This window comes from Streptomyces sp. NPDC026575, from assembly GCF_055567415.1.
The window spans coordinates 229,480-284,998 of sequence record NZ_JBVHQM010000010.1 but is presented as its reverse complement, the minus strand read 5'-3'; the positions used below and the strand labels follow the sequence as shown (position 1 = coordinate 284,998).

54 protein-coding genes and 1 pseudogene (2 of these 55 running past the window's edge) are annotated in these 55,519 nt (G+C 71.9%); 30 read left to right on the top strand and 25 right to left on the bottom strand.

All coding sequences use genetic code 11. The annotated features are described in order from the left end of the window. The 4 genes from ACZ4NB_RS16840 to ACZ4NB_RS16825 form a co-directional block, all read left to right on the top strand. Window positions 1-85: the 3' portion of a cytochrome P450 family protein gene (locus ACZ4NB_RS16840; RefSeq protein WP_467662147.1), read on the top strand. Its footprint begins 1,094 nt before the window's first position; only the last 85 of its 1,179 coding nucleotides appear in the window; its start codon lies beyond the left edge, outside the window; its stop codon occupies window positions 83-85. Window positions 86-104: 19 nt separating this feature from the next. Further along, entirely contained in the window at window positions 105-296 is a 192-nt protein-coding gene (locus ACZ4NB_RS16835) for a ferredoxin (protein WP_467662185.1), read from the top strand. An 11-nt stretch (window positions 297-307) separates the two neighbouring features. Then, the gene (locus ACZ4NB_RS16830; RefSeq protein WP_467662184.1) at window positions 308-1,525 is read left to right on the top strand and encodes an NAD(P)/FAD-dependent oxidoreductase; all 1,218 of its coding nucleotides are present in this window, start codon (window positions 308-310) and stop codon (window positions 1,523-1,525) included. Between the two features lie 636 nt (window positions 1,526-2,161). Further along, the gene (locus ACZ4NB_RS16825; protein WP_467662146.1) at window positions 2,162-2,740 is read left to right on the top strand and encodes an acyl carrier protein; all 579 of its coding nucleotides are present in this window, start codon (window positions 2,162-2,164) and stop codon (window positions 2,738-2,740) included. A 77-nt stretch (window positions 2,741-2,817) separates the two neighbouring features. Here ACZ4NB_RS16825 and ACZ4NB_RS16820 read toward each other — a convergent pair whose 3' ends face one another. Continuing rightward, complete coding sequence (locus ACZ4NB_RS16820; protein WP_467662144.1) at window positions 2,818-4,044, bottom strand: RNA-guided endonuclease InsQ/TnpB family protein; 1,227 nt, start codon at window positions 4,042-4,044, stop codon at window positions 2,818-2,820. Window positions 4,045-4,188: 144 nt separating this feature from the next. Between ACZ4NB_RS16820 and ACZ4NB_RS16815 the strand changes: the two genes are divergently transcribed. From ACZ4NB_RS16815 to ACZ4NB_RS16780, 8 genes and pseudogenes are all read left to right on the top strand, one after another. Beyond that, window positions 4,189-5,493 (top strand): beta-ketoacyl-[acyl-carrier-protein] synthase family protein, encoded by a 1,305-nt coding sequence (locus ACZ4NB_RS16815; protein WP_467662142.1) that lies wholly within the window; start codon window positions 4,189-4,191, stop codon window positions 5,491-5,493. A 7-nt stretch (window positions 5,494-5,500) separates the two neighbouring features. Next, window positions 5,501-6,658, top strand: a complete 1,158-nt coding sequence (locus ACZ4NB_RS16810; RefSeq protein WP_467662140.1) for a beta-ketoacyl synthase N-terminal-like domain-containing protein — start codon at window positions 5,501-5,503, stop codon at window positions 6,656-6,658. Further along, window positions 6,655-7,941 (top strand): beta-ketoacyl-[acyl-carrier-protein] synthase family protein, encoded by a 1,287-nt coding sequence (locus ACZ4NB_RS16805; protein WP_467662138.1) that lies wholly within the window; start codon window positions 6,655-6,657, stop codon window positions 7,939-7,941. The genes ACZ4NB_RS16810 and ACZ4NB_RS16805 overlap by 4 nt, the downstream gene beginning before the upstream one ends. After that, entirely contained in the window at window positions 7,931-9,268 is a 1,338-nt protein-coding gene (locus tag ACZ4NB_RS16800) for a beta-ketoacyl synthase N-terminal-like domain-containing protein (protein ID WP_467662136.1), read from the top strand. Before ACZ4NB_RS16805 ends, ACZ4NB_RS16800 begins: the two co-directional genes overlap by 11 nt. 23 nt (window positions 9,269-9,291) lie before the next feature. After that, entirely contained in the window at window positions 9,292-12,174 is a 2,883-nt protein-coding gene (locus ACZ4NB_RS16795) for an aminotransferase class III-fold pyridoxal phosphate-dependent enzyme (RefSeq protein WP_467662134.1), read from the top strand. A gap of 30 nt (window positions 12,175-12,204) precedes the next feature. After that, window positions 12,205-12,951 carry a 3-oxoacyl-ACP reductase family protein gene (locus ACZ4NB_RS16790; protein WP_467662132.1) on the top strand — a complete coding sequence of 249 codons (747 nt, stop codon included), beginning with the start codon at window positions 12,205-12,207 and terminating at the stop codon, window positions 12,949-12,951. Window positions 12,952-12,962: 11 nt separating this feature from the next. Beyond that, entirely contained in the window at window positions 12,963-13,796 is an 834-nt protein-coding gene (locus ACZ4NB_RS16785) for an SDR family NAD(P)-dependent oxidoreductase (protein ID WP_467662130.1), read from the top strand. Then, window positions 13,786-14,502: pseudogene (locus tag ACZ4NB_RS16780) on the top strand (thioesterase II family protein); the annotation flags it as partial. The gene ACZ4NB_RS16785 and the pseudogene ACZ4NB_RS16780, both read left to right, overlap by 11 nt. A 36-nt stretch (window positions 14,503-14,538) precedes the next feature. On the opposite strand, the gene ACZ4NB_RS16775 reads toward ACZ4NB_RS16780, so the two are convergent. From ACZ4NB_RS16775 to ACZ4NB_RS16750, 6 genes are all read right to left on the bottom strand, one after another. Next, entirely contained in the window at window positions 14,539-16,164 is a 1,626-nt protein-coding gene (locus ACZ4NB_RS16775) for a TraM recognition domain-containing protein (RefSeq protein WP_467662128.1), read from the bottom strand. Beyond that, window positions 16,161-17,585, bottom strand: a complete 1,425-nt coding sequence (locus tag ACZ4NB_RS16770; RefSeq protein ID WP_430980391.1) for an ATP-binding protein — start codon at window positions 17,583-17,585, stop codon at window positions 16,161-16,163. The genes ACZ4NB_RS16775 and ACZ4NB_RS16770 overlap by 4 nt, the downstream gene beginning before the upstream one ends. A 28-nt stretch (window positions 17,586-17,613) precedes the next feature. Beyond that, the gene (locus ACZ4NB_RS16765; RefSeq protein ID WP_467662126.1) at window positions 17,614-19,176 is read right to left on the bottom strand and encodes an SCO6880 family protein; all 1,563 of its coding nucleotides are present in this window, start codon (window positions 19,174-19,176) and stop codon (window positions 17,614-17,616) included. Continuing rightward, a complete protein-coding gene (locus ACZ4NB_RS16760; protein ID WP_467662124.1) occupies window positions 19,173-20,471 on the bottom strand; it encodes a hypothetical protein in 1,299 nt (432 codons plus the stop codon). The genes ACZ4NB_RS16765 and ACZ4NB_RS16760 overlap by 4 nt, the downstream gene beginning before the upstream one ends. Beyond that, window positions 20,461-21,315 carry a DUF8175 domain-containg protein gene (locus ACZ4NB_RS16755; protein WP_467662122.1) on the bottom strand — a complete coding sequence of 285 codons (855 nt, stop codon included), beginning with the start codon at window positions 21,313-21,315 and terminating at the stop codon, window positions 20,461-20,463. Before ACZ4NB_RS16755 ends, ACZ4NB_RS16760 begins: the two co-directional genes overlap by 11 nt. A gap of 523 nt (window positions 21,316-21,838) precedes the next feature. Further along, on the bottom strand, window positions 21,839-22,147 hold the full coding sequence (locus ACZ4NB_RS16750) for a hypothetical protein (protein WP_046930918.1): 309 nt from the start codon (window positions 22,145-22,147) through the stop codon (window positions 21,839-21,841). A gap of 388 nt (window positions 22,148-22,535) precedes the next feature. Here ACZ4NB_RS16750 and ACZ4NB_RS16745 point away from each other — a divergent pair, with 388 nt between their 5' ends. Continuing rightward, window positions 22,536-23,534: a C40 family peptidase gene (locus tag ACZ4NB_RS16745; RefSeq protein WP_467662120.1), complete on the top strand. Its 999-nt coding sequence runs from the start codon at window positions 22,536-22,538 to the stop codon at window positions 23,532-23,534. A 206-nt stretch (window positions 23,535-23,740) separates the two neighbouring features. Further along, the gene (locus ACZ4NB_RS16740; RefSeq protein WP_467662118.1) at window positions 23,741-24,454 is read left to right on the top strand and encodes a phosphatase PAP2 family protein; all 714 of its coding nucleotides are present in this window, start codon (window positions 23,741-23,743) and stop codon (window positions 24,452-24,454) included. A 91-nt stretch (window positions 24,455-24,545) separates the two neighbouring features. Here ACZ4NB_RS16740 and ACZ4NB_RS16735 read toward each other — a convergent pair whose 3' ends face one another. Further along, window positions 24,546-26,177 (bottom strand): FAD-binding oxidoreductase, encoded by a 1,632-nt coding sequence (locus ACZ4NB_RS16735; protein WP_467662116.1) that lies wholly within the window; start codon window positions 26,175-26,177, stop codon window positions 24,546-24,548. A gap of 137 nt (window positions 26,178-26,314) precedes the next feature. After that, complete coding sequence (locus ACZ4NB_RS16730) at window positions 26,315-26,491, bottom strand: hypothetical protein (protein WP_467662114.1); 177 nt, start codon at window positions 26,489-26,491, stop codon at window positions 26,315-26,317. A gap of 168 nt (window positions 26,492-26,659) precedes the next feature. Between ACZ4NB_RS16730 and ACZ4NB_RS16725 the strand changes: the two genes are divergently transcribed. Continuing rightward, a complete protein-coding gene (locus ACZ4NB_RS16725; RefSeq protein WP_467662112.1) occupies window positions 26,660-27,529 on the top strand; it encodes an SCO4651 family lipoprotein in 870 nt (289 codons plus the stop codon). A gap of 116 nt (window positions 27,530-27,645) precedes the next feature. Beyond that, entirely contained in the window at window positions 27,646-27,834 is a 189-nt protein-coding gene (locus ACZ4NB_RS16720) for a hypothetical protein (protein ID WP_467662110.1), read from the top strand. 25 nt (window positions 27,835-27,859) lie between these two features. Here the strand turns inward: ACZ4NB_RS16720 and ACZ4NB_RS16715 are convergent, their stop codons facing one another. After that, window positions 27,860-28,276, bottom strand: a complete 417-nt coding sequence (locus ACZ4NB_RS16715; RefSeq protein ID WP_467662108.1) for a metal-sensitive transcriptional regulator — start codon at window positions 28,274-28,276, stop codon at window positions 27,860-27,862. A gap of 194 nt (window positions 28,277-28,470) precedes the next feature. Here ACZ4NB_RS16715 and ACZ4NB_RS16710 point away from each other — a divergent pair, with 194 nt between their 5' ends. Both ACZ4NB_RS16710 and ACZ4NB_RS16705 read left to right on the top strand, forming a co-directional pair. Next, on the top strand, window positions 28,471-29,091 hold the full coding sequence (locus ACZ4NB_RS16710; RefSeq protein WP_030069756.1) for a DUF47 domain-containing protein: 621 nt from the start codon (window positions 28,471-28,473) through the stop codon (window positions 29,089-29,091). A 9-nt stretch (window positions 29,092-29,100) separates the two neighbouring features. Next, window positions 29,101-30,099: an inorganic phosphate transporter gene (locus ACZ4NB_RS16705; RefSeq protein WP_467662106.1), complete on the top strand. Its 999-nt coding sequence runs from the start codon at window positions 29,101-29,103 to the stop codon at window positions 30,097-30,099. A gap of 138 nt (window positions 30,100-30,237) precedes the next feature. On the opposite strand, the gene pstB is transcribed toward ACZ4NB_RS16705, so the two are convergent. From pstB to pstS, 4 genes are all read right to left on the bottom strand, one after another. Then, on the bottom strand, window positions 30,238-31,014 hold the full coding sequence (pstB, locus tag ACZ4NB_RS16700) for a phosphate ABC transporter ATP-binding protein PstB (RefSeq protein ID WP_467662104.1): 777 nt from the start codon (window positions 31,012-31,014) through the stop codon (window positions 30,238-30,240). Between the two features lie 72 nt (window positions 31,015-31,086). After that, window positions 31,087-32,160, bottom strand: a complete 1,074-nt coding sequence (pstA, locus tag ACZ4NB_RS16695; protein WP_467662102.1) for a phosphate ABC transporter permease PstA — start codon at window positions 32,158-32,160, stop codon at window positions 31,087-31,089. Beyond that, entirely contained in the window at window positions 32,157-33,152 is a 996-nt protein-coding gene (gene pstC / locus ACZ4NB_RS16690; protein WP_467662101.1) for a phosphate ABC transporter permease subunit PstC, read from the bottom strand. Before pstC ends, pstA begins: the two co-directional genes overlap by 4 nt. Before the next feature lie 133 nt (window positions 33,153-33,285). Then, the gene (pstS, locus tag ACZ4NB_RS16685; RefSeq protein WP_467662099.1) at window positions 33,286-34,404 is read right to left on the bottom strand and encodes a phosphate ABC transporter substrate-binding protein PstS; all 1,119 of its coding nucleotides are present in this window, start codon (window positions 34,402-34,404) and stop codon (window positions 33,286-33,288) included. A 436-nt stretch (window positions 34,405-34,840) separates the two neighbouring features. On the opposite strand from pstS, the gene ACZ4NB_RS16680 reads away from it, so the two are divergent. Next, complete coding sequence (locus tag ACZ4NB_RS16680) at window positions 34,841-35,920, top strand: C40 family peptidase (protein WP_467662097.1); 1,080 nt, start codon at window positions 34,841-34,843, stop codon at window positions 35,918-35,920. A 296-nt stretch (window positions 35,921-36,216) separates the two neighbouring features. Continuing rightward, window positions 36,217-37,641, top strand: a complete 1,425-nt coding sequence (locus ACZ4NB_RS16675; protein ID WP_467662095.1) for a PP2C family protein-serine/threonine phosphatase — start codon at window positions 36,217-36,219, stop codon at window positions 37,639-37,641. 63 nt (window positions 37,642-37,704) lie between these two features. Here ACZ4NB_RS16675 and ACZ4NB_RS16670 read toward each other — a convergent pair whose 3' ends face one another. From ACZ4NB_RS16670 to ACZ4NB_RS16660, 3 genes are all read right to left on the bottom strand, one after another. Then, entirely contained in the window at window positions 37,705-38,049 is a 345-nt protein-coding gene (locus ACZ4NB_RS16670; protein WP_393488456.1) for a DUF2516 family protein, read from the bottom strand. Window positions 38,050-38,205: 156 nt separating this feature from the next. Continuing rightward, a complete protein-coding gene (locus tag ACZ4NB_RS16665) occupies window positions 38,206-38,844 on the bottom strand; it encodes a hypothetical protein (protein WP_467662094.1) in 639 nt (212 codons plus the stop codon). 33 nt (window positions 38,845-38,877) lie between these two features. Further along, window positions 38,878-39,318, bottom strand: coding sequence for a helix-turn-helix domain-containing protein (locus tag ACZ4NB_RS16660; RefSeq protein ID WP_467662092.1), 441 nt, complete (start codon window positions 39,316-39,318; stop codon window positions 38,878-38,880). A 207-nt stretch (window positions 39,319-39,525) separates the two neighbouring features. Between ACZ4NB_RS16660 and ACZ4NB_RS16655 the strand changes: the two genes are divergently transcribed. Further along, window positions 39,526-40,461 (top strand): DUF5996 family protein, encoded by a 936-nt coding sequence (locus ACZ4NB_RS16655; RefSeq protein ID WP_467662091.1) that lies wholly within the window; start codon window positions 39,526-39,528, stop codon window positions 40,459-40,461. Between the two features lie 34 nt (window positions 40,462-40,495). Here the strand turns inward: ACZ4NB_RS16655 and ACZ4NB_RS16650 are convergent, their stop codons facing one another. After that, the gene (locus ACZ4NB_RS16650) at window positions 40,496-40,969 is read right to left on the bottom strand and encodes a VOC family protein (protein WP_467662089.1); all 474 of its coding nucleotides are present in this window, start codon (window positions 40,967-40,969) and stop codon (window positions 40,496-40,498) included. A gap of 550 nt (window positions 40,970-41,519) precedes the next feature. On the opposite strand from ACZ4NB_RS16650, the gene ACZ4NB_RS16645 reads away from it, so the two are divergent. Continuing rightward, on the top strand, window positions 41,520-42,404 hold the full coding sequence (locus ACZ4NB_RS16645) for a class I SAM-dependent methyltransferase (RefSeq protein ID WP_467662087.1): 885 nt from the start codon (window positions 41,520-41,522) through the stop codon (window positions 42,402-42,404). A gap of 198 nt (window positions 42,405-42,602) precedes the next feature. Continuing rightward, window positions 42,603-43,619 (top strand): SDR family NAD(P)-dependent oxidoreductase, encoded by a 1,017-nt coding sequence (locus ACZ4NB_RS16640; protein ID WP_467662086.1) that lies wholly within the window; start codon window positions 42,603-42,605, stop codon window positions 43,617-43,619. A gap of 84 nt (window positions 43,620-43,703) precedes the next feature. Here ACZ4NB_RS16640 and ACZ4NB_RS16635 read toward each other — a convergent pair whose 3' ends face one another. Then, window positions 43,704-44,312 (bottom strand): TetR/AcrR family transcriptional regulator, encoded by a 609-nt coding sequence (locus ACZ4NB_RS16635; protein WP_467662084.1) that lies wholly within the window; start codon window positions 44,310-44,312, stop codon window positions 43,704-43,706. A gap of 266 nt (window positions 44,313-44,578) precedes the next feature. Here ACZ4NB_RS16635 and ACZ4NB_RS16630 point away from each other — a divergent pair, with 266 nt between their 5' ends. The 3 genes from ACZ4NB_RS16630 (at window position 44,579) to ACZ4NB_RS16620 (ending at window position 47,383) form a co-directional block, all read left to right on the top strand. Continuing rightward, window positions 44,579-45,748, top strand: a complete 1,170-nt coding sequence (locus ACZ4NB_RS16630; RefSeq protein ID WP_467662082.1) for an FAD-dependent oxidoreductase — start codon at window positions 44,579-44,581, stop codon at window positions 45,746-45,748. Window positions 45,749-46,034: 286 nt separating this feature from the next. After that, on the top strand, window positions 46,035-46,931 hold the full coding sequence (locus ACZ4NB_RS16625; RefSeq protein WP_467662080.1) for an RNA polymerase sigma-70 factor: 897 nt from the start codon (window positions 46,035-46,037) through the stop codon (window positions 46,929-46,931). Further along, complete coding sequence (locus tag ACZ4NB_RS16620; RefSeq protein ID WP_467662078.1) at window positions 46,919-47,383, top strand: SRPBCC family protein; 465 nt, start codon at window positions 46,919-46,921, stop codon at window positions 47,381-47,383. The genes ACZ4NB_RS16625 and ACZ4NB_RS16620 overlap by 13 nt, the downstream gene beginning before the upstream one ends. Window positions 47,384-47,407: 24 nt before the next feature. Here the strand turns inward: ACZ4NB_RS16620 and ACZ4NB_RS16615 are convergent, their stop codons facing one another. Continuing rightward, window positions 47,408-48,268, bottom strand: coding sequence for a putative protein N(5)-glutamine methyltransferase (locus tag ACZ4NB_RS16615; protein ID WP_467662077.1), 861 nt, complete (start codon window positions 48,266-48,268; stop codon window positions 47,408-47,410). A 413-nt stretch (window positions 48,269-48,681) separates the two neighbouring features. Here ACZ4NB_RS16615 and ACZ4NB_RS16610 point away from each other — a divergent pair, with 413 nt between their 5' ends. The 3 genes from ACZ4NB_RS16610 (at window position 48,682) to ACZ4NB_RS16600 (ending at window position 50,960) form a co-directional block, all read left to right on the top strand. Next, on the top strand, window positions 48,682-49,674 hold the full coding sequence (locus ACZ4NB_RS16610; RefSeq protein ID WP_467662075.1) for an aldo/keto reductase: 993 nt from the start codon (window positions 48,682-48,684) through the stop codon (window positions 49,672-49,674). 314 nt (window positions 49,675-49,988) lie between these two features. Continuing rightward, the gene (locus tag ACZ4NB_RS16605; protein ID WP_467662074.1) at window positions 49,989-50,402 is read left to right on the top strand and encodes a VOC family protein; all 414 of its coding nucleotides are present in this window, start codon (window positions 49,989-49,991) and stop codon (window positions 50,400-50,402) included. Window positions 50,403-50,447: 45 nt separating this feature from the next. Then, window positions 50,448-50,960, top strand: coding sequence for a hypothetical protein (locus ACZ4NB_RS16600; RefSeq protein WP_467662072.1), 513 nt, complete (start codon window positions 50,448-50,450; stop codon window positions 50,958-50,960). 85 nt (window positions 50,961-51,045) lie between these two features. Here ACZ4NB_RS16600 and ACZ4NB_RS16595 read toward each other — a convergent pair whose 3' ends face one another. Then, on the bottom strand, window positions 51,046-51,459 hold the full coding sequence (locus tag ACZ4NB_RS16595) for a VOC family protein (RefSeq protein ID WP_467662070.1): 414 nt from the start codon (window positions 51,457-51,459) through the stop codon (window positions 51,046-51,048). A 138-nt stretch (window positions 51,460-51,597) separates the two neighbouring features. Between ACZ4NB_RS16595 and ACZ4NB_RS16590 the strand changes: the two genes are divergently transcribed. After that, a complete protein-coding gene (locus ACZ4NB_RS16590) occupies window positions 51,598-52,200 on the top strand; it encodes a TetR/AcrR family transcriptional regulator (protein WP_467662068.1) in 603 nt (200 codons plus the stop codon). A gap of 70 nt (window positions 52,201-52,270) precedes the next feature. Here the strand turns inward: ACZ4NB_RS16590 and ACZ4NB_RS16585 are convergent, their stop codons facing one another. The 4 genes from ACZ4NB_RS16585 to ACZ4NB_RS16570 all read right to left on the bottom strand — a co-directional run. Further along, window positions 52,271-52,837 carry an NADPH-dependent FMN reductase gene (locus ACZ4NB_RS16585; RefSeq protein ID WP_467662067.1) on the bottom strand — a complete coding sequence of 189 codons (567 nt, stop codon included), beginning with the start codon at window positions 52,835-52,837 and terminating at the stop codon, window positions 52,271-52,273. 328 nt (window positions 52,838-53,165) lie between these two features. Further along, complete coding sequence (locus ACZ4NB_RS16580; RefSeq protein ID WP_467662065.1) at window positions 53,166-53,597, bottom strand: ankyrin repeat domain-containing protein; 432 nt, start codon at window positions 53,595-53,597, stop codon at window positions 53,166-53,168. Window positions 53,598-54,120: 523 nt separating this feature from the next. Continuing rightward, the gene (locus tag ACZ4NB_RS16575; RefSeq protein ID WP_467662064.1) at window positions 54,121-55,146 is read right to left on the bottom strand and encodes an asparaginase; all 1,026 of its coding nucleotides are present in this window, start codon (window positions 55,144-55,146) and stop codon (window positions 54,121-54,123) included. A 55-nt stretch (window positions 55,147-55,201) separates the two neighbouring features. After that, window positions 55,202-55,519, bottom strand: partial view of an RsiG family protein gene (locus ACZ4NB_RS16570; protein WP_467662181.1) — the 3' portion only. 228 nt of this gene lie beyond the right edge of the window; 318 of the gene's 546 nt are visible here — the last part of the coding sequence; its start codon lies beyond the right edge, outside the window; the stop codon is at window positions 55,202-55,204.

Below are 55,519 nucleotides of genomic sequence, written 5' to 3'. Positions count from 1 at the left end.
GGCGGTGCCGGCCGACGAGGTGCGGTGGCTGCCGTCGGATGCGATCCGGGGCCTGGTCGAGCTGCCGTTGCGCTATGCGCGCTGAGGAGCGGGGGGACGTGGGCATGCGGATCGTGGTGGATCACGGGCTGTGCGACGGGCTCGGGCAGTGTGCGCTGGTGGCGCCCGAGGTGTTCGCGCTGGACGACGACGAGCGGCCGGTGGTCGCGCCGGATCCGGCTCCTGAGCTGGCCGGCAAGGTGGCCGCGGCGGCGCGGGCGTGTCCGGTGCGGGCCATCTCGGTCGAAGGGGCCTGACCTTGCGCGAGGTGGTCGTGGTGGGGGCCGGCCTGGCGGGTGTGCGGGCCGGCGAGTCGCTGCGGGCGCAGGGGTTCGCCGGTCGGCTGACCCTCGTCTCGGACGAGCGGGAACTGCCCTACGACCGGCCGCCGCTGACCAAGCAGCTGGTGTCCGGGACGCTGGCGGAGGCCGATATCCGGCTGGCGGGCGCCGAGGACTTCGGTGCCCGCTGGATCCGGGGGACCGCGGCGGTGGGACTGGACCGGGAGCGGCGGCGGGTCCGGCTGGCCGACGGTACGGCGCTGCCGTACGACGGGCTGGTGCTGGCGCCCGGCGCCAAGGCCCGACCCTGGCCCGGCGCGCCGGTGCCGGCCGGGGTGCTGACGGTGCGGGGGCTGGCGGACGTCCGTGCGCTGCGGGCCGAAGTGGCCGGCGGGGCCCGTGAGGTGGTGGTCGTCGGTGCCGGGTTCGTCGGGGTGGAGCTGGCGTCGTCGCTGCGCGGGCTGGGGGTGCGGGTGACGCTGGTGGAGCCGTCCGCCGCGCCGCTGGGGGCGCTGGGCGGGGCGGTCTCGGAGGTGGTGGCCGCGGCGGCGCGCGGGGTGGGGGTGGCGTTGCGGCTGGGCGTCGGCGTGGTGGGTTTTCGGGCCGGCGGCGGGCGGGTGAGCGCCGTGGAGCTGGTCGACGGGGGTGTGCTGCCGGCGGACTGCGTGGTGGTGGCGATCGGGATGGTGCCCGCGACCCGGTGGCTGGCGGGGTCGGGGCTGGCGCTGCCGGGTGGTCGGATCCACTGCGACGAGCGGCTGTTCGCGCGGGGTGCCGGGGCGCCGGGGGCGGTGGATCCCGCCGTGGTGGTGGCCGGGGACGCGGCGGTGTGCGATGCGGTGCGGACGGCCGGCGGGCCGGTGCCGCTGGAGCACTGGAGCAATGCGGCGGCGCAGGGGGAGCTGGCGGCGCGCAATCTGCTGGCCGGGCCGGCGGCGGCCGAGCCGTACGACCATGTGCCGTCGTTCTGGACGGCGGCGTTCGGGTTGCGGATCAAGTCGGTCGGGCTGCCCGGCGGCGGTGACCGGGTGGTCGTCGAGGCGGGGGATCCGGCCGAGGGCGCGGTGCTGGTGGCGCACTACGGCGGGGACCGGCTGGTCGGTGCGGTGAGTGTGAACCTGGGGCGGTCGCTGCCGGCGTATGCGCGGCGGCTGCGTGCACAGCGGTGTATCGGGCCGGTGGAAAGTGAAACCTCGGGAATGTGAACCCGCCGTTAAGGTTCTCATTACCATGGATGCTTTTGGATTAATCCCTTCCGGATGGGATTGGGTCAGGTGACCTATCGCACATTTGCGTGACGCTCTCAGATGGCTCTGGTAACGTTTTTATCGCGCCTCTCGGAGAGGCGGTACAGGTCTTGTGGGGGATCACGACGAGGTGCTCGCCGACGATTTCTGGCCTGTTCCCGCGCATGCGGGTACCGGGGGATCTTTTGCTACGGGGGATGTCATGTGTAGCGCCTTCAGCGTTGCCTGAATAGGTGTCTGAAATCAGACCTTCCCGCAGGTGGGAAGCGTTTTCCGGCCTTCTGTGCTCTGAGGCCGAGTGTGCCGCCGAGGCGGTCGTCACCTCTTGTCGGACACTTCTGACGTGAATTTGCAAACCTCCGCGCGGGACGACTCGCAGTAGTTGCGGTCTGTTTTGCCATGGGTTTTTCAGGTCTTGCCAGTGTCCTTTGTCGAATCTTTCGTTCCGGCGCTGACCCGACGATTCACATGCGCGGTGAAGCGCGTCTCCAGGCAACTTCCGCTGTCGTTTCCCTGGATTTTCTGTGGCTGAAATCGGCCGCATCCAAAGTGCTTGTCCATACGTCCGCAGTGCGCAGAGACGAGGAGAGAACCATGCAGAACCCCTTCGAGGCGGAGCAGATCCACGACATTGTCCGAGAGGGCCTGGCACAGGTCCTGGGCAGCGCTGTCGACGAGATCACCGCGGACGCCACCCTCGTCGCCGACCTCGGCGCCGAATCGCTCGACCTGGTCGAGTTCCGCTTCGAGATGGAGACCAAGCTCGGCGTGGCGCTGCCGAAGTCGAACGTGCTCGACCAGCTGGCGGCGGCGCTCGGCGGCTCGGAGCGGCTCTACGACGAGCGGGGCGGCATCTCCGAGCTGGCCGCCGAGGTGCTGCGGCGCAGCGCGTTCGGCTACTCCGAGGAGCAGGTGCACGCCGGGATGCGCCCGTACGAGGTCGCCGGGGCGGCCACCAGCGCGCACTGGGCCGCCTTCACCCACCGGATCTTCGACCACCTGCCCGAGGTCTGCACCGAATGCGCCGCCGACAAGGCGCAGACAGGCCCCTCCGGCAAGGCCCAGTGCGCCGGTTGCGGCGTGGTGCTGGAGCCGGCCACCGGTGACGAGGTGATGGCCGACGGCGTCCGCGCGGCGCTGGAGGCGCTGGGGCACGCCCAGCCGGTCGGCTGAGTCGGCGGGCAGTGGCAGATGGCGCTCGTGCGAAAGGAACGCAATTGACTCCTCCCCTTCGGAAACAAGGGGGATTCCTAGCTCACTTCGCCTGACACCTGGCAGGCGGCAGGTCTTACAAGATCAGCACTAGCCGGGTTGAGACCAGCCCGGACGAGCATCACGTGGGCGGAGTTCTTGTCCCTGGGGGACACCGTTCCGCACGCGGTGCACGTATACGTTCTCTCGGAGAGGGGGAGTGCGTGCTTGGCTCTCGCTCCGCACCGTGCGCAGTCCATAGTGGTGTGCGCGGGGTGGACCAGGTGCACGGTACGGCCGTGCTTGCGGGCCATCTCGACCAGCGTTGCCTTCGTCGCGCCGATCGCGGCGTCGGCCGCCTTACGAGCCAGCGTGGTCTTGGCGAGGAACTTCGGGCGGAAGTCCTCCACTGCGATGTGGTCGAAGTCCCGGACAATCGTCTTGGCCCACTTGCGTCCCATGTCCTGCCGCTGCCGGGCGATCTTCTTGGACACCTTCGCCGCGGCCTTACGGGCTTTGCGATACCCGACGGTGTCGGGCCGGTGCTTCGCGGTACTCCTACGGGCCATCATCCGCTGGTAGCGGGCCAGCTTCGCGGCGGCCGTCTTCCCGTGCTGGGCGTGGGGGAGGTCGTGGTGGTCACTGGTGGTGGTGGCGGTTTCCTTCACGCCCCAGTCCACACCGATCACAGCACCGGTCTCGGGCAGCAGCTCGGCGGGCGCGGTCGCGACGAAGGAGGCGTACCAGCGGCCAAGGTTGTCCCGGTACACCCGTACCGATGTCGGGTCGGACGGCAGATCACGGGACCACACCACGGTCAGCACGATCCCGCCGGCCAAGTGCAGGCGGCCGTCCTTGAGGCAGAACCCGCGCCGCGTGTAGTTCAGCGTCAGCAGTGCGTCCCGCTTCCGCTTGATGCGGGGCATCCCAGCGCGCTGCCGCATCGGCAACCGGGCCTTGATGTCCTTCAGTGCCTTGGCACGGGACCTCGCGAAGTCCCGTATGACTTGTTGCTGAGTGACCGAAGAGCCTTCACGCAGCCATGTCATCGATTGCCGGGCCTCGGTCAGCATCTTGTCGAGCTGTGCCGGGCCGCACGTCACCTTCTCGCCCGCGGCCTTGCTGCGGGCATGGACCTTGCGGGAGACCGCCACGCACTCGTTCCACACCCACCGGCACCGTGCCCACTCCGCTTCCAGACCGGTACGGGCCGTGGACGACACACGCAGGCGGAAGGTGTACCGGGCGTGCCCGGACCCCTCAGTCGTTCCCTGCGCCGTCGCCATGATCGAGACCTTAGCCCCGCCCACTGACAATCAGAGAAAGTGCAGGTCAGAACGAATGTGCACAGAAGTCCGCCGCTGCGCGACTCCGGTCCAAGGGCTCATTCCTCCCCGTCCTGAGGGGCGGAGCCTCCTAGGAGAAATCAGGTGAACCGCCAGACATCCGCCGGGGCCGGCCATGAGGTCGTGGTGACCGGGATCGGCCTGGTGGCCGGTCGGCTGACCGACCCCGAGTCGTTATTCGACCATCTCGCGCAGGGGCACACCCTCATCGCCGAGCACCCGCTCCACAAGGAGTGGGGGGTGCCCTGCGCCGTCTCCGCGCATATCGACCCAGGCGTCCGCGAGGCGCTGGCGGACGCGGTGCCCGAGGAGGCCGGACCGCTGGGGCCGGCCGGGACGCTCGCCTGGCACGCCGCCGCCCAGGCATGGGAGCGCAGCGGTCTGCCCCGGCGGCTGGAGGCCGAGCGCGGCGGCGTCTTCCTCGCCTGCAACCGCATGGTCATGGAGCCCGCCGAACTGGCCGGCCTGGCCGCCCATATCGACTTCGAGGGCGGCGCGCTGGACCTGGACGGCTACCTCGACGAGGGCGGGCCCGACCCGCGGCGCTACGAGCAGATCCAGCCGGACACCGCCACCGTGCGCCTGGCCGACTACTTCGGCGCGGCCGGCGTCCTGGAGACCCACGCCGACGCCTGCGCGGCCGGCGGTATGGCGATCGGCAGCGCCTACCGCTACATCCGCAGCGGAGCGCTGGACGTGGCGCTCGCCGGCGGCGCCGAGAGCCTGACGACGCTGACCTCCGTCACCGCCTTCTACGGGGTGGGCGCGCTCGCCCCGTACGACGGGCGGGACGCCGACCGGATCAGCCGCCCCTTCGACAAGGACCGTTCGGGCTTCGTCATCGGCGACGGCGCCGCCTTCCTCGTCCTTGAGTCGCGGGCGCACGCCGAGGCCCGCGGCGCACGGATCCTGGCCCGCGTCGCCGGGTACGCGGGGGTGACCGAGGCCGTGAAGATGACGTCCAGCTCCCGCGACGGCGCGCACTACGCGGAGTGCATCCGCGCCGCCCTCGCCGACGCCGGGCTCACCCCGGGCGACATCGACCACGTCAACGCGCACGGCACCTCGACCGAGGCCAACGACACCTGCGAGGCCGCGGCGCTGCACACCGTGTTCGGGACGCGGGCCGCCCGTATCCCGGTCACCGGCAACAAGTCCGCCATGGGGCACTCCCTGGCGAACAGCGGCGCGGCCGAGGCGGTGCTGTCGGTGCTCAGCCTGCAACGGCAGGCCGTGCTGCCGACGTTGAACTTCACCGAGCCGGACGAGGTGACGCGCGGGCTGGACATCGTCACCGAGCGCCGGTCGGCGCCGGTGAGCGCCGTGCTGTCGAACTCCTTCGGCTTCGGCGGGCAGAACTGCTCGCTGATCCTGGCCAAGGCCGGGTGAGCGGGCGATGACGAACCTGGACGCGGTGCGGCTGACCGCACCCGGCCTGTACACCGCGGCGGGCCCGGACCCGGCCGCCCTGTGGGAGGCCCTGGTGGCCGGCAAGGACACCAGCCGGCCGAGCGGGCTGCCGGCGTCGCCCTGGCCCGGCGCGGTCAGCGCCTTCCTCGTCGACGATCCCGACGCCGCCACGCTCGGTGTGCACCGCAGGGTGCTGCGCACCTCGGAGAAGCAGGCCCGGATGGCGCTCCACGGCGCCCGGCTGTCGCTCGGCGGCCACGGCGGGCCGGTGGGCGGGGAACGCTGGGGGCTCTACCTCGGACTGCCCACGGTGGACGAGGAGTTGCTGCGCTTCAGCGCGCTCGACGGGCTGCGCAGGGCGGCCGGCTCGCCGGACGCGGTGGCACGGCTCTACGCCCGCGAGGTCCCGCCGTTCAGCGGGCTGTCCCACCTCAACAGCACCGCCGCCGCCCATATCTCGGCCGTCTTCGGGCTGACCGGGGCGATGGCCGCGTACTCGCCGTTCTCCGACGCGGGGCTGCAGGCCCTGATCGACGGGGTGCTGTCGGTCGCCGAGGGCGAGAACGAGGCGGCTCTCATCGGGGCGGTCAGCCCCAAGATCCATCCGCTGCTGCTGCCGCAGTACGAGGAGCTGGGCTGGGACGGGGCCACCCCGGGCGAGGGGGCGGCCTTCCTGCTCGCCGCGCGGACCCCGGACGCGCCCGCGGCGGCGGTCCGGCCGGCCGGCTACGGGCGGGCGTTCGGCGCGGACGGCGCGGGCCGGACCGAGGCGATCGCCGAGGCCGTGCGCACGGCGCTGCGGATGGCCGGCACCGACGCCGGCGGAATCGGCTGGGTGCTGCCGGACGCGGTGTGGACGCCGGACGGGCGGCGGGCCCAGCGCGCCGCGCTCGACGCGGTCTTCGCGGGCGCCGCCGCGCGGCCCCCGGAGTTCACGTGCGCCGCCGCCACCGGCGTGCTCGGCCCCGCCCATCCGCTCGCCCATGTGCTGCTGGCGCTGCACGGCCTGGCCGGCGGGCGCCGGCTGGTGGCCGACGGCGCCGCGGTGCGGGAGGAGGAGCTGGACATCCCGCGGGTGCTGGCGCTGGCGTGCGGGGTGCGCGGCCAGGTGTGCGCCGTCGTACTGGAAGGAGGGGACCGATGAGCCGCCGCGTCGTGGTGACCGGCATGGGCGCCGTCTGCGGACTGGGGCTCGACCGGCAGACGTTGTGGGAGGGCCTGTGCGAGGGCCGCTCGGCGATCCGCGCCTGGCGGCCGCCGGGGGTCGAGGACTTCCCGGTGCGCTATGCGGCGCCGGTCGACGACGAGGAGTTCGCCCGGCGCCACGGCGGCGAGGAGGGCCGACGCCGGCCGATGGAGCGGCGGATGCGGTTCGGCCTGGCGGCCGCCGGACAGGCGCTGGCCGACGCCGGGCTCGACTTCGGCGACGCCGCGCGTCCGCCGGGCCGGGTCGGCACCGCCGTCGGCTCGGGCGTCCCGGAGCGCGACGCCCACGAACTCCTGCACGCCATCGGGGACGACGGGGAGCCCGGCTGGCAGACGCTCTACGACCGGCGCGCCGAACTCGACCGCGCCAGCGGGCTGTTCTGCACCAATGACGCGCTGGCCGCCGGTATCGCCACCCGCCACCGGCTGCGCGGGCCGACGCTGAACTACAGCACCGCCTGTGCGGGCGCCACCCACGCCATCGGCCACGGCTTCCGGATGATCCGGCGCGGTGAGGTGGACGCGATGCTGGTGGGCGGCGCCGACTCGGTGCTGAACCTGCCCACGATGACCGGGCTGCACCTGCTGGGCGCGCCGTCGACGTCCGAGCTGTTCGGGGACCGGCTGTGCCGTGCCTTCGACCGCGACCGCAGCGGTCTGGTCGCCGGGGAGGGCGCGGCGATGCTGGTGCTGGAGAGCGAGGAGAGCGCCCGCCGGCGGGGTGCGTCGATCTACGCGGAGGTGGCCGGCTTCGGCAGCTCCCTGGACGCCTACCAGGTCACCGCGCCGCATCCGGACGGCCGGGGCGCCGCGCTGGCGATGAGCCGGGCGCTGGCCGACGGCGGGGTGGAGCCGGGCGAGGTGGCCTCGGTCAACGCGCACGGCACCTCCACGCCGCTCAACGACCCGGCCGAGACCCGGGCGATCAAGGACGTCTTCGCCCGCGGCGGGCACTACCGCAGGCTCGCGGTCACCGCCAACAAGACCGCCCTGGGCCATCTGATCGCGGCGGCCGGCGCCCCCGAGCTGATCGCCACGGTGCTGTCCGTGCGCGAGGGCATCGTGCCGCCGACGCTGAACCTGCAGAACCCGGATCCGGCCTGCGACCTCGACTACGTCCCGGACAAGGCCCGGCACCAGGAGGTGCCGGTGGCAGTGAGCAATTCCTTCGGCTTCGGCGGACTCAACGCCAGTCTGGTGGTACGCGGTTATGACTCCTGACCCGACGAACACAAACCCTCCCGGCCGCTCCTTCGACCCCGATTCCGTCGTGGTGACCGGCATCGGCACGGTGCTGCCCACCGGTCGCGGGCCCGAGGCCCTGTGGTCGGCCTGGCGCGCGGCGCGGCCCGCGCTCTCGCCCTACCGGGACCCCTACGTACGGACCGGGAAGATCACCCACTTCGGCCATGTCCCCGACGAGCTGCAGCAGCAGAGCCGGGAGAGCGTGCCGCACAAGCTGCGGAAGTTCGGCACGCCCTTCACCTTCAACGCGGTGCTCGCCGCGCAGGACGCCATGGAGCAGGCCGGCGAGAGCTGGCAGGAGATCCCGGAGGAGCGCCGCGGGCTCTACGTCGCCCAGGACGACTCCACCGAACTGAGCGCCGCCGCCTTCCACAAGGCGCTCGACCGGGCCCGGACGGACACCTCCCCGCAGGCGGGGGTGGACCTGCAGCGGCTGGTGGCCGAGGCGTTCGGCAACGCGGCCACCTTCAACCCGTTCACCGTCATCAGGGCGCTCAACAACAACACCCTGGCGATGGTCTCCATCGCCCAGCGGTTCCGCGGCGACTGCGCCGCGTTCGTCCAGGACGCCGGTGCCGCGCTCGGGGCGCTGCAGCGGGCCGCCTTCACCCTCCGCCAGGGCCACTGCGACACCGCCCTGGTGGTCGGCGCGGGCAGCTACAACGAGCCGCTGAAGCTGGCCGCGCAGTACCGCGCCGGGCATCTGAGCGCGGGCGGCGCCGGCGGCGCGGCGGTGCGCAGCTTCGACGCGGAGCGGGACGGCACGGTCCTGGCGGAGGGCGCGGTGGCGCTCGTACTGGAGCGGGCCGGCGATGCCGCACGGCGCGGCGCCCGGCCGCTGGTGACGTTCCTCGGCGCCGCGCTGCGGCCGGCGGTGGACAGCGGCGTCGGGCCGTCCACCCTCGCCGAAGGGCCCCGCGGGCTGCTGGCCGACCACGGCCTGTCGCCCGACACCCTGGGCGCGGTCCTCGCCGACGGCAAGGGCACCCTCGCGCACGACGCCGCCGAGGCCGAGCTGCTGCGGGCGCTGCTGAAGGACAGCGGCGTCCCGGTCGGTTCGCTGCGCCCGGTCACCGGCACGCTCGGCGCCGCCGGTCCGCTGGCCGAACTCGCCCTGGCGCCGCATCTGTTCGCCGAGGGCGAGCTGCCGCCGATCGCCCATCTGCGCACTCCGCCCGACGACGGGACCGACTTCGTCATGGGCGCGCCCAGGAAGCGCCGGATCGACTCCGTGCTGAGCCTGCACAGCACCTTCAACGGGTTCGCCGGCGCGCTGCTCGCCCAGCGCCCGCACACGCCCTGACGCACGAGGGGACCACCATCACCATGTCGCAGTTCACCGCATTCGTGCAGCCCCGGATGGGGCGGATCCTCGCCGCCCTGGGGCTGGACGTGGAGTACGTCCGCGCACAGGGCAACACCCTCTACCACCGTGACGAGGAGGGGAGGGACATCCCGGTCCTCGACCTCATGGGCGGCTACGGCTCGCTGATCCTCGGCCACAACCACCCCGAGATCGTCGCGCACGCCCGGGCCCTGCTGGACCGCAACCCGGCCGTGCACGCGCAGTTCTCGCTGCGCGGCGAGGCCGGCCGGCTCGGCGCCGCGCTCAGCGACGTCGTCCGCCGGGAGACCTCGGCCAAGGAGCCGTACGTCGCCACCTTCGGCAACAGCGGTGCCGAGGCCGTCGAGGCGGCCGTCAAGCACGCCGAACTCGTCCGGGTGCACCAGGTCACCGCGCTCGCCGACGAGGTCGCCCAGAACGCGGCGGCCGCGCGGGAGGCCGTCCGCGGCGGGGACGCCGTCCTCGACGCGGACGCCTTCCGGCTGCCGGCCGTCCGGGCGCGGGCGCCGCGGGATACGAGCCTGGACGCGCTGCTGGCGGCCCTGGAGGCGCACAACGCGGCGGCGCTCGCCACCCGGCCGCTGTTCCTGGCGCTGGAGCGGTCCTTCCACGGCAAGCTCGTCGGCAGCGTCCAGCTGACCTACAACTCCGGCTTCCGCGCCCCGTTCCAGCACCTCGGCGCGCGGGTGCGCTTCGTGCCCATGGAGCGGCTCGAACTGCTGGACGCGATCGCCGACGAGGAGCGGGTGGCGCTGCTCGACACCGAGATCGAGGCCGGGCGGGTCAAGGTCGTCGAACGCGGTCTGCCGGTCATCACCGCGTTCCTGGTCGAGCCGGTGCAGGGCGAGGGCGGTATCCACGCGCTGACGGCCGAGCAGGGCCGCGCCATCCGGCTGTTCTGCAACAAGGTCGGCACCCCGCTGATCCTCGACGAGGTGCAGAGCGGCATGGGCCGCTGCGGCGCGTTCCTGGCCAGCTCGCTCATCGGGTTGCGCGGCGACTACTACGCGCTGTCGAAGTCGCTCGGCGGCGGGCTCGCCAAGATCTCCGCCATGCTGGTCCGCCGGTCGCTGTACGAGGGCGAGTTCGACATCATCCACAGCTCGACCTTCGCCATGGACGACTTCTCCTCGTCCGTCGCGCACAAGGTCGTCGAGCTGCTGGAGGCGGACGACGGCGAGGTCTACCGGCGGGTCGCCGAGCGCGGCGAGAAGCTCACCGCCATGCTCACCGGCCTCAAGGCGGCCTTCCCCGACGTCGTCGCGGACGTCCGCGGCAAGGGCCTGTTCATCGGCCTGGAACTCAAGGACCAGGGCGAGGCCCGCTCCATGGTGCTGCGCGGCAGCGCCTACACCGGCTCGCTGGGCTATCTGCTCTCCGGCTACCTGCTGCGCCAGGAGGGCATCCGGATCGCGCCGACCGGCAGCGCCGGCAACGTGCTGCGCATCCAGCCCTCGGCGTACCTCACCGACGAGGAGATCGAGCACCTGCGCGGGGCCCTGGAGCGGCTCTGCCGCATCCTGCGCTACGAGGACACCCTGCATCTGGTCCACCCCGCCAGCGACCGGCGGATCCCCAAACCGCGGGCGGAGATCCGGGACTTCCGGGGCGCGGTGGCCGGATACGAGCAGGGCGAGGGGCGCCCGGCGACCGGGCCGGTGCGCAAGGTCGCCTTCCTCAACCACCTCATCGAACCGTCGCATCTGCGGCAGGTGGACCCGGCGCTCGCCGACTTCGGCGACGCGGCGCTGCGCTCCTTCGTCCTCGGCATGGACCCGGTCAAGACGGCTGCGCCCTACCCCGGCGTGCGGATCGACTCGCCGCTCGGCAGCTCCGTGGAGTTCGCCCTCTATCCGCTGATGGTCGCCTCCGAGCAGATGGGCGGCTACCTCGCCTCGGGGGACGTCGCGGGCATCCGCGCGGACATCGAGGAGCGGGTGCGGGCCGCCCGCGACGACGGCTGCACGGTGGCGGGCCTGGGGATGTACACCTCCATCGTCACCGCCAACTGCACCTCGCTGCGGGTCCCGGGGATCGCACTGACCTCCGGCAACGCGCTGACCGTGGCGATGGGCGTCCAGGCCATGGAGCGGGGTGCGAAGGACCGCGGCTGGCGGGTCGAGGACGCCACGCTGGCCGTGGTCGGCGCGGCCGGCAACATCGCCTCGGTCTACAGCCAGCTCTTCGCCGAGCGGCTCGGCCGCATCGTGCTGGTCGGCAGCCGGCGGGACGGTTCGGCCAGGCGGCTGCAGAACACCGTGCACGGCGTCTACCAGGAGTGCTGGTCGCGGATCGCGGAGGGCGGCGAGCTGACCGGGATCCCGGCGCGGCTCGCCGAGGAGCCGCTGATCGCCAAGTGGCTGGCCGAGGGCCCGGCCGACGACACCGGCCGGGGCCGGGCGATCGCCGCGTACCTCCAGGAGCGCTACGGCCAGGACCCGTTCCTGACCGTCACCCAGGACAGCGCCGCCCTGAAGGAGGCGCAGCTGGTGCTGTGCGCCTCCAACAGCCCCGAACCGTTCCTGACCGGCGAGCACTTCGGGCCGAACACGGTGATCTGCGATATCGCGGTGCCCAACAACGCCGTCGCGGGCCTCGCCGAGCAGCGGCCGGACCTGGCGTACATGCTCGGCGGCATCGTCGCCACCCCGCACGGCGAGAGCCTGCACCCCTCGGCGCGCGCCTTCCTTGAGGCCGGCCAGCTGTTCGCCTGCATGGCGGAGACGGCCCTGATGGGCCTGGCCGGCCTCGACCACCACTACTCGTACGGGAACATCAGCCGCCAGCAGGTCATCGACATCGCCGCACTGGCCAAGGCCCACGGGCTGCGGCTCGCCGACTACAAGAGCGCGCACTCGGTCTGAGGACCGGGCCCGCCGACGCGAGAGGACAGCATGGAATTCGAAGGCCAGGTGGCGCTGGTGACCGGCGGCAGCCGGGGCATCGGCCGCGCGATCGCCCTGAAGCTGGCGGCGGCCGGCTGCGATATCGCGCTCAACTACCGCAGCGCGACGAGGGAGGCCGAGCAGGTCGCGGAGCGGATCGCCGGACTCGGCCGCCGGGTCGAGCTGTTCCAGGGGGACGTCGGCGATCCCGATGTGCCGCAGTCGGTCGTCACCGGCGTACGCGGCTCCTTCGGGCGGTTGGACGTACTCGTCAACAACGCCGGGATCACCCGCGACGAACTGCTGGTCAACCACAGCCTGAAGGACATCGAGGAGGTGCTGGCCACGAACCTCCTCGCCCCGATGCTCATCGTGCAGGCGGCGGCGCCGCTGATGCTGCGCCGCCGCTACGGGCGGATCGTCAACATCTCCTCGTCCGCGGCCTCCAAGCCCGGCCGCGGCCAGTCCAACTACGCGGCGGCCAAGGGCGGGCTGGAGGCGTTCACCAAGGCGATGGCCGTGGAGCTCGCCTCCCGCGGGATCCTGGTCAACGCCGTCGCCCCCGGCGTGATCAACACCGAGATGACCGACACCATCCGCAGCCACGGCGAGGACGAGATCATGCGCCGGCTGCTGGTGAAGAGCTACGCCGAACCCGAGACGATCGCCGATGCCGTGGCGTACCTCGCGAGCCCCCGCAACACGTACACCACGGGCGAGGTACTGCACGTCGACGGCGGACTGAAGATGGCGTGAGGGAGCCGAAGATGAGCGATGAGAGCGAAGGCGGCGTGAGCGGGGGCGACGGGCGCACCGAACGGCCGCGGCCGGGGGAACTGGCGGGCCGGACGGCCGTGGTCACCGGCGCCGCCCAGGGCATCGGCCGGGAGGTGGCCCTGGTGCTGGCCGAGTCCGGCGCGGCCCGCCTGATCCTCCTCGACCGGGACGCCGGCGGACTGCAGACGGTCGTCAAGGAGGTCCGCGCGCTGGGCGCGGCCGCCGTGGCCGTCGAGGCCGACCTGCGCGAGCGGGCGGCGCTGCGCACCCGGCTGCGCGCCGAACTGCGGGCCGCCGGGCGGCTCGACATCCTCGTCAACAACGCCGGGGTGGCCGACGAGAACGGGCCCGACGACGAGACCACCTGGCTGCGGGTGCTCGACATCAATCTGCACGGCACCTTCGCGGTCACCGCCACCTGCCTGGAGTACCTCGCCGACCAGGGCCGGATCGTCAATGTGTCCTCGATCCTCGGCAAGGCCGGCAAGATGCGGAACACCGCCTACTGCGCCTCCAAGCACGGCCTGATCGGCTACACCAAGGGCCTCGCCCTCGATCTCGCCGCCCGCGGGATCACCGTCAACGCCGTGCTGCCGGGCTGGGTCGACACCCCCATGCTCCGCCGCGAACTCGCCGCCCAGGCCGACGAGATCGGCGCGGACCCGGTACGGATGCTGCGCCAGGCCCGCAAGGGCGTCCCGCTGCGCCGACTGGTCGAGGCACGGGAGGCCGCCGAGCTCGTCGGCTTCCTGGTGTCCGACCGGGCGGCCGCGATCACGGCGCAGAGCCTGACCGTCGACGGGGGCTTCACCCGTGGCATGTAGCCCGTGGCTGCGCCGACTGGCGCCGGGGACGCCCGGCGCCGCCCGCGTGGTGTGCTTCCCGCACGCGGGCGGCGGCGCGGGCGCCTACCGTCCGCTGGCCCGGGCCCTGGCCGCCGGGGACGGCGCCCGCCCCGAGGTGCTGGCGGTGCGGTACCCGGGCCGCCACGACCGCGTCGCGGAGGAGCGGATCGAGGACCTCGCGGCGCTGGCGGCCGGGGCGTACCGGGCGCTGGCGCCGCTCGCCCGCCGCCCGCTGACCCTGCTGGGGCACAGCATGGGCGCCCTGGTGGGGTACGAGGTGACCCGGTTGCTGGAGGACGCCGGGCAGGGCCCGGACCACCTGGTCGTCTCCAGTGCCTGCGCCCCGTCCCGGGTGCGCGGCGGCACCGTCCATCTCCTCGACGACGCCGGCCTCGTCGAGGAGATCCGCCGGACGCAGGGCACCGACCCCCGGCTGCTGGAGCACTCGGAGCTGCTGGCCATGGCCCTGCCCGTGGTGCGCGGCGACTACAAGGCCGTGGAGACCTACCGGCACCGTCCCGGCCCGCCGCTGCGGGTGCCGGTCACCGCGCTGGTCGGCGACGCCGATCCGCTGGTCACCGTCGGGGAGGCGGCCGCCTGGCGCGGGCACACCGCCGGGGACTTCCGGCTGCGGATCTTCCCCGGCGGCGACCACTTCGCGCTGCGCGCGCACTGGCCGGAGGTGGCGGAGCGGTTGACCGAGCCGGCGCGGCCGGCGGGGTCACGCCGGCAGTGGGCGATGCGGCCAGCGGGCCCGGGCCTGCTCCTGGGAGCGCATCGTCGCCAGGGTCAGCAGGCCGCGGGTACGGCCCGTTTCCAGCAGGTCGGGGAGCGCGGGCAGCGGGGCGAGCGCCGCGATGTCGTCCAGGACGAGGGTGAGTGGTGGGTCGAGCCGACCGTCAGATGACCGTTCGGCCATGCGGCGGCCGTGCTCGACCACGCTGGAGAGGAGTGCGGTGAGCAGCGGCATCGCACCCGGGTCGGTACGCGGATCCTCGATGGGTTCGCCTACCACGTACAGCGTTCCCCCCTCATCGATGAATGATTCGAGAATGACCGAATCCGCTCGAAGTGGATTGCACACATCCCGGATGTGGAGGGAGGACAGGGCGCTCAGCGCCCGGCCGACCACCTCCGTCGCCAGCTCCCGGCGTTCGGCGTGCGCGGTGAGCACCGACTCCAGCTCGCCGGCCTGGCCGCCGGACGCCTTCGGGCTGGTGCGCAGGATGCGGACCGGCTCCTGGGCGCTGCCCGCGGCATGGGCCCAGCGGTGCAGCTGGCGGAACGGGCGGCCGTCGACCGCGGCGGCGTGCAGCCAGCAGCGCAGCAGGGTCTGGGCGGCGTCCGCGACCGCCGAGTCCAGCGCGCCGGACGGCCGTACGGGGGCGAGCAGCGCGGCGGCCCGGGCGGCGGCGGTGGCCAGGTCGTCGCAGCCGGACGTGGGCGACCAGCGCAGCCGGGCCGGGGTGTCGAGGCGGTGCGTCGGATCGTAGGTCAGCAGCGGGCCGAGCTTGGCGCGGGCGTCCTTGGTCTCGGACCACAGCGCGGGATCGGTGGTGGCGACGATCAGGGGGCCCGGGGCGGCGGTGGCGGTGGCGACGGCCGCGGCCAGGGCCGCGGCCCGGCCGGAGGTGGCGAACTGGACGCGGGGGAGGGTGGGTTCGGCGAGCCGGTCGGCGGCGGCCGGGGAGCCGGTGCGCTGCTCGGGGACCGGACCCGCGGCGGCGTGGCCGACGGGGGCGGCGGGGACGGCCGGGACCGCGGGGGCGTCCTCGGCGGGCGCGTCCTCCATGGGCACGGACGGGGCGGCGGGGACGGCCGCCCGCGCGGCGCGGGCCGCCGCCAGGGCCTCGCGGTCCTCCCGCTCCTGGCGCGTGAGGTCCGGTGTCGGCCGCCCGGACTCCCCGGCCGTGCGCGCGGCCGCGGCCTCCCGGGCCTTCGTCCGCCGCGCGGCCCGTACGGCGCGGTAGCGGGTGACGGTCCCCATCGTGAAGACGACCAGGACCAGCAGCACCATCAGTTCGCCGATGAGGATGCCCCAGAACAGGCCGTAACCGGACAGCTGGCCCTTGGGGGCGGCGGGCCAGGCGGCGGCCATGTCGTGCGGGGCGGAGACCAGATGGCGCAGGGCGATCGGCGTTCCGGGGTAGGTGACGCCGTCGGGCCAGGCGCCGTGCGCGAACAGGCCGGCCAGACCGGTCGCCGTCCACACCAGCACCGTCAGGCCCAGCAGGAAGGCCAGTAACCCGACCAGCAGGGAGTCCGGGATGCCGCGGCCCCGGCCGCCGTGCGGATCGCGGTAGCCGCCGCGGCCGCCGCCTCGTTCGTCGTCGTATCCGCGCCTCACGCCACCGTCTCGCTCGACTCGTCTCTCCACCGGCGCTCCATCGCCATCGCCTCCGCGCGCGCCTCGGCCTCGGCGTCCGCCGCCGCTTCCAGGGCGCGCGCCTCGTCCGTCGGCATCGCGGACGCCTCGGTCATCGCCCGGTCGGTGAAGACCAGCGGGCGTTCGGCCTCGGTGATCAGGTGCTTGACGACCTGGACGTTGCCGTTGACGTCCCAGACCGCGATGCCCGGGGTGAGGGTCGGGATGATCTCCACCGCCCAGCGCGGCAGGCCCAGCACCCGTCCGGTGGCCCGCGCCTCGTCCGCCTTCTGGGCGTAGATGGTCCGGGTCGAGGCCATCTTCAAGATCGCCGCGGCCTCCCGCGCGGCCGCCCCGTCCACCACGTCGGACAGATGGTGGACGACCGCGACGAACGACAGGCCCAGCCGGCGCCCGAACTTCAGCAGCCGCTGGAACAGCTGCGCCACGAAGGGGGAGTTGATGATGTGCCAGGCCTCCTCGACCAGGAAGATGCGTTTCTTCCGGTCGGGCCGGATCCAGGTGTGCTCCAGCCACACCCCCACGATCGCCATCAGGATCGGCATCGCGATGGAGTTGCGGTCGATGTGCGAGAGGTCGAAGACGATCAGCGGCGCGTCCAGGTCGATGCCCGCCGTCGTCGGCCCGTCGAACATCCCGCGCAGGTCGCCGTCGACGAGCCGGTCGAGGACCAGCGCCACGTCCAGGCCCCAGGCCCGCACGTCGTCTATGTCGACGTTCATCGCCTCGGCGGACTCCGCCTCCGGGTGCCGCAGCTGCTCGACGATGTCGGTCAGGACGGGCTGCCGGTCGGTGATGGTCTCGTTGACGTAGACGTGCGCGACCTTGAGGGCGAAGCCGGAGCGCTCGTCGAGTCCGTGGCCCATCGCGACCTCGATGATCGTGCGCAGCAGGGCCAGCTGGCCGGTGGTGGTGATCGACGGGTCGAGCGGGTTGAGGCGGATCCCGCCGTTGAGCGCGGCCGTCGGGTCCAGGCGGATCGGGGTGATGCCCAGTTCCTCGGCGATGAGGTTCCACTCGCCGACGCCGTCCTCGCCCTGCGCGTCCAGGACCACGACCTGCCGGTCGCGGAACCTCAACTGCCGCAGGACGTAGGTCTTCTCCAGTGCCGACTTGCCGTTGCCGGACTCGCCGAGCACCAGCCAGTGCGGCGCCGGCAGCTGCTGCCCGTACAGCCGGAACGGGTCGTAGATGTACCCCTTGCCGCTGTAGACCTCACGGCCGATGATCACGCCGGAGTCGCCGAGACCGGGGGCCGCGGTCGGCAGATACACCGCCTGGGCCTGGCCGGTGGAGGTGCGTACGGGCAGCCGGGTCGTCTCCACCTTCCCGAACAGGAAGCTGGTGAACGCGTCGGTGAGCGCTCCGAGTGGATCGTGCAGGGCCATGACGTACGCGCCTCCCAGCGGCTTAGCGGCGGATCCCGGTCGCGAACGGCAGGGTGTTGACGAACGCCCGGTGGTGCTCGCGGTCGCACCACTCCAGCTTGAGGTAGGACTTGCCGGCCGAGGCGCGGATGGTGCGCTTGTCGCGGGCGAGCGCCTCGGGCGAGCGGGAGGAGACCGTGATGTAGCCGACGAGGTTGACGCCGGCCGCGCCGGACGCGAGGTCCTCACCGCGCTGGTCCACCCGGCCGTGGTGCGCCACGTCGCGCGGGTCGACCACCCGGTTCATCTTCGCCGCCCGGCTGGCCTCGGCGTCGTCGTTGGTCTTCTCCGTCAGCATCCGCTCGATGGCGACCTCGGTGGGCTCCAGGTCCATGCAGACCGCGACCGTCCGGATCACATCGGGGGTGTGCACCAGCAGCGGCGCGAGGAAGTTGACGCCCACCGGGGTCAGCGGCCACTCCTTGACCCAGGCCGTGGCATGGCACCACGGCGCCCGCGTCGTCGACTCCCGCGTCTTGGCCTGCAGATACGTCGGCTCCATCGCATCGAGCTCGGCCGGCCAGGCGTTGCGCCGGCTCATCGCCTGGATGTGGTCGATGGGGTGGTCCGGGTCGTACATCGAGTGCACCAGGGACGCGAGCCGGGCCTGGCCGAGGGGCTGGCGCACACGGATGTCGGCCTCCGCGAGCCGGGCGCAGATGTCGGTCAGCTCACGGGCCATCACCACCGCGAGCCCGGCGTCCCGGTCGAGCTTGCGGCGCAGCAGCCCGCCCTGGTGCATCCGGGCCGCACGGGCCATCGTGTGCGCCTCGGCGGCCAGTTCGCGGGTGTAGTGCATACAGGCGACGAGGTAGGCGCGGTGCTGCTCGGAGGAGGTGGAGACCATCGACTGGAGCTGGTCGTAGGAGTCCTGCAGCCAGCGCGGGGAGTCCCTGTCGCCGCGCTGGGCGACGTCCTTGGCGTGTGCGTCGGGGTCGGCCGGGAGCGTACGCGCCAGCATCTGCAGCCGGGTGACGAAGCCGTCCCCGTTGGCGACGTGCTTGAGCAGCGTCCCGAACCGGTCGACGAGGGCCTCCTGGTCCTCGCTGTCGCGCAGTCCGACGCCCGGTCCCTCGATCTCGATGGCCGCCGTCACCGTCTTGCGGTCGGCGTGCAGCAGGACGGCGATCTCGTCCGGGCCGAACGGCGCGGACAGCCAGTTGATCCGCCCGATCCCGGGCGGCGGGCCGATCTCGACCTCCCGGCCGTCCAGCCGTACGCCCGCCTCGGCGGCGCCGGAGCGGTAGACCGCGCCGCCGCGGACCGTACGGCGGAAGCTGCGCCGGATCTCGAACCACTTGTAGAACGTCCGGCCCTTGTACGGGACGTAGACGGCGGCCAGGCCCAGCATCGGGAAGCCCGTGAGCGTCACGATCCGCAGCGGCAGCATCGGCACCAGCAGCCCGCACATCATGCCCAGGAACGCGCCCGCGATGATCAGCGCGATCTCGCCGGTCTCGCGGTTCTTGCCGACGATGGCGTTGGGCCGGGCGCGGCCGATCAGATATGTGCGACGCGGCGCGATCGGGTGGGACTGCGTGCTCAACGCCCATCACCTCCTGCTGTCTTGCCGGTGCGGGCGTCGCTGCCGGTCCTGGGGTTCGTACGGGGAGCGGGGGCGGCGGGGGACGTGCCGCCGCCGGAGCGGGAGCCGTGGGCCGCGACGCCGCCGGAGACCGCGTCGGCCGGCCGGGACTGGCCGCCCTGCGCCTGGCCGCCGCCCTCCCCGCCGGAGCTGCGGGAGCTGTGCGTCTTGATGCCCTGGGACACCAGCGCGGCCGGCGAGCTGAGGACGGCCGCCGCGGCGTTCTCCGCGCCCCGGCTCATCCGGTTGTTCCGCGACGCCGCGATCTCGTCGCCGAAACCGGGCACGAAGCGGTAGATCACGGCGCTGGCGAAGATGGCCAGCAGGATGATCGCGAGCCCGGAGACCACCGCGGAGATGGCGTTCGGCCCCTTGTCGGACGACAGCGCCCCGGCGATGCCCAGGACGATCACGATGACCGGTTTCACCATGATCACCGCGATCATGATGCCCGCCCAGCGGCGTACGTGCCCCCACATGTTCTTGTCGACCAGCCCGGCGTAGACCACCGTCCCCAGCAGCGCCCCGACGTACAGCAGCGCCGCCCGGATCACCAGCTCCAGCCAGAGCACACCGGCGGCCAGCACGGAGACCAGCGACACCACGATCAGCATGATCGGGCCGCCGCCGATGTCGGTGCCCTTCGTGAGCGCCTGCGAGAACGACCCGAAGAAGGTGTCGGTCTGCGCCCCCGTCCCCTTCGCGATGATCTCGGTGACGCCGTCCGTCGCCGAGACGACCGTATAGAGGATCAGCGGGGTGAAGGCGGAGGCCAGCACCGTCAGCCAGAGGAACCCGATCGCCTCGCTGATCGCCTCCGTCAGCCGCACCCCGCGCACCGCCCGCTTGGCGACGGCCAGCAGCCACAGCACGAGCGTGAGCACGGTGGAGGCGGCGAAGACGACGGCGTACTGCCGCAGGAACGCCGCGTTGGTGAAGTCCACCTGAGAGGTGGCGTTCACGGCATCGGACAACTTGTCGACAATCCACGCGGCGGCCTTGGCACAGCCTTTGGCGAGGGATTCGAGGGGGTCGAGGGGGTTGTTGTCGAGGGGGCTGCTGGGGGCCTTGGGGGCGGTGCCGCTGTCGCCTGACTGGCAGTAGTCCTTGGCGCGGCCGGGGACCAGGTCGCAGACGCCCGGCGACGGCTTGGGCGAGGGCGCGGCCAGGGCACGGGTGGCCAGCAGAACAGCCGTGGTCTGCACGGACGCCAGCGCAGCGGTGATGGTGAGGGCACGCCTCGGGTTACCGCGCATATGTGAACCCTCCGTACTGCTCGACTGCCTTCGCGATCTGGTCGGCACCGGACGTCTTGTCGTCGCCGTTGACGGGGGCGGGGCCGTCCTGCTGGGAGAAGCCGTCGACCTTCCAGTCCCCACCGGCCCACGTCAACTGGAGCCGCATGGTGAACCAGTCGCTCGTCACCGGGGTGGTCGACTTCGTGCCGGCCGTGCCGAAGAGTCCCGTGCACCACACTTCGAGGTCCGCGGTGTCGCCCTGGAGCTTGACGAGCTTGGTGCCGACGGGAACGGTGCGCGAGACATAGGTCATGCCCGGGGCCGCGTTGCCCTTGGCGTCGAGACCCAGCTTCTTGAGGAAGGCCGTCGAGTAGGCGGCGTCGAGCTTGCTCTGCATGTCGTCGACCTTGGCGGGGGCGAAGACCTGCTGGACGATCGCGTGACGTTCACCGGGCTTGAGGATGTTGGCGGAGACCAACGCGACCGCGTAGTTCGCCGCCGCCGACTGTGCCCCCTGTTCCGTCTTCGCGAACCCCGAGGCGATCTGGCCGTTCTTGCCCGTGACCGGCTTGGTGCCGGTGGGGGCGGTGGGCCGGGCGGCGCCGGGGCCGGGGTCCTTGGGGGAGTCGCCGCCGGACTCGCTGTTGCCGCTTCCGTCGCGGTTGGCGAAGGCGATGGCCGCGAGCAGCAGGACGATCACGCCGACGATCGTGACGAGGTTGCGGCTGGACATACCGGCCCGCGTCCGGCGCCCCGAGCCGTACAGGTCGCCGTCGCCGCCGGGGAGTCTGGTCCGTGTCTGGCCCGTCTCGGGGCCGCGGTGGCCTTCGCCGCCGTAGCCGCCGTCGTCACTGAGACTCATCGCGCCTGTGCCCCCTCTGCCGCCGCCGTGCGTGCTGTTGTCGTGCCGCCCTCATATGACCGTAGCCGCGCGGGCGGCGGCTCGGGCGCAGTGGTACGAGTACATCTCACCGTGACGGGTCCTCAGATGCGGTGCGGCGGAGGCGAATGGGGGACATGGGGGGGAATCCGTGCTGTTTGTGATCATTGCCTGCTCCGCGTGCGCCATCGCCCTCCGGAGCCGGTCGGCCCCGGGTTCACCTGTCCCCGTGCGGTGGGTCGCCCAATCGGTCCGCTGGTGGGCGCGGGTGGCGCGGGCGCACGGCGGTCCGGGGTGAGGGGGCGTCAGCATGGGGCCTCGGCAGGGTGGGGGCGGCCGGTGGAGGCGAGTGGGGCACGGGACGGCGGAGAGATGTCGGGCGGGGGCGCACGGAAGGCGGCACGGGGACGGGCGCGTGCCCAGGGTGCGCGGGCGGTGCGGCGGCGGCGGTGGCGGCCGCCGCGCGGTACGGCGGCGGCGCGCCGGACGCCGCGCCGCGGCCGGGCTAGACCGCCATGCCGTAGACGATCGTGAACAGTGTCCCGAGGGAGCCGATGATGAAGACGCCGGTCAGGCCGGCCACGATCAGGCCCTTGCCCTGCTCGGCGCTGAAGGTGTCGCGCAGCGCCGTGGCGCCGATGCGCTGTTTGGCGGCGCCCCAGATCGCGATGCCGAGGCACAGCAGGATCGCCACCGCCATGACCACTTCGACCATCACGCGCGCCTCGTTGCCCAGGCTGCCGAACGGGCCCCAGTCCGGGGCGATTCCGCCGATGATGGTGGTGATGTCGCCCTTTTCGGCCGCAAGGAACATGTGTGACATGTGCGCCATGTGTGAACTCACCGCCCTTTATGGGTAGTTGGTTGCCCTCGCCCGCGCCGGTTCGGAACGGGTCGGCTTCTATCTTCGCTGACGAAGACGCCGTCAGAAGTCGACTTGGCGCCTTTCTTTGGCGGATCCGATGCGAGTGACGTGTGCGGGTGGGCGCACGTCCTCCATTGAACCGGCTGGTCTCACCGTGTGTATCACGGGCGGTAACCCTGAGCAATGATCATCGGGCCGGGGGTGCGGACCGATCCGGGCGGATGCCGTGCGGCGCCGCACCCGGCCGGAGCGCCGCTGCGCCCCCCGTGTGACGCAACGCGCACCGTGCGGCCGGAAAAAGGCAGTGAACCGCCGCTGAATGGGGGAGGGTTGTGGGGTGCGGAAATTCTGGGTGGCCGGCGGGCTCGGGGCAGGGCTGGTGTTCTGCCTGCTCGGGCTGCTCGTGATCGGTACGTACACGGCGGCGGCCGGGCTGGTCGGCGGCCGGGCGGTCGGGCTGGCCAAGGGCGCGGTGCCGGCCGCGTACCAGTCGCTGGTGCAGAAGTGGGGCACGCTGTGCCCGGCGATAAGCCCCGCGCTGCTGGCGGCGCAGCTCTATCAGGAGAGCGGCTGGAACCCCAAGGCGCAGAGCCCGGCGGCCGCGCAGGGGATGGCGCAGTTCATCCCCGGCACGTGGCAGACGCACGGCATCGACGGCAACGGCGACGGCAAGCGGGACGTGTGGGATCCGGAGGACGCGATCCCGTCGGCCGCGTCGTACGACTGCGAGCTGGCCCGTTACGTCGACCGCGCGCCGGGCGACGACACCCACAACATGCTCGCCGCGTACAACGCGGGGGCGTATCGGGTGATCCAGTACAACGGGGTCCCGCCGTACCGCGAGACACAGAACTATGTGAAGACGATCACGACGCTGGCCAAGAGCTTCGAGGCGCCGGTTGGGCCGGTGGCGCCGTCGCGGCAGGCCGCGGGCGCCATCTACTTCGCGCAGGACCGGCTCGGCACGCGCTATCTGTGGGGCGGGACCGGTACGGCCGCGCAGGGCGGCCGGTTCGACTGCTCGGGGCTCACCCAGGCCGCCTACGACTCGGTGGGCATCAAGCTGCCGCGGGTGGCGAACGACCAGTGGAACGCCGGTCCGCACCCCAAGCGCGACGAGCTGCTCCCGGGGGACCTGGTGTTCTTCGCCTACGACCTGCACGATCCGCGGTCGATCCACCACGTGGGGATCTATGTGGGCGGCGGGTACATGATCAACGCGCCCTACACTGGTGCGGTGATCCGCTTCGACAAGATCGATACGCCGGACTACATCGGTGCGACCCGTGTCACCTCGGATGGCGCAAAAGCGCTCCCTCGTGCCAACGCTGCGTAAACATAAGGCCCTGAACTGCAGCGATGAGTCAAGCTTCGATAACGTCCTGGTGATCTTCCGGTGGAGAGTGGAACGACCGGGGCGGGCATGGCGTTTCCTTTGCGTGGGGACGTAAGCGCGCTCGAAGCAGCACACGCTCGACGACCACGGGGGCCGGCAGCAACACGAAGGCGCTCGCGCGCGCGAAAGATAAGGGGCCGCGTCAGATGGCTGGACTCGCACTGGAGGGGCCGAACCCCGACGTCGACGTGCTCGACGGCATCAACGGCCTCGCGAAGGACGCCCCCCACTGGGTCAACAAGGCCATGGAGTTCATCGGCGAGTACGGCATCATCGCCGCCCTCGCGGTGCTGTGCCTGGTCGCCTGGTGGTCCGCGCGCCGCCGGCCCGGCGCGCCCTCCGCGGTCGCGGGCCTGGTGTGGGCGCCGCTGGCCGCCGGTCTCGCGCTGCTGGCCAACATCCCGATCCGGGAGTTCGTCGAGCGGCCGCGGCCCTTCAAGGACCACGCCGGCCTGGAAGTGCTCATCCCCGGCAAGAGCGACTTCTCCTTCGTCAGCGACCACGCGACCCTCACGATGGCGGTCGGCGTCGGCCTGTTCGTCGCCCACCGCAAGTACGGCCTGATCGGTATCGCGCTGGCGCTCGCCGAGGGCTTCTGCCGCGTCTACATGGGCGTGCACTACCCGACCGACGTGGTCGGCGGCTTCGCGCTGGGCACGGCCGTCGCGCTGCTGCTCGCGCCGCTCGCCCAGGCGCTGCTGGTGCCGCTGACGACGGCCGTCGCCCGCTCCCCGCTGGCGTGGCTGGTGCGGGCGCCGGGCGCCGAGGCGGACGGGGACGTCGAGGGCAGCCGGGTGGTGGCCGCGGGATCGGCGCTGCCCAGCGGGCACAAGGAGCGGGACAAGGATCTGGCGGCCTGAGTGCCGCGAAGGAGCACGACGAGCCTGGCGGATAGGGACGGCCCGGACCCCTCACGGGGCCGGGCCGTCCGTATGTCCGCCGGCGGACGTCTCAGAGCGCCTGTGCGAAGGTGCTGAACAGCCGCTGCGGGTCGTAGGTCCGCTTGACCCGGTCCAGGCGCCCGGCGGCGGCGCCGTAGTAGGCGGACTTCCAGTCCGTCAGCCCGGGGTCGGTGTAGTTCTGGTACGCGGCGCCCGACGCATGGCGGCGCATCGCGTCATGGAACGAATTGAGCCACGCTGTGCGCGTACCGGGCGACCCTCCCCCAGGGCCTGAACGGCCCTGGGAGGTGCCCCCTTCCGGCCAGGACGTCAAGTACTGGGCGAGGAACCGCGATCCGCGGTGCACGAACGCGGTGTCGGTGCGGCCGACGCGGTTGATCGCACCGCCCAGCGCCGTCAGCGCCACATTGCCGCCGACGCCCTTGCGGCCGCCGCTCTCGATCTGGTCCATCAGGGTGCGGATACCGGCCGCGGACAGCGAGCGGTCGAAGAAGTGCGAGCGCGCCGCGTAGGTCTCGCGGCCGAGCCGGCCGGCGCCGGTCTGGCCGGGCAGCGAACCCGGCGTATGGCACTGCGCGGTGGACTTCGACGAGCAGCCCGCGTACGCCTCCATCGCGTCCAGATAGCCGATCGGGGTGAGGCGGACGGTGGCGGCGGGGCCGGGGCCGCCCGGCTGGTCGGCGAGCTTGTCGAGGGCGTTCTTCAGCTCGCCGTAGCCGCCCAGGGAGAAGGCCGCGACGGAGACCGCCGGGGTGCCCCCGGGCCGGGTGTCGAGGTGGCAGGCGGACCAGATCTCGTCGGCCTGCACCGGGCCCCACTTCTGCCAGGAGGCCACGACCTTCGCCGCCTTGGCCCACGGCCAGGTCAGATACGCCATCACCGCGCGCGGCGCCGGATGCGTACGGAAGCGGAGCTCGGTGACCACGCCGAAGTTGCCGTTGCCGGCGCCGCGCAGCGCCCAGAACAGGTCCGCGTGCCGGTCCTTGTCGCACGAGACGGTCTTGCCGTCGGCCGTGACGAGGGTCGCGCCGACCAGGCTGTCGCAGGTCAGACCGTAGGCGCGGGAGACCACGCCGTGTCCGCCGCCGAGGGTGAGGCCGGATATCCCGACGGTGGGGCACGAGCCCCCGGGTATGGTCACGCCGTGCGCCGCCAGCCCCTGGTAGACGTCGATGAGCTTGGCTCCGGCGCCGATGCGGGTGATCCCGCCGGAGGGCGCGCCGACCTTGGACAGCGCGGAGACGTCCACGATGAGCCGGCCGTTGCCGCTGGAGTAGCCCGCGTAGGAGTGGCCGCCGCTGCGGATGGCGACCGGGGTGCCGTGGCGCCGGGCGAAGGCGAGGCATTCGGCGATGTCCGAGGGGTGCTTGACGTAGGCGATGGCCGACGGCTTGAGCGTGTCGTAACGGGTGTTGTAGAGGCGCCGGGCGCTCGCGTAGGCGGCGTCGGCGGCCTGTATCAGCCGCCCGTCCAGGCTCTTGCCGAGCGCGGTCCAGGAGGCCGGGGTGGCGCGGCCGGCGGCGGCCGCCGTCTGGGTCCGCGCGCCACCGGCGGCGGCGCCGTTGGCCGAGGTGGAGGACGTCGCGGCCGCCGCGCCGGTCTTGTCGTCGCAACCGGTGGCCCAGGCGACCGAGGTCGCCGCCAGTCCGGTGCCGGCCTGCAGGAGTGTGCGCCGCTTCACTGGGATGAATCCCCCTCGATGTCTGCGGCCCGCCCCGGCGGCCGATGGCGGCCGGTGGTCGCGGGGCTGCCGCGCCGTTGCTTCCCTCCATTAGGCAGATGCCGTAAGGGCGTTGGGGGTTCCCGGAACGGACGGAGTCATTCCATAGGGGGCAGCGGGCCGGACGCCCCGGCCTGGGACAGATGCCGCTGCGCGTCCGTACGCGCCTGGGAGCGGGCACGGCGGGCCGGCCCGTGCCAGCCGCAGGTGCAGCGGGCCGTGCAGAAGGAGCCTCGCTCGGTGGTGGAGGTCTCGTGGTGGGCTGGGTCGGGCACCCGTCCACGCTACGCGCCCCACCCGCCCTTGCGTGACGAGCCCCCTCAACGGTCGTTGAACGGGTCGGTCGGCGGAACGTCAGAGGTGGCGTGGGCGGAACGTCCGACCCTCCCGAGCGGACCGGCCGGACCGGTCCCGAAGACGGCGGCCGAGGGGGCTCGTACGCGATGGTGGTGCAGGACAGGCGAGGCGGGGCGGCCGCCGTGGCCGTGGCGTGCGGGACGGGTCTGGCGGTCGGGCTGCTGGCGACGGGCTGCTCCTCCGAGGGCGCCGCGGCCGACGACCGGCCACCGCCCGGCCGGGCCGCCCGCGACGAGGCCGCCGTCCGCGCCAGCGCCGACGCCCTGCTCCGGGCCCGCTCCGCCGCGGTCCGCACGGCCATGGAGACGGTCAGCGGCGGCACCCGCGTCGCCATCCGCGGCACCGGCGGCTACGACTTCACCACCAGCAGCGGCCAGCTGCGCGTCGTCCTGCCCGACCCCGCGGGCCGGCCCGGCGAGGGCCGCCAGCCGATCACGGAGATCCTCGCGCCGGGCGCGCTGTTCATGAAGAACCGCGGGGCGGGGGTGCCCGCCGACAAATGGGTGCGGGTGGACACCGGCACGCTGACCGACGGGAACCTGGTCACCGGCGGTGCCACCGATCCGCTGGCCGCCGCGGAACTGCTGCGGGGCGCGCGGGACGTGACGTACCGGGGCCGGGAGCGGCTGGGGGGCGTCGTGGTGCGGCACTACCGCGGCACGACGGACATCGGGGCGGCCGCGCGGGCGGCCTCGCCGCGCACCAGGCCGGCGCTGGTCGCCGCGGAGAAAGGGTTCACCACCGACGCGGTGCCGTTCGACGCGTATCTGGACGAGGCCGGCCGGCTGCGCAAGGTGCGCCAGCGGTTCCGGTTCGCCAACGGCGCGCCCCAGGGGGCCTCGGTGACCTCCACGACGGAGCTGACCGGTTTCGGCGGCCGGGTCGCCGTCCGGCTGCCCGACCGGCGCGACATCTACGCCGGGAAGATCGCGTCCGCCGCCCCCCGGGGCACGTGACGAGGGCGGTTGCCCCGTGGCGGAAATGGTCCATCCGTGCCATGGGCCAAGCGGGCGGCCGTCCTTACGCTGGGCGGTAACCACTCAGAGGCGTGGGAAGGCGCTCGAAGGAGGAGGTGTCGTACGTGGCCGGACACCGCCGTACGACGGTTCAGGACCACGTAGCCCTCGTCGAGATCGACCTGACCGGTGAGTTGATGATCGCGGCCGCGGCGTCGAGCGAGGAGCGGCTCAGCCCGGACCGTATCGACGAGGTACTGGACGTGGACGGGGACGGCCGCGAACCGCCGGGCGAGCCGGCGTGAAGGGGCGATGAGCCCCCGGCCGCCGTCAGGTGCGCAGCATCCGCTCGATGGCCTTGGTCGCCTCCTGGACCTTGGCGTCGATGGCCTCGGGGCCCTTGACGGCGGCGTCGGCGACGCAGTGCCGCAGGTGCTCCTCCAGGAGCTGGAGCCCGAAGGACTGCAGGCCCTTCGTGCTCGCCGAGACCTGCGTGAGTATGTCGATGCAGTAGACATCCTCTTCGAGCATCCGCTGCAGTCCGCGGATCTGCCCCTCGATGCGGCGCAGTCGCTTGATGTGCGCGTCCTTCTGCTGTGCGTAGCCGTGGACGCCGGCCGGCGGGGAGGTCTCTGCGGTATCGGTCACGGTCCGGGGTGCGCCGTGGGGGTCGGAATCCGGCTTCGGGGCGGGTCGGGTCGCGGCGGCTGCGGCGCGGCCGTTGGCGTCGGCGTCCGTGGTCGTCATGGCCGTCTCCCGTGGTATCTAGGCGATCTATATACCCCTGGTGGGTATATGGTACCGAACTTTGCGGGCACCTGCGGTACCCCGTGCAGAGCATGCTGCCCGATGGGCGACACTGAGGGAATGCCGGTTAGCAGTGGCTGGATGATGCGCCTAGCATCAACCCGACCGAATCCCATGCACCCCGAGGATTTCACGTGCGCTTTCGTCTGACCCCCAGGGAGACGAGCTTCTACGACATGTTCGCCGCCTCCGCGGACAACATCGTCACGGGCTCCAAGCTCCTGATGGAACTGCTCGGGGCGGACGCCTCCGCGCGGACCGAGATCGCCGAACGGATGCGGGCGGCGGAGCACGCGGGAGATGACGCGACGCACGCGATCTTCCACCAGCTGAACTCCTCGTTCATCACGCCGTTCGACCGCGAGGACATCTACAACCTCGCCTCGTCGCTCGACGACATCATGGACTTCATGGAGGAGGCCGTCGATCTGGTCGTCCTCTACAAGGTCGAGGAGCTGCCCAAGGGCATCGAGCAGCAGATCGAGGTGCTGGCGCGGGCGGCGGAGCTGACCGCCGAGGCGATGCCGAACCTGCGCACGATGTCGAACCTCACCGAGTACTGGATCGAGGTCAACCGTCTGGAGAACCAGGCCGACCAGATCCACCGCAAGCTGCTGGCGCACCTCTTCAACGGCAAGTACGACGCCATCGAGGTCCTCAAGCTCAAGCAGATCGTGGACATCCTGGAAGAGGCCGCGGACGCGTTCGAGCACGTCGCCAACACCGTCGAGACCATCGCGGTCAAGGAGTCCTGAGCCCCGGCCATGGACACCTTCGCGCTCGTCGTGACCATTGCGGTCGCGCTCGGATTCACCTATACCAACGGCTTCCACGACTCGGCGAACGCCATCGCGACCTCGGTCTCGACGCGGGCGCTGACGCCCCGTGCCGCGCTGGCGATGGCCGCCGTGATGAACCTCGCCGGTGCCTTCCTCGGCAGCGGCGTCGCCAAGACGGTCAGTGAGGGACTGATCTCCACTCCCCACGGCAGCAAGGGGATGGGCATCCTCTTCGCCGCGCTGATCGGCGCGGTGGTCTGGAACCTCGTCACCTGGTACTTCGGCCTGCCGTCGTCGTCCTCGCACGCCCTGTTCGGCGGCATGGTCGGCGCGGCGCTCGCGGGCGGTACCGAGGTGATCTGGACCGGGGTGATCGAGAAGGTCGTCCTGCCGATGTTCATCTCGCCCGTCATCGGCCTGGTGGTCGGCTATCTGGTGATGGTCGTCATCCTGTGGATGTTCCGGAAGGCCAACCCGCACAAGGCCAAGCGGGGCTTCCGCATAGCCCAGACGGTCTCGGCCGCGGGCATGGCCCTCGGCCACGGTCTGCAGGACGCCCAGAAGACCATGGGCGTCGTGGTGATGGCCCTGGTCATCGCCGACGTCGAGGACGCCAACGCGGCCATCCCGGTCTGGGTCAAGCTGGCCTGCGCCGTCACCCTCTCGCTCGGTACGTACGCGGGCGGCTGGCGGATCATGCGGACGCTCGGCCGCCGGATCATCGAGCTGGACCCGCCGCAGGGCTTCGCCGCGGAGACCACGGCCGCCTCGGTCATGTACACCGCGTCGTTCATGTTCCACGCGCCGATCTCCACGACCCATGTCATCACCTCCGCGATCATGGGTGTGGGCTCGACCAAGGGCTCGCGCGCGGTGCGCTGGGGCGTCGCCAAGAACATCGTGATGGGCTGGTTCATCACCATGCCCGCGGCCGCGCTGGTCGCCGCGATGGCGTACTGGCTGGTCCAGCTGGCGTTCGGCTGATCTGCCCGGCGCCACGGCGCCGGACGAAAAGCAGTGGGCCCGCCCCCCCCCCGGGAAGGAGGGGCGGGCCCTTCGTCTTGCGGTGGCACCGCCATGCAGCACCGCAGGACGCTCAGGGGGGCGTCGGCCGGGCAGGGCCTAGCCGAAGCGGCCGGAGATGTAGTCCTCCGTGGCCTGGACCGAGGGGTTGGAGAAGATCCGCTCGGTCTCGTCGATCTCGATCAGTTTGCCGGGCTGCCCGACGGCCGCGAGGTTGAAGAACGCCGTACGGTCCGAGACGCGGGCCGCCTGCTGCATGTTGTGCGTCACGATGACGATCGTGAAGCGCTCCTTCAGCTCGCCGATCAGGTCCTCGATGGCGAGGGTGGAGATCGGGTCGAGGGCCGAGCACGGCTCGTCCATCAGCAGCACCTGCGGCTCGACGGCTATCGCGCGGGCGATGCACAGCCGCTGCTGCTGGCCGCCGGACAGGCCCGAGCCGGGCTTGTTCAGGCGGTCCTTGACCTCGTTCCAGAGGTTGGCGCCCTTGAGGGACTTCTCGACGATGTCGGTCAGCTCGCTCTTCTTGTACGAGCCGTTCAGCCGCAGGCCGGCCGCCACGTTGTCGAAGATCGACATCGTGGGGAACGGGTTGGGGCGCTGGAAGACCATGCCGACGGTGCGGCGGACGGCGACCGGGTCGACCCCGGGGCCGTAGAGGTTCTCGTCGTCCAGCAGCACCTTGCCCTCGACGCGGCCGCCGGGGGTGACCTCGTGCATGCGGTTCAGGGTGCGCAGGAAGGTGGACTTGCCGCAGCCGGAGGGGCCGATGAAGGCCGTCACGGAGCGCGGCTCGACCGTCATCGAGATGTCGTCGATGGCCTTGTGGCTGCCGTAGAACGCGGAGAGGCCGCTGACGTCGATTCGCTTGGCCATGGGATCACTGCTTCTTTCGGTGCTTCAGAGGGTCGCTGGTCGGCCCCGCTCGAAGGAGCGGAGAGTGTCGCGTTAGCGACCGGTCTTGGGGGCCTTCCAGCGGGCGATGCCGCGGGCCACCAGGTTGAGGATCATGACGAAGGCGATGAGGACCAGTGCCGCCGCCCAGGCGCGGTCGTAGGAGGCCTCGGAACCCTGCTGCCACTGCTGGAAAACGTAGAGCGGAAGCGACTGCTGGGCATCTTCGAAGGGGTTGCCGTTGATCGTCTTCGCGCCCCACACCAGGAGCAGCACGGGCGCGGTCTCGCCGGCGATACGGGCGATGGCGAGCATCACGCCGGTGGTGATACCGCCGATCGACGTCGGCAGCACGACCTTGAGGATGGTGCGCCACTTGGGCACGCCCAGCGCCAGGGACGCCTCGCGCAGCTCGTTCGGGACGAGCTTGAGCATCTCCTCGGTGGAGCGGACCACGACCGGCATCATCAGGATCGCCAGGGCCATCGCGCCGGCGAAGCCGGACGGTCCGAAGCCGAGGATCAGGATCCACACCGACAGGATGAACAGGCCGGCCACGATCGAGGGGATGCCGGTCATCACGTCGACGAAGAAGGTGACGGCCTTGGCGAGCCGGCCGCGGCCGTACTCGACGAGGTAGATCGCGGTGAGCAGGCCGATCGGCGCGGCGATCAGGGTGGCCAGGCCGACCTGCTCCAGGGTGCCGATGATCGCGTGGTAGATACCGCCGCCGGGCATCGCGTCGGGCAGGGTGCCCATCGAGTGCGACAGGAAGTAGCCGTCCAGGACCTTGATGCCGCGGGCGACGGTCTCCCACAGCAGGGAGGCGAGGGGGACGACGGCGAGCAGGAAGGCGCCCCAGACCAGGCTGGTGGCCAGCCGGTCCTTGGCCTGCCGGGTGCCCTCGACGCCCGCGGCCAGCGCGAAGGTGCCGAAGACGAACAGCAGGGCGGCGATCAGGCCCCACTGGATCGCGCTGTCCAGGCCGGCGGCCAGCCCGATGCCGCAGCCCGCGCCGGCCGCGACCAGTGCGAGGACCGCAGGGGCCCAGCGGGGCAGCCGGGGGTGCTTGAGGGAGAGCGGAGTGCCGCCGTTGGAGACCGCTACGCGGTCGGTGGTGATACTCATGCTGCGGCTCCCGAGTACTCCTTGCGGCGGGCGATGATCAGGCGGGCCGCGCCGTTGACGAGGAGCGTGATCACGAAGAGGACGAGGCCGGAGGCGATCAGGGCGTCCTGGCCGAATTCGTCGGCCTCGCTGAACTTGCTGGCGATGTTCTGGGCGAAGGTGCCGCCGCCCGGGTCCAGCAGGCTGGTGTTGATCAGGAAGCTGGGGGAGAGGACCGTGGCGACGGCCATCGTCTCGCCGAGCGCGCGGCCCAGGCCCAGCATGGAGGCGCTGATGACGCCGGAGCGGCCGAAGGGGAGCACCGACATGCGGATGACCTCCCAGCGGGTGGCGCCGAGCGCCAGCGCGGCCTCCTCGTGCATCCGCGGGACCTGCAGGAAGACCTCGCGGCTGACGCTGGTCACGATCGGCAGGATCATGATCGCGAGCAGGATGCCGACGGTGAACAGCGAGCGGGCCGCGCCGCCGCCGTACTCGAAGATGCCGGTCCAGCCGAGGTAGTCGTCCAGCCAGCCGTAGAAGCCGCCCAGGTGGGGGACGAGGAAGAGCGCGCCCCACAGGCCGTAGATGATGCTGGGCACCGCGGCGAGCAGGTCGATGACGTAGCCGAGCGGCGAGGCCAGCCTGCGCGGGGCGTAGTGCGAGATGAACAGTGCGATGCCGACCGCGACCGGGACCGCGATGAGCATCGCGACGACCGAGCTGACCAGGGTGCCGAAGGCGAGCACCGCGATGCCGAACTTGGGCTCGGTGCCGGTGGCGTTCCAGTCCAGCGTGGTGAAGAAGTTGGCCTTGTCGCCGGAGATGGCGAGCACGGACCGGTAGGTGAGGAAGACCGCGATGGCGGCCATGATCACCAGGAGGGCGATTCCGGAGCCCCGGGAGAGCCCGAGGAAGATCCGGTCGCCGGGACGGACCGCCTTGCCGGACACGGCGGAGCCGTCGGCCCGTGGCGCGGGCGGGTTGTCGGTCATGGAGGAGGATGAGTTCATGGGTTCTCCGGTCTGCGGAGCCCGGTGGGGGCTCCTGGCGCGGCGGTGCACCGGACGGGCGGCGGCCCGAAAGGGGCCCTGGTCTCAGGGCCCCTTCGGCCGTACGGCGGCTGTCGGGCCGCCGCCCGGTAGGTCAGGAGATCTTGGCGACGGTCGCGCGGACCTTGTCGGCGATCTCGGTGGGCAGCGGGGCGTAGCCGAGCTCCTTGAGGGCGGCCTGGCCGTCCTTGCTGGAGACGTAGGTCAGGAAGGACTTGGTGGCCGGCAGGGTCTCGGCCTTGTTGCCCTTGTCGCAGGCGATCTCGTACGTCACCAGGGTGATCGGGTAGGCGCCGTCGGCCTTGGTGGTGTAGTTGAGCTGCAGGGCCAGGTCATCGCCCTTGCCGACCTGCTTGGCCTCGGAGATGGCCTTCGAGGCGTTGTCGACGGTGGCCTCGACCGGCTCCTTGGCGCCGGTGTTCAGCTTGACCGTCGGGATCTTGCTGGAGGTCGCGTAGGACAGCTCGAAGTAGGAGATCGCGCCGCTGGTCTGCTTGACCTGCGAGGAGACGCCGGCCGAGCCGGACGCCGCCTGGCCGCCCTCGCCCTCCCACTTCTTGGCCGGCTCGTGCTTCCAGCCGCCGGCGGCCTTGAGGTACTTGGTGAAGTTGTCGGTGGTGCCCGAGTCGTCGGAGCGGTGGAACGCCTGGATCTTGAGGTCCGGCAGCTTGGCGTCCGGGTTCAGCTTCTGGATCGCCTTGTCGTTCCACTTGGTGATCTCCGAGTTGAAGATCTTCGACAGGGTCGGGGCGTCCAGCACGAGGTTGTCCGCGCCGGGGACGTTGTAGCCGACCGCGATCGGGCCGCCGACCATCGGCAGGTCGATGGCCTGGCCGCCCTTGCAGACCTTCTGGGACTTGGTGACCTCTTCGGGCTTGAGGGCCGAGTCGGAGCCCGCGAAGGCGGTCTGGCCCTGCAGGAAGGTGGTGACACCGGCGCCGGAGCCCGTCGGCTGGTAGTTGATCTCGGTGTCCTTGCAGGCGCCGGAGTAGTTCTGCACCCAGACGTCCATGGCGTTCTTCTGCGCGGAGGAGCCGGAGGCGAGCAGCTTGCCCTTGCCCTCACACTTGATGTTGGAGGACTTGGCGGCGCTGCCGCCACCGTTGCCGCCGGTGGTGTCGTCGGAGCCGCACGCGGTCAGGGCCAGGGCACCGGAGACGGCGAGAGCGCCAACGGCGAGGGCGCGAACCCGGTTCTTGCGCTGAAGCTTCACAGTCGGGAATTCCTTCCTGGGGCGCGCCGCTTCTCCGGCGTGCGAGGTGGTGTGCGTGGTGTGTGGTGTCCGCCGTGGGGTGCGGTGTCAGCTAGCCGTGCCGCGCCTGCCGATCAGGCATGACGCGCACTCGGTACGGCCGAAATTAGGCAGATCAGGTGAAGCAGCCGATGGGCGCGAGTGAACGCAAGGTGAACCTCGGCCATCAGATGGGTGCGGGGGAGGAAGTGTTCGCCCACTCGTACTAAAGGGCACGTCGCTCTGTTGAATTACTGGTGGGTATGGCAGCATCCGCGCCGGAGGACCACGCGAATCGGTGCGGAACGACCGGAGGTGGCTGGTGGGACGCCAGGGGGTAAAGCGGGGCGTTCAGGATGTGCGGGAACCAGGGGGCGAACAGGGCGCACGCTGGGCAGGCCGGCGGGGCGGCCGGCTGGTGGCGTGTACGGCCGTCGTCCTGTGCGTGACGGGGCTGCTCGGCGCCGCGGCCCAGACCGCGTACGCCGACGACCCCAAACCCGACGCTACGACCGGGGCCGACGCGCGGCACCTCGACGAGGTGCGCCGGAAGATCGACGACCTCTACCGCAAGGCCGAGCGGGCCACCGACGCCTACAACGCGGCCAAGGAGCAGGTCGAGCTCCAGCAGAAGGAGATCGTCAGGCTGGCCCGCAGCATCGACGGCACCCAGCGCAAGCTGGCGGCCCTCAAGCGGCAGGCGGGCGCGCTGGCCAGCGCCCAGTACCGCGGGGGCGGGCTGCCCGCCGAGGCGAAGCTGATGCTCAACACCGACCCCGAGGGCTTTCTCGACAATGTCACCCTGGCCCGCAAGGGACAGCTCGCCGCCAAGCGCGTGATCGGTGAACTCACCCGCCTCGAAGGCGACTTGAAGAAGTATTCGGACTCCGCCACCGATCGCTGGGAGCAGCTGGAGGCGAACCGCAAGAAGAAGGAAAGCGCCCAGCGGGACATCAAGAAAAAGATCGACGCGGCAAAGAAGCTGGAATCCAGGCTGGCCGCCAAGGAAAAGGACTGGCTGCGGAAACTGGAGGACGAGTGGGCCTTCAAGGAGCAGCAGAAGTGGCTTGACTCGGGTGTTCTCGACGACATCGGCAACAAGGCGTCCGCCTCGGGCAAGAAGGCGATTTCGTACGCCACCGCGCAGATCGGCAAGGATTATGTGTGGGGCGCGGAGGGGCCGGACACCTTCGACTGCTCCGGGCTGACCCTGCGGGCCTGGGAGCGCGGCGGCCGGACGATTCCGCGGACCTCGCAGGAGCAGTGGCGGCAGCTGCCGCGCGTCGCACTGCGGGACATGCGCCCCGGCGACTTGATCATTTACTTCTCGGACGCCAGCCATGTGGGGATGTATCTCGGGGACGGCGCTATCGTGCACGCACCGCGCCCCGGCCGCCAGGTGACGATCACCGGTGCCGGGTCGATGCCGATCCTCGGGGTGGTCCGTCCCGATCGTGACGGCGGACACCATGACGGGGATCGCGACCGCGATAAATGACCGGAATGTTTCCTCTCTGAGGGTTGTCGCGGTGTAGCTGAATGCACTCAAGCGGGGTGATATTCGTCATTCCGTATTCCGGCTGCCGCAGGTCAAATGCCTTATCGGGCGCGGCATATGACAATGGCCGATTGCCGTCGGCCATTCCCTCTTCCTCCACGCTGCCGCTATGGTCGCCTCTCAGTGCCGGTGCGCGCCCCGCTCGGAAGACCGACGGGCGGATGCGGAGCCGGGCACGGTGGTGCGCCGGTCGGCGCTCACCGGACCCCCTCGGGGGGAGGGAAGGAAGCAGACCGATGCCCGTACCCGTACCGCACCAGCGGACGGTCGTGCTGCCGCACCAGGCAGGACCGGTGAACGACGCCTGCGCGGATACCGCGCGGGCGGCCGCGCCGGGCGCGGGGTACGCGACGGACCAGGACGTGCGCGCCCCGGCACCCGCCGCCGGCCAGCGGACCGCCCAGGCGGCCCCGCAGGGCCTCCAGGAGCCCGAGGAGCCGCTTATGGGCGAACGGCGACTTTCGGCCGACCATGGGACGGCCCAGCAGGGCCTGACCCTGCTCCTCATCGGCGAGGACCCCAACAGTCAACTCCCCGAGATGTCGGACTGGGCGGGCCGCCGGGTGCGTCTGCGCACCGCCCGCAACCTCACCGAGGCCGAGCGGCTGCTCACCGACGACGTGCACTGCATCCTGCTCGACCTGCCCCCGGCGGAGCGCGCCGAGCGCGACGGCGGCCCGGACGGCACCCCCGGCCCCGAGCTGGGCATGCTGCACGACGTCCTGCGGATGGCGCCCTCGCACGCGGTCCTCGTCCTGACCTACGAGACGGACGCCGAGCGGGCCGCCGACGCCGTACGCGTCGGCGCCCAGGACTACCTCTTCCGCGACGAGCTGGACGGCGCGGTGCTCAGCCGCGCCGTGCGCTACGCCGTCGAGCGCAAGCGCGCCGACCTCGCGCAGCGCCAGCTCACCGAGTCGCGGATGCTCGCCCAGGAGAACGCCCGCCTGGAGCGCGGCCTGCTGCCCACACCGCTGCTCGACGGCTCCGACCTGCGCTTCGCGGCCTGCTACCGCCCCGGCCGCAGCCGCGCGCTGCTCGGCGGCGACTTCTACGACACGGTCCGTACCCCCGACGGCACCGTCCACGCGATGATCGGCGACGTCTGCGGCCACGGCCCCGACGAGGCCGCCCTCGGCGTCGAGCTGCGGATCGCCTGGCGCGCCCTGACCTTCGCCGGGCTGTCCGGCGACGAACTGCTGGCCACCCTGCAGAAGGTCCTGGAGCACGAGCGCTCCGACGACGAGATCTTCGCCACGCTCTGCACCGTCGACATCTCCGCCGACGGCCACTACGCCGGCCTCTCCCTGGCCGGCCACCCGGCCCCGCTGCTGGCCCGCGCCGGTGAGGCCCCGCAACTGCTGCCCTACGAATGCGGCGGCCCGGCGCTCGGCCTGCTGCCGCAGGCCCGCTGGCCGCGCCGGCAGGTCGAGCTGGGCGGCTCCTGGAGCCTGATGATGTACACCGACGGCCTGATCGAGGGCCGCGTCGGCGAGGGCAACCGGCGCCTGGGCCAGGAGGGCATGACCGAACTGGTCAGCCGGCAGATGGCGCACGGCCTCGCGGGCGAGGACCTGCTCGACGCCACGGTCCGCGAGGTACGCGACCTCAACGGCGGCGAGCTGACCGACGACGTGGCCGTACTGCTGCTGGACCGCTAGGACCCATCGGACAGGCCCTAGGCGCCGGCCACGGTGCGACGCGACCGGGTCGCGTCCGGTGGCTCAGCGCCCGCCGTTGTAGGGCCCGTACGGCCCGTCCGAGCTGGAGCCGCCGCGCCGCGGGCCGCGCCCGCCGCCGGTGACCTCGCGCAGCGCCGGCCGTACGTCGACGGTGTAGACGATCACCGCGATGACGCCGATGATCGGCAGGAACGACATGATCGGGAGAATGAACAGCAGCGCCGTGGCGAGGGCGAGGAAGATCAGCCACATGCCCTTGGTCTGCTTGCTCGCGGCGCGGTAGGCGTCCTCGCGGCGCACCGCCGCATCGATCAGCATCACGCCGGCATAGACGCCCAGGGCGAGCTGCACCCAGCTCAGAAGGCTCTGGAACCCGTAGATCAGCACGCCATGCACCGCCCGTTCGCCGGTCGTGTCGTCTTCGTCCGCCGCGGCCGTCCACCGGCCCGCCGCGGCCCCACCGTACCCGGACAACGGGCCGGGCACCTCAAGGGTGCCCGGCCCGGCCGGTGAACCCGCGTCCCCGGTGAAGGGGGCGCCGGCTCACTTCGCGGACGGCGGGGTGCTCTTCTTCGCCGGCGCCGGCTTGCGCTGCGCCACCGGCTTCTGCTGCGCCACCGGCTTCTTCGGGGCGGCGGACTTGGCCTGGGTCGACGACGGGGTGGCCTTGGCCTCCGCCTTGGCCCCGTTGGCGGTCTCGGTCTTCGCGCCGCTCCTGGCCGCCGGCTTCGGGGCCGGCTCCGGCTCGATCGCCACCGCCAGCTCCTCGACCTGGTCGGCGGCCTCGCCGCGCCATGTCGCCACCGCGCCGCGGCCGCGCTCGGCCAGCTCCTCGTAGCCCTCACGGGCCCGCACCGCGGTCTCGGCGACCCGGCCCACACCCTGCAGCGCGATCTCCTGCGCCTGGTCGCGGAACTTCTTGAAGTCGCCGTCGAGCGAGTCCAGCAGCTCGGCCAGCTTCTCCTGGGCGTCCTTGGCCTGCTTGGCGACCAGCGCCTGGACGTCCTTGGGGTCGGTGCTGCGCACGGACTCGAAGCGCTTGGGCGCCTCGGCCTTGATCTTCTCGACCAGCTGCGGCACCTCGCCGAGCTTCTCGGCGGCCAGGTCGACCGTGCCGGCCAGCGCGTACAGCGGGGTCGCGTCGGTCAGGGCCTTGCGGAGGTCATCGGTGTTGATGGCCATGACGTGGTTCCTCCTGGAAACGGATGCGGTTGCTCAGGTGGCGTGCGGGCCGTCTTCGGCCTCTGTCTGGGTGTCCGTGCCGCGCCCGTCCCCGGACGCGCTCGCAGCGTCGTCCCCACCGCCGACCAGCCCGTTCTCCTTGCGGAAGGACTCGTAGATCTGCAGCAGGACCTGCTTTTGCCGCTCGTTGAGCGCGGGGTCGGTGAGTATCGCGGTCTGCACCTCGACCCCGTCCAGCCCGCGCCGCTCGTCCAGGATCCCGGCCTGGACGTACAGCGTCTCGGCGGATATCCGCAGCGCCTTGGCGAGCTGCTGCAGGATCTCCGCGCTCGGCTTGCGCAAACCGCGCTCGATCTGGCTGAGATACGGATTGGACACCCCGGCGGCATCCGCGAGCTGCCGCAGACTCAGCTGCGCCGTGCGCCGCTGCTCCCGCAGGAACTCGCCGAGATTGCCGACGTTGAGTGATGCCATGCCTCGATACTGCCTCCTCGTGCTAACTATTGCAAGCAAGCGCTAGCAAAAGTGGTGGGGGTGGGGGTTGAGCCGGGACGCGACAGGTGGAACCTGGCCACGCACGCTGGCTGAACCGCTCCCTCGGCGGCGTGCGGGATGTCCCTTGCGGGGTCATGATGAGACGGCCCGGCCGCCGCGGGAGCGCCGGGCGGGAAGGGGCAGGCGATGGAGCTGTTCCCGTCGGCGCCGCTGCCGGAGTGGCGGGACACGAAGGAGACGCTGCACCGCTTCGCGCAGATTGTCGGCAAGATCCGCTTGGCCGCGAGCGCACGGCGCAACCACTGGTGGAACGTCCCGTTCCATGTCACTGGGCGCGGCATCACCACCCGTCCGATGGGTCAGGTCGACGGGAATCCGATCTTCACGGTCGACTTCGATTTCGTCGATCACCGGCTCGCCGTCATGACGCTGGACGGCGAAGAGCGGTCCTTTCCGCTTCCGGGCCAGTCCGTCGCGTCCTTCTACGACCAGACCCTGGCCGCTCTGGCCGCGCTGGGCGTCCGGGTGAACATCGCTGTTCCCAGGCCCTTCGATCTCTCCGACGCCGACCGGCCGTTCGCCGAGGACACCGAGCACGCGACCTACGACCCGGTGGCCGCAAACCGCTACTGGCGGGTGCTGAGCCAGGTGGCGTCCGTGCTGGAGGAGTTCGCGGCGGGCTTCTCGGGAAAGGCCAGCCCGGTGCACCACTTCTGGCACACCTTCGACATCGCCCACAGCCGGTTCTCCGGGCGCCGGTTCGACCAGCCCAGGCAGGCCGACCCCGTCACCCGGGAGGCGTACTCCTCGGAAGTGATCAGCTTCGGCTTCTGGTTCGGCGACGACACCTTTGCCGACCCCGCGTTCTACTCGTACACCGCCCCCGAGCCCGCCGGCCTGGCCGAAGCGCCGCTCAGCCCGGCGTCCGCGCAGTGGGTCGCGCGCGGCGACAGCCACCTGGCCGTGCTGCGCTACGACGCGGCCCGCGCCGAGGCCGATCCACGTGCCGCCGTGCTCGCCTTCTACGAAAGCGCCTACCAGGCCGGGGCCGGACGCGCCGGATGGGACATCGCGGCGCTTGCGTGCCCCGGCGGAATCACGGACCCGGTCCGTCGCATCTGACGAATTCGGTCAGCAGTGCGGCGCGGTGCAGTGGTCAGGCTTCGGTATCGGTGTGCGCCAGGATGCCCTTGAGCAGGCCCGTGGACTGGCCGACCTCGATGAGGTAGCCATCCGGGTCGCGCATGTAGCAGCGCAGCTCGGCGCGCCGGTCGATGGGCGGGGTGAGGAACTCGGCTCCCTTGGCGCGGGCTGCCGCGTAGAAGCCGTGGATGTCCGCCACCCGTACGTTCAGGAAGCTGGAGGCGGTGTGGCGGTCCTCCGGCGGGCGCAGTACGACGTCGGGTTTGTCATCCGTGGGCCCGCCGCCGGGGTTCATGATGATCCAGCTGTTGGCGACCTTGATGATGCAGGGGTTCTCCTCCAGCACCACCTGCCCGCCCAGCACATCGGCATAGAACGCCCGCGAGCGAGGGACGTCGCCGACCGTGAGAAAGTGCGTCAGCAGCAGACCCTCGGCCGGTGCGGGAAGGTCGTCGGCTGAGGCGCCGGCGGCGATGAAATCGGACATATGGCCAGCGTAGGGCGGGAGCCCCCGCCCGGCATTCCCATCCGGCAGAGCCCGCGGTGCGGGTTCCCACTATCGTGTCCCGGCTCAGGTGTGCTGGCGCAAAACCCGGGGGCGCACCCACGGCATGGGGAACCATGAAGCATGCGACCGGATGGCCGGCACCTCCCCGAAGACGTCGACGACTTCCTCGCCCGAGCCGGGGCTTCCTGCGCGCACGGCCCGCCCTGCACACCATGGCGCTGACGACGACCGAGACGCTGTGCACACGCGGTGCGGACGCCTACGGTGCTCAACTCCCCGTCCTCGGCCGACTGGAGCGAGCGGGCACGGTCCGCGCCGTCTTCAACCGCCTCCCGCCCGGCGGCCTGAGCCGCACACCCCTCACCCCCGAGCGTGCCGACACCCTCGCCGCCCGCCCGGTCGCCGAGTGGGCCGCGTACGACTTCGCATGTGCCGAGCAAGGTCACACGATGAGTCGATGTCGATGTCGATGCGGAGGGCACGGACCGCGAAGACCACGTATGACGTCTGCTTTCAGGAGGTGGGCACTGTGACGGACAGTGCGGAGCAAACCGGTCTCACCGCCATGCGTCCCATGGTGCGGGAGGTGTACGGTCCGGCCGATCTGAGCGGGAAGCCGATCTTCGCCGGGGGATTCATCAACTTCGGGTACTGGCGCGGCATCGATCTGGGCCTGCCGCTCGGCGAGACAGAACGGGTCCGCAGCCAGGAGGATCTCTACCGGCATGTCCTGGACGCCGCCGGACTGCGCAAGGAACCGGTGGAACCGGTGGAACCGGTGGAGTCGGGAGGAGCGACGGAACCGACGGTTCTTGAAGTGGGCTGTGGGCTGGGCATGGGGTGCGCGGTGACCCTGCGGGAGTACGGCTCGGCTGCGGTGACCGGCATGGACATCCATCCGCAGCAACTGCGGCGGGCGCGTGACACGCACGCGGATCTGCTGCGTGACGAGCCGGAACGGTTGCGGTTCGTCCAGGGGGCCGCGGAGCGTCTGCCTTTCGAGGACGGTGAGTTCGATGTCGTCGTCAGCGTGGAGGCCGCTCAGCACTTCCCGGATCTCGGAGCCTTCGCCGCGGAGACCTCGCGGGTGCTGCGCCCGGGCGGCCGGGTGGCTGCCGCCAGCTTCTTCACGGTGGACGATGCGCCCGGCCGGCCCGGGGAGCTCGCACGGCTGCTGGAGACGTTCGCGGACGGGCTGGACATCGCCTGGCCGGTGAACGTACTCACGGATGCGTTCACGGCAGCCGGACTGACGGACGTATGCGTCGAATCGATCGGGCCGCACGTCTGGCGTGGGTGGGACCTCTGGCTCGGCCGGTGGTGGGACCCGGGAACCTGGCCGCGGAACTTCCTGCGCGCCTACGAGGAGCGGGTCCTGGACTACTACGTCGTCACGGCGGTTCGGCCGGAGTAAGGGCCGCGGCACCGCCCGGTGGTCGGGCCGGACACCGGCGCTCAGTGACGGTGACCGGCCGCGGTGGCCCGGATGTCGGCTGTCCGGCGCGGCTGTCCGCGGTCTGTAGGCGGGGTGTCGGTGCCCGCGGGGACGGTGGTGTCGAGCGGCCCGCGGAGCGGCCGCAGCCGCCGTCCACAGCAAGGGAGCCCCGCCACCATGGTGTCCACGTCCCCCACCCCGCCCTGGGATGTCCAGCGGCTGCCGCGTGCCGACGGCGGCGTCTTCCTGGTCACCGGCGGCAATGCCGGCATCGGGTACTTCGTCGCGGAACAGTTGTCCGCGACCGGAGCCACCGTCGTACTGGGCAGCCGGAATCCCGCCAAGGCCGAAGGCGCCATGGCCGCGATCCGTGCGCGGGTGCCCGGCGCGCGGGTGCGGGCGGTGCGGTGTGATCTGGCCGACCTCTCGTCGCTGAGGACGGCGGCGGAGTCACTGGCGGTGGACCGCCTCGACGCGGTGGTCCACAACGCCGGCGTCGCGCTCGACGACCCGCCGCGCCGGCAGACCGGGGACGGCCACGAGCTGATGTTCGGCACCAACCACCTCGGGCACTTCGCGCTGACCCGGTGGCTGCTGCCGCTGCTGTCGGCCGCACCGGCGGCCCGCGTCGTGACCGTGGGCAGCTTCGCGGCGAAGTCCGAACGGCTCGACCTCGACGACCTCCAGTCCCGGCGGGACTACCGGCCTCAGCGCGCCTACGGCCGCTCCAAGCTGGCGCAGATGTACTTCGGCCTCGAACTCGACCGCCGCCTACGGGCCGTCGACAGCGCGGTGGCGAGCGTGGTGGTCCACCCCGGCGGTGCACTGGACTCCCTCACCCCGTCACGGCCGCCGGTCCACGTGCGCACCACCGGAGCGCGGCTGCGCGGGGCGCCCGCCGCGCTCCTCGTCCAGGGCAAGCACGCCGGCGCCTGGCCCGCGGTCCGGGCGGTGCTCGACCCGGCCGTGCGCGGCGGGGAGTTGTGGGGGCCGCGCGTCTTCGGCCTGCGCGGCGAGCCCCGACGGGAGGCGGTGTGGAGCCATCTCGCCGACGCCTCCGTCGCGGCGCGGTTGTGGGCCGCGAGCTGCGACCTGACCGGCATCGACATGGGCACGGACACGGAGCCGGGCATGGGCACGGGCATGGGCATGGGCACGGGCCTGGACATCGGTCTTGGCGAAGGTGGCGCGTGATGCGGCTCCGGGGCGCGCGGCGCGACTCCATGGGGCGCGTGGTGCGGCCCTTCCGGTGGCGCGTGACGCGGTGCCCGGTCGACGTCACCCGTCCTGGTCGGGGCGGTCTTCCTGCCGTGCCAGCGGGGTGCCGGCCCACCCGTCCTCCAGCAGGGCGAACACCTCGCGCATGGTCCGGGCCGGGTCTTCGCCGGCGCGGGCGATGCCGGGGGCTTCCAGGGCGAAGCGCGCCAGGGCGGTGACGGCGGGGGAGTCCGGGGCGAGCCCGGTGGCCTCGGCGAGGGCGGCGGCCAGCGCCTTCTCGTGGCGCGACCACATGCGCCGGGCGTAGTCCCGCAGCGCGGGGGTGGATTCGACGAGGACGAACGTGGGGTCGTCGGCCGGGACGGAGGTACGGGTGCGGACCATGTGGTCGCGCAGGGCGTGCAGCACGGACTGGCCGGGTGCCCGGTCGCGCACGGCGGCGACCAGGGCGCTCTCGACGTCCGCGTCCAGGTCGAAGACGAGGGCTTCCTTGCTGGGGAAGTGCTTGAAGAGCGTGCTCAGCGAGACGTCGGCCGCCTCCGCCACCTCGCGTACGCCGACGGCGTCGAAGCCGCGCTCGGTGAACAGCCGCACCGCGGCATCCGACAGGGCCTGCCGGGTCAGGGCCTTCTTGCGCTCGCGGCGTCCCGTTGTCGTCGTCTCGGCCATGCCCCCACCCTACCCGCTTGACGGGATTCGATCGTAAAGGAGATCGGATAGAAAATCGGAGCAGTTGTACTTTAGGAGCTGCTGTGTTTCTGTGAGGGGGTGCACCGACCGGCCCTGCTGCCGCTACCCGGGGCACGTCCACACCGCCGCACCGCGAAACGACCGCTCAGGCCCCGCTTCATCAGCACCTTGCTCATCAGCACCTTCCTCATCGGCGCCCGCTCCATCGGCGTCCTTCTCCCTCCGCAGAACGGAGCGTGACTCCCATGTCCCCCACCCCTCGCATCGCGATCGTCGGCGCCGGCCTCGGCGGCCTCGTCTGCGCATGCGTCCTGCAGCGGCACGGCATACCGGTCACGGTCTTCGAGCGGGAGGCCGGCCCCGGCTCCCGCTCCCAGGGCGGCACCCTCGACATCCACGAGGACACCGGCCAGGTCGCCCTGCGCGCGGCCGGACTGTTCGACGAGTTCCTCGCCCTGTCCCGGCCCGAAAGCCAGGAGTGGCGCCTGTACGACCGCCACGCGGCCCTGATACGCCACGACCGGGCCGGCGAGGGCGATCTGAGCAGGCCCGAGATCGACCGCGGCCAGCTGCGCACCCTCCTGCTGGACTCCCTCGCCCCCGGCACGGTCCGCTGGGGCCACTCCGTGAGGGCCGCCACCCCGCTACCGGACGGCGCCGCCCGCCTGCACCACCACGACCGCAGCACCGAGGACTTCGACCTGATCGTCGGCGCCGACGGTGCCTGGTCCCGGGTGCGCCCCGCGCTCTCCGACGCCCGACCCTCCTACGCCGGCGTCACGATGGTGGAGACCCACTTCGACGACGTCGACCACCGCCACCCCGGCATCGCCCGCCTGGTCGGCCGCGGCACCATGTCCGCCAAGGCGGGCCGCCGCAGCCTGGTGATGCAGCGCAACAGCAGCGGACATGTGCGCGCCTACATCACCTTCCGCGGCCCCCAGGACTGGCACGCCGGCCTCGACCTCGCGGACACCGAAGCCGTACGCGCCCGCCTCCTCGCCCAGTACCGGGGCTGGCACGAGAGCCTGCTGGAGATCCTGCGCGACAACGAGGGCGGTTTCCTCAACCGGCCGATGTTCGTCCTGCCCGTTCCCCACACCTGGCAGCGCGTCCGCGGCATCACCCTGCTCGGCGATGCCGCCCACTTGATGCCGCCGGTCGGCGTCGGCGCCAACCTCGCTCTGCTCGACGGCGCCGAACTCGCCCGGGCCGTCATCGGCCACCCCGCCGTCGACGCGGCACTCGACGCCTACGAGGGCGTCATGCTGCCCCGCGCCGTCGACAACGCCACGACCGCCCGGGAGATGCTCACCACCCTCATGCCGGACGACGACTCCGACGCCGCCGCCTTCCCCGACACCCTCTGGCCGGCGGACGCCATGCCTGACTCCCGCCCCGGGCAGAGCAGTTGAGCCCGGCCGGCATGCCCCTGTCCTTCGACAGTGAACCCGGTCGCTCCGTCATCCGAAGAGCGACCAGGTTCGCTGACAAGGAAGCCTGAACGACCGGGTCCGCCGTCGAACGCCTCGATTGAATGACGGCGAACAGCCTCCCCACCGGGGTGCGCGGTGAGCTGAATCACACCGGCGGGCTGTCACGGTTCGCCGGTGCGGGGTGTCTCGATGGGCGTCCGAGGAGAGGAGCCGGGTGTGATGCCGGGGTACCGACGCAGGGTCAGGGTCAGGGTGGGGGCGGGCCATGGCTGACGACGCCTTCACCGAACACCGTCCGCTGCTGTTCACCATCGCCTACGAGATGCTGGGCAGCGCCGCCGACGCCGAGGACGTGCTGCAGGAGAGCTATCTGCGGTGGAGCGCGGTCGACCCGGCCACGGTCGAGCATCCGCGCGCCTACCTGGTCCGCGTGGTGACCCGGCAGGCCCTCAACCACCTGCGGACGGTCCGGGCGCGGCGCGAGACCTACGTCGGCCCGTGGCTGCCCGAGCCGATCCGTACCGCGCCGGACGTGAGCGACGACACGATCCTGGCCGAGTCGGTGTCGATGGCCATGATGCTCGTCCTGGAGACGCTCAACCCGACCGAACGCGCGGTCTTCGTACTGCACGAGGTGTTCGGCTACACCCACGGCGAGATCGCCGCCTCGGTCGGCAAGGCCGAGGTCACCGTCCGGCAGATCGCCCACCGCGCCCGCCGGCACGTCCACGCGCGGCGCCGTCGCTTCGAGCCGGACTCCGATGCCGCCCGGGAGGTCGTCCAGCGGTTCCTGGCCGCCGCGACGACCGGGGAAGTCCAGGCGCTGATGGACCTGTTGGCCCCCGACGTCGTGCAGATCTCCGACGGCGGCGGGAAGGTCGTCGCCGCCCGCCGCCCGATCACCGGCCGTGCCGAGGTCGCCCGCTTCGTCCTCGGCGTACTGCGCACCACCACCGCGGCGACCCGCATCGAGCACGCCACCTACAACGGCATGCCCGCGGCCCGGTTCGTCACCGACGGCGAACTGGACTGGCTGGTCGCGTTCGAGATCCACGACGGACGGATCACCGCCCTCTACGGCATCCGCAACCCGGACAAGCTGCACCGCGCCGAGGCGGTGCTCCCACTCGACAGAGGAGGCCACCAGCCGTGGAAACCATGATCGTCGAGCGCGTCATCGACGCCCCGATCGAGGACGTCTTCGCCTGGCTCACCACGACCACCAACTACATGGACTCGCCGCTGATCCTGCGCTGCCGTCTGAGCAGGCACGGCGAGTCCGCGCCCTACGGAGTCGGCGCGGTGCGCAACCACCTCTGGCTGATCGGCTGGTTCCGGGAGCGCATCACCCACTACGACCCGCCGTACGCCACCGAGTACGTCGTCGAACGCAGCCTGCCGCCGTCCCGGCACGAACTCGGCCGGATGACGTTCACCGAGGTCGACGGCGGCACCCGCGTCTGCTGGACGACCCGCGCCGAGATCCCGGTCCCCTTGGTCGGCGCCTTCCTCACCCGGCGCCTCGCCCGGCCGATCATCACCCGCACCTTCCGCAACATCCTCGACACCGCCGACGCGGCACTGGCCCGGCACCCCGGCCGGAAGCGAGTCTGACGGCGGGCACGCGCGGGCGGCCCCCTACCGGTCCGGGCGGGTGCCGATGACGATCGTGGCGTACAGCTCGTCGGAGGTGTCCACCCGGGCGAGCAGCCCGTTGCGGGTGAAGGCATCGACGGCCCGCGGTGCCTGACGCTCGCTCGTCTCGACCAGCAGGTGGCCGCCGGGCGCCAGCCACCGCGGGGCCGCCGCGGTCACCCGCCGCAGCACGTCGAGCCCGTCCGCACCGCCGTCGAGCGCCACCAGCGGCTCGTGATCGCGCGCCTCCGGGGGCAGCAGCCCGACCTCTTCGGACGGTACGTAGGGGACGTTGGCCACCAGGATGTCGATACGCCCCCGCAGGTCGGCGGGCAGCGGGTCGAAGAGGTCGCCCTGGTGGACCGCACCCCCCGCGGCGGCGATGTTGCGGCGGGCGCAGCGCACCGCCGCGGGTTCGATGTCGGCCGCGTACAGCTCGATCCGCTCCAGGGCGGCGGCCAGCGCGGCGCCCACCGCGCCGGAGCCGCAGCACAGGTCGACGGCGACGGCGGGCCGCCCGGTGCGCCCGGCGGTCCGGCGGCCGAGGTCCACGGCCCGGCCCACGAGAAATTCGGTGCGGCGGCGCGGCACGAAGACACCGGGGTCGACGGCGATGCGCAGACCGCGGAACTCCGCCCAGCCGACGACGTGTTCAAGGGGATGGCCGATGACTCGCTGCTCCACCATGACGGCGAGTTCGTCCGGCGTACGCGCCGCGGAGACGAGCAGTTCGGCCTCGTCCTCGGCGAAGACGCAGCCGGCGGCGCGCAGCCTGGCGACGACGGTGGGGTGGGGGAGCGGTGCGGAGTGCCCGAGCGGAAGAGGTGACGACTGCTCGGGCAGGGACTTCTGAGATGACGACATGTGAGCCTTTCGGGGCGCCGAGGGCGCTTACCGGGTCACGTGTGCCGGACGGTCACCTGCATCGGGTGGGCCGTACGGGCGTGAGACGACAGCGCGCCTGCCTGGTCTGGCGGGGTATCGGTCTCACCTCCTCGGTCGGTCCACTACTGGCACGCAACAGTACCTGACCTGGGGCGGGGCGCACATGAGGGGCTGTTGAACCGGCCCTGCGGTGTGGCGCCCGGCATCGGCTTCTGGTGCGCCGTAGTCGTGGCAGGTCGCCGCCCTGCGGGCCATGACCGGGGACGCCGACTGACGACTGCCCGGGCCGACAGCTACCTGCGATCCAGGCGTCGTTGACTTTGAGTGCGCTCCAATGAATACCGTCCTGAAGGTGATGCCGGGACAGGCCCGGCCCAGGAGGTAGCAGCAGCATGACCACGACCAACATTCCTTCGCGCAAGCTCGGTGACCTGGTGGTATCCGCGCAGGGGCTCGGCTGCATGGGGATGAGCCACGGCTACGGGGAATCGGACGACGAGCAGTCGATCGCGACCATCAACCGTGCGCTCGACCTCGGCGTCAGCCTGCTGGACACCTCCGATTTCTACGGTGCGGGGCACAACGAAGAGCTGATCGGCCGGGCCATCGCGGGGCGGCGTGACGAGGTGGTGCTGGCGACGAAGTTCGGGTTCGCCAACCGCCTCGGCGAGCCGACCGCGATCCGGGGTGACGCCGCCTACGTACGGCGGGCCTGCGATGCGTCGCTGCGCCGACTCGGCGTCGACCACATCGACCTCTACTACCAGCACCGCGTCGACCCCCGCACCCCGATCGAGGAGACCGTCGGTGCGATGGCCGAACTCGTCACGGCCGGCAAGGTGCGGCACCTCGGACTGTCCGAGGCGGGCGCGGAGACGCTGCGGCGCGCACATGCGGTGCATCCGATAGCCGCTCTGCAGAGCGAGTGGTCGCTGTGGACCCGTGATCTGGAGCAGGAGATCGCGCCGGTGTGCCGTGAACTCGGCATCGGCCTGGTGCCGTTCTCGCCGCTCGGCCGGGGCTTTTTGACCGGGCAGTACACCTCGGTGCAGGGGCTGGCGGAGTCCGATGTCCGCCGGAGCCAGCCCCGCTTCGCCGACGGCAATCTCGAACAGAACCTGGCCATCGTCGGCAAGCTGAACGAACTCGCCGCCGAGAAGGGCGTCAGCGCCGGACAACTCGCGCTGGCCTGGGTCCAGTACCGCGGGGACGACGTCGTGCCGATCCCCGGCACGCGCCGCCGGAAGTACCTGGAGGAGAACCTCGGCGCACTCGCCGTCGAACTGTCCGCCGACGAGATCGCCGCCATCGACGCCGCGGCTCCCGCGGCCCGAATAGCCGGGACCCGTTACGACGAGGTGAGCATGACGTTCGTCGACGGCTGACGGCTGACGGCTGACGGCTGACGGCTGACGGCTGACGGCTGACGGCTGACGGCTGACGGCTGACGGCTGACGGCTGACGGCTGACGGCTCCGAGGGCTGAGGTTCGTGGGGGAGGGGCGGGGCGGGGCCCCCGGGGGAGCCCGGTGAGAAGGCCGAGGAGCCGGGGGCGCGCAGGGCCCGGCCCGTGCCCGCCGCCTCGGTGGCACAGGATGCGGGGATCCGTCCTCGCTCCCTAGACTTTTCGCAGCGCGACAACGCCGGTGGTGACGGCCGTACGGGCAGGGGCCGCCGCCCGTACGGAAGGACGGCGCGCCATGGACTGGAAGCTCGAACTGGTGCCGATCCCGGTATCCGATGTGGACCGGGCGAAGCGCTTCTACAGCGAGCAGCTGGGGTTCGCCGTGGACCACGACATGTGCATCGGCGACGGCGGGGTGCGCATCGTGCAGCTGACGCCGCCGGGGTCGGGCTGCTCCATCGTCATCGGGAGCGGCGCCGGCGTCACACGGGTCCAGCCCGGTGCGGTGCAGGGGCTGCAACTCGTCGTCTCCGACATCGCCGCGGCCCGCGCGCAGCTGGTCGAACGGGGGGTCCCGGTCAGCCCCGTGCAGCATGTCGAGGACGGAGCGATGGCCGATGGCCCCGGCGGTGCCTGGAACTCGTTCGTCTACTTCAGCGACCCCGACGGAAACGGCTGGGCACTTCAGGAGCGACCCGAGGAGGACTGAGGAGGACTGAGGGAGGTACGGACGTTCTCTCCTAGGGTCTGGTGGATGACGACGCCTCAGGAAGACTTTCTGCGGACCTTCCATGCCGCTCGTCCGGCGGTGACCGTGCGGGCGATGGCCCACGGGCGGGCCGAGGACGGCCGATCGAGTTACGAGATCCTGCGGGACCGGGTGGCGGCGTGCCGGCGGGTGCTGGACCTGGGCTGCGGCGACGGGCGGATCCGGACCCGCGAGGGGTTCGACGCGGTGTTCGGCCCGGCCGGATTCGGCCCCGCCGAGTGGGAGACCGTCCGGATCGATCTGACCGGGCCACCGGAGCGGATCTGGGCGACGGTGGGCGGCTTCTACGACCTCAGGCCGCTCGATCCCGCGGTCACGGCGGAGCTACGGGCACGATTCGAGGCGGAGACGGCGGCGTCCGCACTGCCGGACGGGCGGATCCCGTGCGCGATGCGGGTGCATATCGCCACGGCGGTGCGTCGGGACGGTGGCGGTGGCCTCCGGGGCGGGCGGCAGGTGCTGGATGCCCCAGGAGGCCAGGGGCCGGCGCCTCGTTGAGCCGGGCGCCGGGCGCCGGGCGTCGGGCGCCGGGGCGGGGCCTTCCGGTCTCGTTCACCGGTGCCGGTCCCGGTCCCGGCCGCGTTCACAGGCCCTGGGCGGCCATCCACTCCGGGTCGGGTTCGATGAGCTGCAGCACCTCGATCAGGGTGCCCTCGGGGCCCCAGACGTTGAAGCGGCGCTGGCCCCACGGCTCGTCGCGCACCGGTTCGGCGATCGGCACGCCCTTGGCGCGCAGTGCGGCCTCCTCGGCTGCGGCGTCCTCCACGAGGAAGGCGACCACGATGCCGCCGGTGGCCTGGGTGCGGAAGCCCTCGGGCATGGACTCATGGCCGCGCTGGACGAAGTCCAGGGTGAATTCGGGGTGTTGGGGGTGCTGGAGGGTGGCGTACCAGTCCAATTCCGCCAGCGGGCGGAAGCCGAAGTGGTCGGGGTAGAAGCGGGTGCTGGCGGCGACGTCGTCGGTGAGAAGGGCGGTTCCGAGCTTGGCGAAGCGCATGGTGGTCCTCTCTGTTCGCGGTCGGCCGGTCCGGCCGCGGCAACAACTCCAGTTGTAGTACTCTGGCTGTAGTGGTTGCAAGTGGTTTTCTGAAAATGTTCGAAAGGAGTGCGGGCGGCATGGTGCGAGGTGGGCGACATGGTGCGTAATCCGGAGCGGCGGGCGGCGCTGGTGGATGCCGCGATCGAGGTGCTGGCGCGGGAGGGTGCGCGCGGACTGACCTTCCGGGCCGTCGACGAGGAAGCGGGCGTGCCCAAGGGCACCGCCTCCAACTACTTCGCCAACCGGGACGACCTGCTGGGCCAGGTCACCGGGCAGATCCACCGGCGCATCGAGCCCGACCCGGACGAGGTCGCCGAGGTGATGGCGGCACCGCCGAGTCGGGCGCTGGTCGTCGAGCTGATGGGGTGGATCAACCGCCGGGTGGCCGAGAACCGCACCGGCTATCTGGCGATGCTGGAACTGCGTCTGGAGGCGACCCGGCGCCCCGAGCTGCAGGTCGAGATGACCCGGGTGATCCGGGCGACGCTCGATGAGGACGTCCGCTTCCACCTGGAGAACGGGCTGCCGGGGGACCGTACCGCCGTGACGCTGATGTATCTCGCGATGACCGGGCTGATGCTGGAGCAGCTCACACTGCCGGGGGTGGTCCCGGTCGAGGAGACCGACGGCCTGATCTCGGCGCTCGTCGATCGCACGATCGGCCCGCAGGACGGTACGAGCCGGGAGGTCTCCCCGTAGGGGTTCGCCCAGTGGGGGTTGTCCCTGTGAGGGCGCTCGCCCGTCGCCAATGCTCCGGGCGGCGGTAGGGCTAGGCGCCGTACGGGCGGGCCGTGCGGGCCTCGCGGAGGGCCACGGCCCACCAGGTCAGCTGGTGGAGCAGGGCGTCGGCGGCCTGTGCGACGGGGGCCGGGTCGTGCAGCCGGCCGGCGTCGTCGAAGAGGTTGCCGGCGAACGGGAAGCTCACCGTTTCGCGCACCGTAGTGGCGTGCAACTCGGCGAAGACCAGCCGCAGTTGCTCGACCGCGCGGAGCCCGCCGGAGATCCCGCCGTACGAGACGAAGCCGACCGGCTTGGCCTGCCACTGCGGGTGCAGCAGGTCGATGGCGTGCTTGAGCGGGGCCGGGAAGGAGTGGTTGTACTCGGGGGTGATCACGACGAAGGCGTCCGCCTCGTCGACGCGCTTGGCGAACGACTCGAACTCCTCGCTGCCGTGGCGGAGTTCGTACGGGCGGACGGTGTCCAGGTCGATGACGTCCACATCGATGTGGGTGTGGCTCTCGGCGTGCCGGGTGAACCAGTTCGCGATGACGGGCGCGAACCGGCGCTCCCGGGTGCTGGCGATGATCACTGCGAGGCGGTAGCGGTGCTCGGACATGCGTGGCCCTTCGTGGCATGGCGGGTGGGTCGGCGGACGGCGTTGTCGCCGTCGTCGGGACCCGACGCTAGGACCTCAAGCGAGCTTGAGGTCAAGCGCCACGAAAACCCTGCTCAGCCGCCATGAAGGGCGCCGCTCGCCCGTCGCCGAGGTGTCGCTTACCTCGTGCCCTCACGGGCGCGGTGCGCCTGCCGTCACGGACGTGCGCCTGCCGTCACGGACGTGGTGCGCCTGCCGTCACGGGCCTGGTTCACCTGCCGTCACGGTGTGGTGCGCCTGTCGCGTCGCGGGTGTGCCGCACCGCCGTCCACGGGCGCCGCCCGCCGGTTCACTCCGCCCCGAACAGCGTCAGCAGCTCCGTCTTCTGGAACATCCGGGCCGTCTCGATCGCCGAGGGCGTGCCCGCCGACGGGTCCGCGCCATGCGCGATCAGCACCTTGACGACCTCGTCCTCGCCCTTGAAGACCGCTCCGGCGAGCGGGGTCTGGCCGCGGTCGTTGGGGCGGTCGACGTCGGCGCCGCGCTGCAACAGGGCCTCGGCGGTGGCGGCGTGGCCGTGGTACGCGGCCAGCATCACCAGGGAGTCGCCCCTGTCGTTCGTCAGGTTGGCGGGGACGCCCGCGTCCACGTACGCGGCGACGGTGTCGGTGTCGCCGTGCCGCGCCAGGTCGAAGACCTTCGCCGCGAGCTGCAGTACCTCGGGGTCGTGCGCGTGCTCGATCGCCTCGGGCCCCTGCGGCTCGGGATTCGCGTCGCTCATGGTCGCCGGCCTCCTGCTGTGGTGGATGGTGCGTGCGTGCACTGTCATCGCCACTTTATGCAGGCCATGGCCGTCGCGGCAGCGGTCGCGGGGCCGATGGTGGCCGGGAGTTGCTCGTCTGCGGGCGGCTTCCGGCCATGTTCGCGCCGACAGGCCCTACGGGCTGGGCGAACAGATCCCGTAGGGGGTGCGAGGGCCCCCTGCGGGGCCACAACGTGGTGGGGGCGGGCGGTATTCCAGCGGGGCGGCTCCGGTGCGGAACGCCGCGGGCGCGCGGCGGCACTTCCGGCGCGGGATGGCGCGCGTGCACGGCGGCATCCCGCCCCGGAACGCGATGGCCGGCGCCGGCTACGCGAGTGCGGACGGCCCCCGGCCCAGACGGCACCCCCGGCCCGGCCCCCGACCCAGACGGCACCCCCGGCTTGGCCCCCGGCCCAGACCGCGATCCGGCCCGCCCGGCACCCCGCCCCGCCCGCCTCCGCCTCAGACCCCCACCGGATGCCTCAGCAGCCTGCCGGCGCTCTCAGAACGCCGCCCGGATCTCCCCCACGCGGACGCCGCCGCCCAGCAGTGGTGCGTCCTCCAGGCGGGAGAGCACGGGGGAGTCGATGCCCATCTGGCGCAGGGTGCGGGCCAGGATCGGGCCGAGGGTGCGGGTGGCGCCGTCGTCGATCTTGAAGGCCACGGCGCGGCCGTCCGGGAGGGCCAGCGCCTGCACGGCCTCGGCCCCCATCTTCGACAGGGTGCCGGGCAGCGCCTGCATCAGCCAGGTGTCGGGGCGGCGGGTGCCGGCGACGTACTCCGGGTGGGCGCGCATCGCGTCCGCCACCCGCCGCTCCGGGGTGCCGGGCTCGGCCAGTACGAAGTGCCGGAAGGCGCGGGCCAGGCCGGTCAGGGAGAGCGCGAGCAGCGGCGCACCGCAGCCGTCGGTGCCGACGTGGGCGACGTCCTCGCCGCTGGCGCTGCGCACGCCCTCGGCCACCAGCTGCTGCAGCGGGTGGTCCTGGTCGAGGTAGGTGTCCAGCGGCCAGCCGTTGAGCGCGGCCGCGGCCAGCATCGCGGTGTGCTTGCCGGAGCAGTTCATGGCGAGGCGGTCGCGGACCCGGCCCGACGCGAGGTAGGACTCCGCCTCCGCCGGGTCCAGCGGCAGGTCCGGCGGGGTCTGCAGATGGTCGGGGGTCAGGCCGTGCTCGGTCAGCATCGTGCGGACCAGATCGAGGTGGAAGTCCTCGCCGGAATGGCTCGCGGCGGCCAGCGCCAGCCGCTCATCGGACAGCTCCAGGCCCGCCCGCAGCACCGCGGCCGCCTGCATCGGCTTGTTCGACGAACGCGGGAAGACCGGCGCGGCCACATCGCCCAGCGCCGTCTCCACGCTGCCGTCGGCCGCGAGCACCACGAGCGAGCCGCGGTGCCGGCCCTCGACGAAACCGGAGCGCACGACCTCGGCGAGGACGGGGGAGACCGGAGAAGCCGGAGAGGCCGGAGACGGCACGGAGGCGGCGGACGCCGGGGTCGGCGCGGGGGACGGGGTGGGCGAGGACGAGGTCATCGGCGGCCTTCCGGGTGGCGGGGGTGACCTTCCGGCCCGGAGGCTTGTGGCCCGTTCAGGACAGCAGGTCGTCTACTTGTGCTTCGCCTTCACGGTACCTGCGGCCGATTTCCGCGCTGCACTCGTCGGTGGTCCGCTGCAGCGACTGACGGCGCTGCGAGACCTGCCGCTCGTAGCGGATCAGCCGGCCCATCGCGTCGTGCAGTTCCTGGTCCGTGCGCGCGGTGAGATCGGACAGCTCCACATCACCCAGCATCTCGTCGGCCAGCCTGCGGTACTCCTCGCTGTGCGGGGTGCCCAGCGTCACATGCCGCGCCGAGGAGCGGTGCCGGGACGGCAGATCCGTCAGGATCTCCGGCAGCCGGTCCAGCAG

Bases quoted from the DNA above. Each gene is read 5' to 3' on its own strand.
- ACZ4NB_RS16665 (WP_467662094.1), bottom strand. From the start codon at position 38,844: ATGGCCATCAACACCGATGACCTCCGCAAGGCCCTGACCGACGCGACC.
- ACZ4NB_RS16800 (WP_467662136.1), top strand. From the start codon at position 7,931: ATGACTCCTGACCCGACGAACACAAACCCTCCCGGCCGCTCCTTCGAC.
- ACZ4NB_RS16585 (WP_467662067.1), bottom strand. From the start codon at position 52,837: ATGTCCGAGCACCGCTACCGCCTCGCAGTGATCATCGCCAGCACCCGG.
- ACZ4NB_RS16590 (WP_467662068.1), top strand. From the start codon at position 51,598: ATGGTGCGTAATCCGGAGCGGCGGGCGGCGCTGGTGGATGCCGCGATC.
- pstC (WP_467662101.1), bottom strand. From the start codon at position 33,152: ATGAACTCATCCTCCTCCATGACCGACAACCCGCCCGCGCCACGGGCC.
- ACZ4NB_RS16605 (WP_467662074.1), top strand. From the start codon at position 49,989: ATGGACTGGAAGCTCGAACTGGTGCCGATCCCGGTATCCGATGTGGAC.
- ACZ4NB_RS16805 (WP_467662138.1), top strand. From the start codon at position 6,655: ATGAGCCGCCGCGTCGTGGTGACCGGCATGGGCGCCGTCTGCGGACTG.
- ACZ4NB_RS16785 (WP_467662130.1), top strand. From the start codon at position 12,963: ATGAGCGATGAGAGCGAAGGCGGCGTGAGCGGGGGCGACGGGCGCACC.
- ACZ4NB_RS16820 (WP_467662144.1), bottom strand. From the start codon at position 4,044: ATGGCGACGGCGCAGGGAACGACTGAGGGGTCCGGGCACGCCCGGTAC.
- ACZ4NB_RS16625 (WP_467662080.1), top strand. From the start codon at position 46,035: ATGGCTGACGACGCCTTCACCGAACACCGTCCGCTGCTGTTCACCATC.
- ACZ4NB_RS16655 (WP_467662091.1), top strand. From the start codon at position 39,526: ATGGAGCTGTTCCCGTCGGCGCCGCTGCCGGAGTGGCGGGACACGAAG.
- pstB (WP_467662104.1), bottom strand. From the start codon at position 31,014: ATGGCCAAGCGAATCGACGTCAGCGGCCTCTCCGCGTTCTACGGCAGC.
- ACZ4NB_RS16575 (WP_467662064.1), bottom strand. From the start codon at position 55,146: ATGACCTCGTCCTCGCCCACCCCGTCCCCCGCGCCGACCCCGGCGTCC.
- ACZ4NB_RS16610 (WP_467662075.1), top strand. From the start codon at position 48,682: ATGACCACGACCAACATTCCTTCGCGCAAGCTCGGTGACCTGGTGGTA.
- ACZ4NB_RS16635 (WP_467662084.1), bottom strand. From the start codon at position 44,312: ATGGCCGAGACGACGACAACGGGACGCCGCGAGCGCAAGAAGGCCCTG.
- ACZ4NB_RS16705 (WP_467662106.1), top strand. From the start codon at position 29,101: ATGGACACCTTCGCGCTCGTCGTGACCATTGCGGTCGCGCTCGGATTC.
- ACZ4NB_RS16650 (WP_467662089.1), bottom strand. From the start codon at position 40,969: ATGTCCGATTTCATCGCCGCCGGCGCCTCAGCCGACGACCTTCCCGCA.
- ACZ4NB_RS16675 (WP_467662095.1), top strand. From the start codon at position 36,217: ATGCCCGTACCCGTACCGCACCAGCGGACGGTCGTGCTGCCGCACCAG.
- ACZ4NB_RS16630 (WP_467662082.1), top strand. From the start codon at position 44,579: ATGTCCCCCACCCCTCGCATCGCGATCGTCGGCGCCGGCCTCGGCGGC.
- ACZ4NB_RS16760 (WP_467662124.1), bottom strand. From the start codon at position 20,471: ATGCGCGGTAACCCGAGGCGTGCCCTCACCATCACCGCTGCGCTGGCG.
- ACZ4NB_RS16660 (WP_467662092.1), bottom strand. From the start codon at position 39,318: ATGGCATCACTCAACGTCGGCAATCTCGGCGAGTTCCTGCGGGAGCAG.
- ACZ4NB_RS16825 (WP_467662146.1), top strand. From the start codon at position 2,162: ATGCAGAACCCCTTCGAGGCGGAGCAGATCCACGACATTGTCCGAGAG.
- pstA (WP_467662102.1), bottom strand. From the start codon at position 32,160: ATGAGTATCACCACCGACCGCGTAGCGGTCTCCAACGGCGGCACTCCG.
- ACZ4NB_RS16750 (WP_046930918.1), bottom strand. From the start codon at position 22,147: ATGTTCCTTGCGGCCGAAAAGGGCGACATCACCACCATCATCGGCGGA.
- ACZ4NB_RS16790 (WP_467662132.1), top strand. From the start codon at position 12,205: ATGGAATTCGAAGGCCAGGTGGCGCTGGTGACCGGCGGCAGCCGGGGC.
- ACZ4NB_RS16600 (WP_467662072.1), top strand. From the start codon at position 50,448: ATGACGACGCCTCAGGAAGACTTTCTGCGGACCTTCCATGCCGCTCGT.
- ACZ4NB_RS16755 (WP_467662122.1), bottom strand. From the start codon at position 21,315: ATGAGTCTCAGTGACGACGGCGGCTACGGCGGCGAAGGCCACCGCGGC.
- ACZ4NB_RS16725 (WP_467662112.1), top strand. From the start codon at position 26,660: ATGGTGGTGCAGGACAGGCGAGGCGGGGCGGCCGCCGTGGCCGTGGCG.
- ACZ4NB_RS16580 (WP_467662065.1), bottom strand. From the start codon at position 53,597: ATGAGCGACGCGAATCCCGAGCCGCAGGGGCCCGAGGCGATCGAGCAC.
- ACZ4NB_RS16810 (WP_467662140.1), top strand. From the start codon at position 5,501: ATGACGAACCTGGACGCGGTGCGGCTGACCGCACCCGGCCTGTACACC.
- ACZ4NB_RS16715 (WP_467662108.1), bottom strand. From the start codon at position 28,276: ATGACGACCACGGACGCCGACGCCAACGGCCGCGCCGCAGCCGCCGCG.
- ACZ4NB_RS16835 (WP_467662185.1), top strand. From the start codon at position 105: ATGCGGATCGTGGTGGATCACGGGCTGTGCGACGGGCTCGGGCAGTGT.
- ACZ4NB_RS16740 (WP_467662118.1), top strand. From the start codon at position 23,741: ATGGCTGGACTCGCACTGGAGGGGCCGAACCCCGACGTCGACGTGCTC.
- ACZ4NB_RS16615 (WP_467662077.1), bottom strand. From the start codon at position 48,268: ATGTCGTCATCTCAGAAGTCCCTGCCCGAGCAGTCGTCACCTCTTCCG.
- ACZ4NB_RS16595 (WP_467662070.1), bottom strand. From the start codon at position 51,459: ATGCGCTTCGCCAAGCTCGGAACCGCCCTTCTCACCGACGACGTCGCC.
- ACZ4NB_RS16795 (WP_467662134.1), top strand. From the start codon at position 9,292: ATGTCGCAGTTCACCGCATTCGTGCAGCCCCGGATGGGGCGGATCCTC.
- ACZ4NB_RS16640 (WP_467662086.1), top strand. From the start codon at position 42,603: ATGGTGTCCACGTCCCCCACCCCGCCCTGGGATGTCCAGCGGCTGCCG.